This window comes from Burkholderia sp. CpTa8-5, from assembly GCF_017815045.1.
GTDB lineage: Bacteria > Pseudomonadota > Gammaproteobacteria > Burkholderiales > Burkholderiaceae > Burkholderia > Burkholderia sola.
In genome coordinates this window covers 1-56024 of record NZ_JAGIQD010000015.1, presented here as the reverse complement: position 1 = coordinate 56024, position 56024 = coordinate 1, and the positions used below count along the sequence as shown (strand labels likewise).

Here is a 56024-nt window from a genome sequence, read left to right as displayed (position 1 = left end):
GATGCCGAACGTATAGGTTTCGTCCTGTTTCCACGGATCGTGCCCGAGCACGCCGGGCAGCGTGTACGCGCACACCAGCGCGGCGACGAACAGCCATGCGCGCCAGCCGAGCAGCAGCGAGCGGTCGCGCAGGGGGCTGATGGCGGCGGTCGAGGCCGCGACGGGCGTGCCGGCGACGTCCAGCGTCGCGATGACGTCGGTATCGGCGGTCGAGCGGGTGTGCGCGGCCGGGGCGGGCACGGACGTGCGTCGCCGGCTGGGCGCTGCGGTTCCAGGCATGGAAAAGATCTCGGGTCGAGTCGAGCCGGTCCGGCGACATGGGCTGGACCGATAAGGGGCTACATCCGGGGTAACGGACAGCGTGTTTGAGACACCTGTCTGAATGGCCGCTAGTAGAGCACGGAATTGTTACGGATGTTTACTGGAAGTGTCACGGAATTGTGGAGATTTGTGGCGCCGTGACCACGGGGCGATTTCGACCACCGTATTGTTGCGCCGCGCGTCAGCTTAGCGGCCGCCGCCGATGTCGAGCAGGGCGCCCGTCGTGTAGGACGCCGCATCGCCGAGCAGCCAGACGATCGCTTCGGCAATCTCCTGCGCTTCGCCCGCGCGGCCGAGCGGCGTTTGCGCGCCGAGACGCGCCGCACGGCCCGGCTGGCCGCCGCTTGCATGAATGTCGGTCTCGATCAGGCCCGGGCGCACCGCGTTGACGCGCACGCCGTGCGGGCCGAGCTCCCTGGCGAGGCCGATCGTCAGCGAATCGACCGCGCCTTTCGAGCCCGCGTAGTCGACGTACTCGTTCGGCGAGCCGAGCCGAGACGCGATCGACGACACGTTGACGATCGCGCCGCCGCGCCCGCCGCGGTCGGTGGACAGCCGGCGCGCCGCTTCGCGCGCACACAGGTAGGCGCCGAGCACGTTGGTATCGAACATCCGTCGCAGCCGGTCGACCGGCATGTCGGCGAGCGGCATCGACGGCGCGACGATGCCGGCATTGTTGACGAGCGCGTCGAGGCGCCCGAACTCGGCCGCAACGGTGTCGAACATCGCGACGACGTTCGCCTCGTTCGCGACGTCGCCCGCGACGATGCACGCGCGGCCGCCCGCGTCGCGCACGGCCTGCGCGGTCAGTTCGGCCGCGGCCGCGTCGCGCGCGTAGTTGATGCCGACGTCCCAGCCGCGTTCGGCCGCGAGCACGGCGGTCGCGCGGCCGATGCCGCGGCTCGCGCCGGTGATGAGGACAGCCTTGCGGTCGGACGGTGCGGTCATCGCGTGCGGTTTCCGGTGACGGTTACTTCGCGGCGTCGGGCGCCCACTTGTCGCGGGTGGGCGGCTGGTAGCGGCGCAGCCGCTCGATCAGCGCGACGGGTTCCGACTCGACGCACAGTGCGTCGAAATAGGCCGGCCGCATGAAGCCTTCGTCGACCGTATGGCGCAGCAGCGCGATCAGCGGATCGTAGAACGAATCGATGTTGTAGAGCGCGACGGGCTTGCGGTGATAGCCGAGCTGCGCCCACGTATAGACCTCGAAGAGCTCTTCGAGCGTGCCGGCACCGCCGGGCATCGCGACGAACGCGTCGGAGAGGTCGGCCATCATTTTCTTGCGATGGTGCATGTCGGGCACGACGTGCAGTTCCGACAGCCCCGTATGGCCGACTTCCTTGTCGACGAGCAACTCGGGAATCACGCCGACCGCCCGGCCGCCGGCCGCCATCACTTCGTCGGCGATCACGCCCATCAGGCCGACGCGGCCGCCGCCGTACACGAGCGTGAGGCCTGCCTCGACGAGCGCACGGCCGAACGCGCGCGCGGCATCGGCATAGACGGGTCGCACGCCGGACGACGAGCCGCAGTAAACGCAGACTGCCTTCATTGCTTCGCGTCCTTGGCGGGGGCCTGGCCGGTGGCGACGGGGCCGCCCGCCGGGCGCGGCGACCCGTCGCGCGGCGGCAGGTAATCGGTGAACTGGCGCTTGGGCAGCTTGCCGGACACGAGATCGTCGAACAGCTGGCGCGAACGGCCGCGCAGGTACGGGGCCATGATCGAGATCACGTGCATGCTCACCTGGTGCAGCTCTTCGCGGATCGCGTCCTGGTCGTTGTATTTGCGCGGATGCATCACGTACTGGTACGACAGCCAGTACGTCGAGATCACCGCCATGTTGGTCGCGATGACCTCGATCTCGGCGGGCGTCGCGACCATTTCGGCATCGGAGACGAGCAGCTCGCACATGTCGTGCGCGAAGCGCACCTTGTGGCTGATGATCTGCTTGAAGTGCGTCTCGAGCGTGCGGTTGCGGGCGAGCAGGTCGTTGAGGTCGCGATACAGGAACCGGTAGGTCCACATGAAATCGGCCATGTACTGCAGGTACGACCAGGTTTCGTCGATCGTCGGACGGTGATCTTCGGGGAAGCGCAGCCGCCGTTCGATCTGCTGCTCGAACTGCGCGAAGATGCTGTTGATGATGTCGTCCTTGTTGCGGAAATGGTAGTACAGGTTGCCTGGACTGATTTCCATTTCCTCGGCGATCGTCGTGGTGGTGACGTTCGGCTCGCCGATCTCGTTGAAGAGTTTCAACGACAACTCGAGAATCCGTTCGCGGGTGCGGCGGGGAGGTTTCGCTTCCATGTCGTCCGGCCCTGTGTGTGCCGGACTGGCGGGCGCTGCAATCGATGCTGCGTGATTCGTCCGGCGCGGGTTGCTGTTCTATGTCTAGCGGCCGATTATAAACCGGGGTTTCGCCACGTCGGGGCATTTCGTGATCGCGGCGCCGCGCCGCGCATGGTGCGGCGCCGCATGCGGGCGTGGCGAAAGGCGCCCGGCGGTGGCCTAGAAACCGAGCCAGCGTGCGACCACCGGCCCGAGCACGAAGCCCCACGTCGTCACGCACGCGAACAGCGCGACCGTGACGGCCGCGCTGCCGAGGTCCTTCGCGCGCTTCGACAGTTCGTGGCGCTCGAGCGAGATGCGGTCGATCGCGGCTTCGACGCTCGAGTTCAGCAGCTCGACGATCAGCACCAGCAGCACCGAGCCGATCAGCAGCGCGCGCGATGCGGCCGGCACCGGCGCGAATGCGCCGATCGGCAGCATCAGCGCGGCGAGCGTGAGTTCCTGGCGAAACGCGCTTTCCTCGCGGATCGCGACGCGAAAGCCGTTCAGCGAATGCTTGAGCGCGAACCAGGCACGCGTGATGCCGCGATGGCGCTTGTACGGGTTCGGCGGCAGCGGCGCGAGCCGGTCGTCGGGGCCGAGCGGCTCGTGCGGGTGCACGTCCGCGTCGGCATGCGGCTCTTCCTCGTCGAACGGGCGGTGCCGTGACGGCGTCGCGGCGGGGGGCGGGATCTTGTCGTTCAGGTCTCGTTTCAAACGGCTGCACCTTCGGCTGGCGAGTACGCGGTCTTCGGCAGCGGCTTCAGATGCGACGCGAACTGCTCGGATGCGGCGCGCCACGAGAAGCGTTCCGCCCACGCGCGCGCAGTCGTGCGTTCGATCTTCAGCGCCTCGAGGCAGGCTTCCTGCAGGTCCTCGTGCATCGCGCCGGCATCGCCTCCGCTGAGCACGTCGATCGGGCCCGTCACGGGATACGCGGCCACCGGCGTGCCGCAGGCGAGCGCTTCGAGCAGCACGAGGCCGAACGTGTCGGTGCGACTCGGGAATACGAACACGTCGGCCGCAGCATACACCTTCGCGAGCTCGGTCTGTGACAGCACGCCGAGATAGTTCGCCTCCGGATAGCGCGACTTCAGTTCCGCGAGCGCGGGGCCTTCGCCCGCGACCCACTTCGAGCCGGGCAGGTCGAGGCGCAGGAACGCCTCGACGTTCTTCTCGATCGCGACGCGGCCCACGTACAGGAAGATCGGCCGCGCGGTGTTGAGCACCTTCGACTCCATCGGCCGGAAGGTGTCGAGGTCGACGCCGCGGGTCCACAGCACGACGTTCGTGAAGCCGAATTTCTCGAGGTCCTGCTTGACGACCGGCGTCGGCGCCATCACCGCGCGCGACGGGCCGTGGAACCAGTGCAGGAACTTGTAGGTCGCCGCCAGCGGAATGCCGAAGCGCGCCTGCACGTATTCCGGGAAGCGCGTGTGGTACGCGGTCGTGTACGGCAGCTTGCGGGCGCGCGCATAGCGCCGCGCGGCGAGGCCGAGCGGGCCTTCGGTCGCGATGTGCAGCGCGTCGGGTGCGAACGCATCGATCCGCGCGCGCAGCTTGCGATACGGCAGGATCGACAGGCGGATCTCGGGGTAGGTCGGGCAGGGCACCGTGCGGAATTCCAGCGGCGTCAGCAGTTCGACGCGGTGGCCGAGCGCCGTGAGTTCGCGCGACGTGCTCTTCAGCGTGCGTACGACGCCGTTGACCTGCGGTTCCCACGCGTCGGTGACGATCATGATCTTCATCGCGGCATGTCCTGTAAGTAGGGTTGTGTCAGGCAGCGGCCTTGGCCTTGCGCGACGCGGTCTCGGACGGTGCGGTGCGCATCACCGTCCAGTAGACGATCTTCAGTTCGCCTTCCATCGTTTCGACGAGCGCGGACAGGCTTTCGACCCAGTCGCCGTCGTTGCAGTACAGCACCCCGTCGATGTCGCGGATCTCGGCCTTGTGGATGTGGCCGCACACGACGCCGTCGCAGCCGCGGCGGCGCGCCTCGTCGGTCATCACGGTCTCGAACTGCGAGATGAAGTTGACCGCGTTCTTGACCTGGTGCTTCAGGTACTGCGACAGCGACCAGTACTGGAAGCCGAGCCGGCTGCGGATCCGGTTGAACCAGCGGTTCAGCACGAGGATCAGCGTGTAGAGCGTGTCGCCGAGGTACGCGAGCCATTTCGCATGCTGGATCACGCCGTCGAACAGGTCGCCGTGCACGATCCACAAACGTTTGCCCGCGAGCGTCGTGTGGAATGCCTCGCCGCGCACCTGGATGTCGCCGAACGCGAGATCGCAGAACTGCCGCGCGCCTTCGTCGTGGTTGCCGGGGATGTAGACGACCTGCGTGCCCTTGCGCGCCTTGCGCAGGATCTTCTGCACGACGTCGTTGTGCGCCTGCGGCCAGTACCAGCCTTTCTTCAGTTGCCAGCCGTCGATGATGTCGCCGACGAGGTACAGGTATTCCGAGTCGTTGTGACGCAGGAAATCCAGCAGGTAGGGCGCCTGACAGCCGCTCGAGCCGAGGTGGATGTCGGACAGCCAGATGGTGCGGTAGCGATGGGCGGACGGCTCGGGGTCGTCGTGCTGCGTGGTGGGCGCGACGGGCGGCTTGTGCGACACCACGCCGTCGGTTGCGCCCGAGCCGGACAGGAACGCAGTGGCGGCGCGGGCGCCGATGGGATGACGAAACAATGAAGTCGCGGACGTTTTCTGGCCCATGCATGACTCGCGCCGGTTGACATTACCGGCATTCCGCCATGCGGGCGTGACTGTACCGTGACAGTCACGAGACGTTCTTATTACGACCGTCGAAGGGTGTTTAGCAGTAAATGAGCGGGCGTTGCGTAAGCTGCCGCACTGAACGGTCGGCGTGTGTCCGGCAGGGCCGTCCTCGATGGAGACGGGCGGGGCGAGCGGCTTTCATCTGGTGAATGCGGCGCGTCAGCGCGGTATCGCGACGACGCGCGTACGCGCGAGCCGGTCGTGCGGGAACTGGCGGCCGGCGTGCAACCGGGCGGCGCCGGCCCACACGACGATCCATGCGGCGGCGAGCGCGAGCGTGACGGGCACCGACAGGCCGAGGAGCGGGTGCAGCGCGAGCGGCGGCAGGAACCACAGCCAGCCGAGCGCGTAGCGGACGAGCGCGTGGCCGGCGCTCAGCGGCCGGCCGCTCGACGACTCGAGCCGCAGCCGCCAGGTTTTCATCGGCAGCGTCTGGCCGCCGTGCGTCCAGAACCACACGAAATACGCGCCGACGACGAGCGCGATCCACGCGGCAAGCAGATTGTGATGAACGAGGCCGTTGCGTTGCTGTGTCGCGAGGCTGAACGCGAGCCCGGCGAAGAACACGACGCCGAACAGCAGCACGCCTTCGTAGAGCAGCGCGGCGAGGCGCCGCCGCACGGACGGCGCGGCAGCCGGGGTCTCGGGAGCGCGGGCGGTCGCCACGGCGCTCAGGAGCCCTTGAACAGCGAAGGCGCGTCGGCGGGCGACACCGGCAGGACCGCGGCCGGTGCCGATGCGGTGCCGGACGTGGACGACGCGGGCACCGGCTGCACGACGACGCCGGCCGACGCGGGCGCCGGGGCGGCGGCCGCGCCGCTCGCCGGGTGTTCGTGCGAGTTGACGAGGCGGCGGACGTCACGGTCGGCGACGGTCGGCGGCGCGCTGACGACGCTCGGCCTGCGGCGGCGCTCGGCGGCGGCAAGCCGTTCCTTCTGCTCCTCGGGGAGTTGCTGGTAGGCCTTCCACGCGCGCTCGCGCGCCTGTGCGGACAGCTCCTTCGCGCTCTGGTAGTTCTCGCGCGCGACGCGGCGCTGCTCGGGCGTCATCTTCGCCCATTCGGTCATCCGGTCCTGCAGGCGTTTCTGGTCATCCGGCGACAACTTCGCGAAACGCGATGCGATCTTCAGCCATTTACGCTTGCGGGCGTCGCTGAAGCCGTCCCACTGGTCGGCGAACGGCGCGAGGGCCGCGTGCTGCGCCGGCGTGAGGCGTGCCCACGACAGCGGGCCGGCGGCGGCCGGCAGCGGCAGCGGAAGGGGCAGCGGCGGGAGTTCGGTGGTCAGCCCGGTCGCGGTCGACGCGGGCGCGGCGGGGCTGGTGGTCGCGACGGGCGCCGTCGCGGGGGCCGGGTGGAATCGGGGATAGGTGGCGACGTAGGAAACGGCGATCGCGATCACGCATCCGAAAAATACGGCCAGGCCGCGCTTCTGACTCACCCGTGCGATCCCCTCGTTATTGTCTGTTAGTGAGCGCGCGAAAGATACGCGTTGAACCCGTGATCGAGATACGCATTGAGCGGCAGGTCGTCGCTGAGCATCGCCGCGTCGATGTCGGCGAGTTCGGCGGTGCGCTGCATGTCTTCCCAGTACGCGATGCCGACGAGCCCCGCGAGCAGCAACGCGAGCGGCCACGCACGCAGCAGGCGGCGGGCAAACGACGCGTACGGGCGGCCGGCGGGCGGGCGGTTCGCGGGCGTCGGGCCGTAGGCGCCGGCCGCGCCGGCGAAGGCCGGCACGAACACCGGCGCGCTCGCGGCTTCGGGCTTCTTGCGCGCGAGCGCGGCCCGGCGGGCGACGGCCAGCCGGTCGGTGGTCGCGGCCGGCAGCGCGGCCGCGCGCTCGTCCAGCGCGCGGCGCACCTTCAGCGCGAATTCGTGTTCTCGGTTTGCGGAGCTCATAGCGTGATTCCTTTGGCCTTGAGCGCTTGCGCCAGGGTATGAGTGGCTCGCGAGCAGTGCGTCTTGACGCTGCCCTCGGAGCACCCCATTGCGGCGGCAGTCTCGGCGACATCCATATCTTCCCAATAACGCATCAGGAACGCTTCCCGTTGACGCGTCGGAAGCTTCTGGATTTCTTCGTCGATCAGGGCCAGAACCTGCTCTCTTTCGAGGCGGTGCTCGCTGCTCTCGACGCCCGCGTTGTCGTCCGCGGATTCGAGCGTTTCAAGCGGGTCGAAGTCGTCGTCGTCGGTGTTGTTCAGCGACGAGAAGAGCGTCACCCACGTGTTGCGGACCTTCTGCCGGCGGAACCAGTCGTGGATCGCGTTCTGCAGGATCCGCTGAAAAAGCAGCGGCAGCTCGGCGGACGGCCGGTCGCCGTACTTTTCCGCGAGCTTGATCATCGCGTCCTGCACGATGTCGAGCGATGCATCGTCGTCACGTACGGCGTACGCAGCCTGCTTGAACGCGCGCCTTTCGACGCCCGCCAGAAAGTCGGCGAGTTCCTTGTCTGATGCCATTCCGTGAAGGTATGCGCTGCGGCCCGCTGCGTGGTGAAAAAGGTCGAAAAATTTCGTAAAACCCGCGGATGCTATCAAATTTTCATGCGGCTTGGCACCGGGTCGGCCGCCGCACGTTGCGCGCGAACCGCGGCGGCCGGGCGCCGGGCGGCGCGCATGATGCGCTGCGGGATATTTTGCTTGACGGCCCAGCTGCGACCCGCTATTGTCGGCGATTCGCAACATGAAGTGATGGTCTCATTTGAGGCTGGCCCAAGAAGCCCGCCCTTCAAACTGGACGCGCCGCTTGAACCCGAGCCACAAGCCCGGCAGAGAGCACCCGATCAATTTTTTGCCGAAAATTCGAAAGGTCAAAATGAACATGCCCAGCGCGGAATTCTCCACGTCGGAACCCCTTTCCCCTCCCGATAGCGACTCCATCGGCGGTACCGTGCTCATGAAGGCACTGGCCGACGAAAACGTCGAATTCATCTGGGGCTACCCCGGCGGCTCGGTTCTCTACATCTACGACGAGCTGTACAAGCAGGACAAGATTCAGCACGTGCTGGTGCGCCATGAACAGGCGGCCGTGCACGCAGCCGATGCGTATGCGCGCTCCACCGGCAATGTCGGCGTCTGTCTCGTGACGTCCGGCCCCGGTGTCACCAACGCGGTGACCGGCATCGCAACGGCGTACATGGATTCGATCCCGATGGTCGTGATCAGCGGCCAGGTGCCGACTGCCGCGATCGGTCAGGATGCGTTCCAGGAATGCGACACCGTCGGCATCACGCGTCCGTGCGTGAAGCACAACTTCCTCGTGAAGGACGTGCGCGACCTCGCGGAAACTGTCAAGAAGGCGTTCTATATCGCCCGCACCGGCCGTCCTGGCCCGGTGCTGATCGACATCCCGAAGGACATCTCGAAGACGCCGTGCCAGTACGAGCCGGTGAAGAGCGTGTCGCTGCGTTCGTACAATCCGGTCACGAAGGGCCATTCGGGCCAGATCCGCAAGGCCGTGTCGCTGCTGCTGACGGCCAAGCGTCCGTACATCTACACGGGTGGCGGCATCATCCTCGCCGACGCGTCGCGCGAGCTGAACCAGTTCGCGGACCTGCTCGGCTACCCGGTCACGAACACGCTGATGGGCCTCGGCGGCTATCGCGCGTCGGACAAGAAATTCCTCGGCATGCTCGGGATGCACGGCACCTACGAAGCGAACATGGCGATGCAGCACTGCGACGTGCTGATCGCGATCGGCGCCCGCTTCGACGACCGCGTGATCGGCGACCCGGCGCACTTCGCGTCGCGCCCGCGCAAGATCATTCACATCGACATCGACCCGTCGTCGATCTCGAAGCGCGTGAAGGTCGACATCCCGATCGTCGGCGACGTGAAGGAAGTGCTGAAGGAGCTGATCGAGCAACTGCAGACGGCCGAGCATGGCCCCGACACCGAGGCGCTCGCGCAATGGTGGAAGGACATCGAGGGCTGGCGCGCGAAAGACTGCCTGAAATACGACCGCGAAAGCGAGATCATCAAGCCGCAGTACGTGGTCGAGAAGGCGTGGGAGCTGACGGACGGCAACGCGTTCGTGTGCTCGGACGTCGGCCAGCACCAGATGTGGGCCGCGCAGTTCTACCGTTTCAACAAGCCGCGTCGCTGGATCAACTCCGGCGGCCTCGGCACGATGGGCTTCGGCCTGCCGGCGGCGATGGGCGTCAAGATGGCCCATCCGGACGACGACGTGCTGTGCATCACGGGCGAAGGCTCGATCCAGATGTGCATCCAGGAACTGTCGACCTGCCTGCAGTACGACACGCCCGTGAAGATCATTTCGCTGAACAACCGCTACCTCGGCATGGTCCGCCAGTGGCAGCAGATCGAATACAGCAAGCGCTATTCGCATTCGTACATGGATGCGCTGCCCGATTTCGTGAAGCTTGCCGAAGCGTACGGCCACGTCGGCATGCGGATCGAAAAGACTTCGGATGTGGAGCCGGCGCTGAAGGAAGCGCTGCGCCTGAAGGACCGCACCGTGTTTCTCGACTTCCAGACCGATCCGACCGAAAACGTCTGGCCGATGGTACAGGCCGGCAAGGGCATCACCGAGATGCTGCTCGGATCGGAAGATCTGTAACGGCGCGACGCGCGCCCGGCCCGATGCGGCCGCCTTCACGAAGGGCGGTGCGGCGCGCGGCGCGGGTGAATCGACACGGACACATTCTGGAAGAAGCGAACATGAGACACATCATTTCCGTCCTGCTGGAGAACGAACCGGGTGCGCTGTCGCGCGTGGTCGGTCTGTTTTCCGCACGCGGCTACAACATCGAAACCTTGACGGTGGCGCCGACCGAAGACCAATCGCTGTCGCGGCTCACCATCGTTTCCATTGGCTCCGACGACGTGATCGAACAGATCACGAAGCATCTGAACCGCCTGATCGAGGTGGTGAAAGTGGTGGACCTGACCGACGGTGCACACATCGAACGCGAGCTGATGCTGATCAAGGTACGTGCAGTGGGCAAGGAGCGCGAAGAAATGAAGCGGATGTCGGACATTTTCCGCGGCCGCATCATCGACGTGACCGAAAAGACCTACACGATCGAATTGACGGGCGCGAGCGACAAGCTCGACGCATTCATCCAGGGGCTGGACGCCAGCGCGATCCTCGAGACCGTGCGCACCGGCAGCTCCGGCATCGGACGCGGCGAGCGCATCCTGAAGGTGTGATGCCGACATAGCCAGAAATGGCACGCCGGGTGCGCCGTCATGTCCCGGCCCGCAGTACTCCATCCGAACGAATCATTGAATTTTTTGAATTAGCGAAGGAACCATCATGAACGTTTTCTACGACAAAGACGCCGACCTCTCCCTCATCAAGGGCAAGCAAGTCACGATCATCGGCTACGGCTCGCAAGGCCATGCGCACGCGCTGAACCTGAAGGAAAGCGGCGTGAACGTGACGGTCGGCCTGCGCAAGGACGGCGCGTCGTGGAGCAAGGCTGAAAACGCCGGCCTGTCGGTCAAGGAAGTCGCCGAAGCGGTGAAGGGCGCGGACGTCGTCATGATGCTGCTGCCGGACGAGCAGATCGCCGACGTGTACGCGAAGGAAGTGCACGCGAACATCAAGCAGGGCGCGGCGCTCGCGTTTGCGCACGGCTTCAACGTCCACTACGGCCAGGTGATCCCGCGCGCCGACCTCGACGTGATCATGATCGCGCCGAAGGCACCGGGCCACACCGTGCGCGGCACGTACTCGCAAGGTGGCGGCGTGCCGCACCTGATCGCGGTTGCGCAGAACAAGTCGGGCGCGGCGCGCGACATCGCGCTGTCGTACGCGGCGGCGAACGGCGGCGGCCGTGCCGGCATCATCGAGACGAACTTCCGTGAAGAAACCGAAACCGACCTGTTCGGCGAGCAGGCCGTGCTGTGCGGCGGTACCGTCGAGCTGATCAAGGCCGGTTTCGAGACGCTGGTCGAAGCCGGCTACGCGCCGGAAATGGCGTACTTCGAGTGCCTGCACGAACTGAAGCTGATCGTCGACCTGATCTACGAAGGCGGCATCGCGAACATGAACTACTCGATCTCGAACAACGCCGAGTACGGCGAATACGTGACCGGCCCGCGCGTCGTCACGGAAGAGACGAAGAAGGCGATGAAGCAGTGCCTGACCGACATCCAGACGGGCGAGTACGCGAAGAGCTTCATTCTCGAGAACAAGGCGGGCGCGCCGACGCTGCAGTCGCGCCGCCGCCTGACGGCCGAGCACCAGATCGAGCAGGTCGGCGCGAAGCTGCGCGCGATGATGCCGTGGATCGCGAAGAACAAGCTCGTCGACCAGACGAAGAACTAAGCACCGATAGAAGCAAAACGTGCTGTTCCGGCCCTTCGAGTGGAGGGTCGGTATCAAAAAGCCGTCCGAAGGCAGCAGTGCCCCGGGCGGCTTTTGCTATCCTACGGGCTTTGCAATTCACCGAACACCGAACGAACCCATGAACTATCCTCATCCGATCATCGCGCGCGAAGGCTGGCCGTTCATCGCGATTGCAGCCGTCATCGCGCTGTTGATCCACGCCGTCGGGGGCTTCGGCTTCGCGTGGCCGTTCTGGCTGCTGCTCGTCTTCGTCGTCCAGTTCTTCCGCGATCCGCAGCGCCCGATCCCGGCGCAGCCGAACGCGGTGCTGTGCCCGGCGGACGGCCGCATCGTCGCGGTCGAGACCGCGCAGGATCCGTACGCGAACCGCGAAGCGCTGAAGATCAGCGTGTTCATGAATGTCTTCAACGTCCATTCGCAGCGTTCGCCGGTCGACGGCGCGATCAGCAAGGTCGAGTACTTCCCGGGCGCGTTCCTGAACGCGGCGATCGACAAGGCGTCGACCGAGAACGAGCGCAATGCGGTCGTGATCCAGACGGCGAGCGGCAAGACCGTCACGTCCGTGCAGATCGCGGGCCTGATCGCCCGCCGGATCCTCTGCTACGTGCGCGCCGGCGAGCCGCTGTCGCGCGGCCAGCGCTACGGTTTCATCCGCTTCGGTTCGCGCGTCGACGTGTACCTGCCGCTCGGCAGCCGCGCGAAGGTGTCGATCGGCGAGAAGGTCTACGCGTCGTCGACGATCCTCGCCGAGCTCGAACAGTAAGCGGCGGGGCGCACGATGGCCGCATTCAAACCGCGTCGGCCGCGTAACGGCTCCGGCCAGACGCCACGCCCGTTCCGCCGCAACAAGGTGATGGCGCCCGATGCGGCGCCGCTCGAAAGCCGCCGCGCCGCGCGCCAGCGGTTCCTGAAGACGCGCGGCATCTATCTGCTGCCGAACGCATTCACGACCGCCGCGCTGTTCTGCGGCTTCTTCGCGGTCGTGCAGGCGATGAACGTCCGCTTCGAGATCGCCGCGATCGCGATTTTCGTCGCGATGGTGCTCGACGGGATGGACGGGCGCGTTGCGCGCATGACGCATACGCAGAGCGCGTTCGGCGAGCAGTTCGACAGCCTGTCGGACATGGTGTCGTTCGGCGTCGCGCCGGCGCTCGTGATGTACGAATGGGTGCTGAAGGATCTCGGCCGCTGGGGCTGGCTCGCCGCGTTCGTCTATTGCTCGGGCGCCGCGCTGCGCCTCGCGCGCTTCAACACGAACATCGGCAGCGTCGACAAGCGTTTCTTCCAGGGGCTGCCGAGCCCGGCCGCCGCCGCGCTGATCGCGGGCTTCGTGTGGCTCGCGACCGACAACCGCGTGCCGATGAAGCTTGGCTGGCTGCCGTGGGTCGCGTTCGCGCTGACGATCTACGCGGGCGTGACGATGGTGTCGAACGCACCGTTCTACAGCGGCAAGGCGCTCGACGTGCGGCACCGCGTGCCGTTCGCGGCGATCCTGCTCGTCGTCGTCGCGTTCGTGCTCGTGTCGTCCGATCCGCCGCTGATGCTGTTCTGCCTGTTCGTGCTGTACGGGCTGTCCGGCTATGTGTTCTGGGCTTACCAGGCCATTCGCGGGCGGGCGAACCCGGCGCGCTCGTCGCAGCGCGATCACTGACATCCGCGCGCGATCTGCGATCTGCCCGGAAACGGCGGCCTCGGGGCCGCCGTTTTAATTTGTCCCTTTTTTCTGGCCGGACCGCGTCGATTCCCGGGCGCCGTCCGATTGCGCGGCCAGCGGAATGTCGCTATAGTCTTCGGCATGACTGCATTTCCCCGCCTCTCCCTCCTTCTAGCCGGTGCGCCGCTACGCGCGCTAGCTTTGGCGCGCCTGCCGCGCTGACCGTTCTCGCCCCCCGTCTCAAGCCTCGTCTGTTGTTGAGCGTCGCCAGCGGTGGCGCGATCTCATTACGTTTGACTTCCGTATAAAAGAGCCCTGGAGCCCCCCATGACAGACAAGCTGATCATTTTCGATACGACGTTGCGTGACGGCGAGCAATCGCCCGGTGCGTCGATGACGAAGGAAGAGAAAATCCGCATTGCGAAGCACCTCGAGCGGATGAAGGTCGACGTGATCGAGGCCGGCTTCGCCGCCAGCTCCAACGGCGATTTCGACGCGATCCACACGATCGCCGGTCTCGTGAAGGACAGCACGATCTGCTCGCTGGCGCGGGCCAACGACAAGGACATCCAGCGCGCGGCGGACGCATTGAAGCCGGCCAACAGCGCGCGGATCCACACGTTCATCGCGACGTCGCCGCTGCACATGGAGAAGAAGCTGCGGATGACGCCGGACCAGGTGTTCGAGCAGGCGCGTCTCGCGGTGCGTTTCGCGCGCAAGTTCACCGACAACGTCGAGTTCTCGCCGGAAGACGGCAGCCGCTCGGATCTCGATTTCCTGTGCCGCGTGCTGGAAGCCGTGATCGCCGAAGGCGCGACGACGATCAACATCGCCGATACGGTCGGCTACGGCGTGCCGGAGCTGTACGGCAACCTCGTGAAGACGCTGCGCGAACGCATTCCGAACTCGGACAAGGCGATCTTCTCGGTGCATTGCCACAACGACCTCGGGATGGCGGTCGCGAACTCGCTCGCCGGCGTGAAGATCGGGGGTGCGCGCCAGATCGAGTGCACGATCAACGGCCTCGGCGAGCGCGCGGGCAACACGTCGCTCGAAGAAATCGTGATGGCCGTGAAGACCCGCAAGGACTACTTCGGCCTCGACGTCGGCATCGACACGACGCAAATCGTGCCGACGTCGAAGCTCGTGTCGCAGATCACCGGTTTCGTCGTGCAGCCGAACAAGGCAGTGGTCGGCGCGAACGCGTTCGCGCACGCGTCGGGCATTCACCAGGACGGCGTGCTGAAGGCGCGCGACACCTACGAGATCATGCGTGCGGAAGACGTGGGCTGGACCGCGAACAAGATCGTGCTCGGCAAGCTGTCGGGCCGCAACGCGTTCAAGCAGCGCCTGCAGGAACTCGGCGTATCGCTCGACAGCGAAGCCGAATTGAATGCCGCGTTCATGCGCTTCAAGGATCTGGCCGACCGCAAGGCGGAGATCTTCGACGAGGACATCATCGCGATCGTGTCCGAGGAATCGGCGCTCGCGCACGAGCAGGAGCACTTCAAGTTCGTGTCGCTGTCGCAGCGTTCGGAAACGGGCGAGCAGCCGCAGGCGAAAATCGTGTTCGCGGTCGAAGGCAAGGAAGTGACCGGCGAGGCGCGCGGCAACGGCCCGGTCGACGCGACGTTCAATGCGATCGAGGGCGAAGTCGGCAGCGGGTCCGAGCTGCTGCTGTACTCGGTGAACGCGATCACGACCGGCACGCAGGCGCAGGGCGAAGTGACGGTCCGGTTGTCGAAGAGCGGGCGGATCGTCAACGGCGTCGGTACCGATCCGGATATCGTCGCCGCGTCCGCGAAAGCGTACATTTCCGCGCTGAACAAGCTGCACTCGAAGGACGACAAGGTCAACCCGCAGCGTCCGTAAGCTGCGCGCGCCGCCGCGCTCATCAGGCAGTCCCGAAACGCCCCGTGCGGCTCTGCGCCGCCCGAGGCGTTTTTTCATTGGCCGCTCATTCGGCGGCCGGCGCGCGGAACAGCCAGCGGCGCGCAGCCGCGCGTGGCGCCGGCTGGCGCCGGCGGAACTCGACCGCGATCCCGCGCCGCGGCGCATCGGCGACGAACGCATCGAGCAGTTCGAGCACGTCGTGATCGATGTAGTCGGCGCGCGTCGCGTCGATGATCACCGCCGCCCGGTCCGGAATGTGGCGCAGGTGGTGCTTGACCTGCACCTTGCCCAGAAACGACACGTCCTTGCGGAACGACAGCAGGAAGTGGTCGTCATGCTGCGCGAGCGTGACGGGGCTCTTCAGGTTCGCGACGGCGACGGCCAGCACGCTGCACGCGAGGCCGAGCGCGATGCCGAACAGCAGGTCGACTGCGAGCACGCCGACGATCGTCGCGGCGAACGGCGCGAACGCGGCCGGGCCTTGCTTCATCACCGAGCGGAACAGCGCCGGTTTCGCGAGCTTCAGACCGGTGTGGATCAGGATCGCGGCTAGGCTCGCGAGCGGGATCAGATTGATCAGGCCGGTGAGCGCGAACACGCTCGCGAGCAGCAGGATCCCGTGCACGATCGCGGACATCCGGCTTTGCGCGCCTGCGTTGACGTTGGCCGAACTGCGCACGATCACCGACGTGATCGGCAGGCCGCCGACCGCGCCCGCGACCAGATTGCCGACGCCCTGGGCCTTCAGTTCGCGATCGGGTTGGGTCGGTCGCCGCTTCGGATCGATCTGTTCGACCGCTTCGAGGCACAGCAGCGTCTCGAGGCTCGCGACGACCGCCAGCGTGATCGCAACCCGCCAGACGTCCGGATTGACCAGGTGCGCGAAGTTCGGGCCGAGCTCCGCATGCTTGAGCGATGCCGCGAGCGTCGCGAACGAGTCGAATTCGGGCAGCGTGACGCGATGCGCGGCGCCCGGTGCGGCTGCCGGTGCGACCATGCCGAGCACGAGCGTCGCGCCGATGCCGAGCACGACGACCGCGAGCGGGGCGGGGACCGAACGCACCCATGCGAAGCGCTTGAGTGCCGGCGTGTCCCACGCGATCAGCAGCGCCAGCGACGCAACCGCGATGGCCGTGGCGGCCCATGCGGTCGGCAGCGTCAGCCAGTTCGCAAACGATTGCGAAGCCGCGCCGCCGATGCCGAATGCGAACGGAATCTGCTTCACGATCAGCAGCAGGCCGATCGCGGCGAGCATGCCCTTGATGACGGGCGACGGCACGTAGGCGGCGAAGCGGCCGGCGCGCAGCATGCCGAAGCCGAACTGCAGCACGCCGGACAGCAACACCGCGAGCAGGAACGCGGAGAAGCTGCCGAGCTGCGCGATGCCTTCGACGACGATCACGACGAGGCCGGCGGCCGGCCCGCTGACGGACAGCGACGAGCCGCTCAGCAGCGCGACGACGATGCCGCCGACGATGCCGGACACGAGCCCGGCGAACGGTTCGACGCCGGAGGCATTGGCGATGCCGAGACAGAGCGGCAGCGCGACGAGGAAAACGACGATACCGGCGACGATGTCGCGCGGCAGGGTGGACAGGCGCTCGTTCAGTTTCATGGTTGGGGCGGTTTCGTTGGCGTGGAGGGCAGGGCGCGGGTCAACCGAGCGCGGCGGCGGCGGCAACAGGCTCCGGCTCGGGCTCGGGCTCGGCTTCGGCCGGCGGTGCTGCATAGCCGGAATCGAGCTCCTTCAGGCGGCCGTCGGCGAGCGAAAAGATCCAGCCGTGCACGAGCGGCGGTCGTTCGCGGCCGCGCACGATCGGCGACGCGCGCAGCAGCCGCACCTGTTCGAGCACGTTCAGCTCGGCGAGGCGATCGGCGGCGGCCAGGTCGTCGAGCCCGTCGAGCGTGTCGCGATGGCGCCGCGCGAGCGCGCAGAGCGGCGCGATGCGGCGCGCGACGTGCGGCAGGTCGGCGGGCGGCGGCAGCAGCGATGCGCGCACGCCGCCACACCCGTAGTGACCGCACACGATCACGTGATCGACCTTCAGCACCCGCACCGCGTACTCGAGCACGCTGGCGGAATTGTCGTCGTCGGGATGAAACAGGTTCGCGATGTTGCGATGGACGAACAGTTCGCCGGGCGCGCAGTGCGTGATGGTCTCGGCCGGCACGCGGCTGTCGGCGCAGCCGATCCACAGTACGCGCGGATTCTGGCCGCGCGCGAGCGCGTCGAAGAAGCCGGGCGTGTGTTCGCGCGTCTCGCGGGCCCAGGCAATGTTGGCAACCAGCATGCTCTTGGGGCGGTTCATGAGGACTCCTTTATGAACAAGGCGAATAAATATCGATCGAAATGGCGTACCGACATTCTTTCTAAGTTGAAAGGTTCGATTTCGACTGATATTAGGGGTATGCCCTAGCACTCCGGGTGGGTTGAAACAAATTGTTTCAAATTGATTGAGCGTAGTGCATTGCATGCACCAGCGAGACGCATGACATGCGCGGGGCATGCCTGTTTATGCGCAGGCGCCCGCATGACGGGCCGTTCAGCGTATTGCCATCGAAATATTAACGATCGGAAAAGTTTTCCGTCTTATTTCTGAAATTAAATAACACGACGGAAAAAATGAAATGGCCATTCACGCAATCATTCGTGAATGGCCATTGCGACAATTGCGCGTCAATGCGCAATCGGTCAGAACAGCGTGCGGCGATCGGGATCGTGCAGCGGGTCCGGCGTTTTCTGCGTGGTGCGCAGGATGCCCTGCGGATCGAAGTAGAAGCTGTACATCATGTACCAGACGTTGTCCTCGAGATACCGGTACGTCCACACCTCGCGCTTCATCAGCGGAAAGTAGGAGGTCTCGACCGGGCGTCCGAAATTGACGAGGACGTCGGTCTTCGTCCACTTGCCGATCTCCGCGCGATAGAACTCGCTCGGCTGCAGCACCTGGCGCACGTTGACGATCCGGTGGGCCGCGTCGACGTCGGCCGCGACCGTGATCTCGCCCATTGGCTGGGTCGGCCACATCAGGCGCTTGCCGCCGCCCGGCAGGTCATAGATCTCGCGCGGCGGGCCCATGCGCGCGACGATCGCCGACTCGTCCTGGCCGGCCTGGTATTGCTGCCACGGTTGCGCGCAACCGGCCAGCAGCGCGGCGGCGCAGGCGACCAGCACGGGCAGGCGCGCGGGAATGCGAGAGCGCATCGGATTCTCCAGAACACGGAAACAGGTCCCGTTTTATCACGGACGGCGCGCGATCGCGCATCGGGCGGAAAAAATCGGTGCGGATCGCGCGCTGTCGCGCTTGCGGGCCGCGGGCGCGGCGGCCTATGATCCGCGCTTCTCGGGCAGATTGAAGGGCAGGTTGGCGATGCACGGATGGAAGCGATGCGCGCTCGCGTGGAGCGCGGGGTGGATGCTGGTGTCGTCCGCGTTTGCCGGCGGCGAGCCGGTGCGGATCGCACTGATCGAAGGGATGTCGGGCCCGTTCGCGAACGCGGGCGCGGCGGTCGAGCGCAACCTGCGCTTCGGCGTCGAGCAGGTCAACGCGGCGGGCGGCGTGAAGCTGCGCGACGGCGCGCACCCGCTCGAGCTCGTCGTGCTCGACAGCAAGGGCAGCCCTGAGGAGGCGCTCGTGCAGTTGCGCGCGGCCGCCGACCGCCATGTCGGCTTCGTCGCGCAGGGCAACAGCTCGGCCGTCGCGGCCGCGCTCGTCGCGGCGCTCGACAAGCTGAACGCACGCGATCCGGACAACCGGATGCTGTTGCTGAACTACTCGGCCGACGATCCGGCGCTGACCGGCGCGCGCTGCAGTTTCTGGCATTTCCGCTTCGATGCGCATGCCGGCATGCGGATGGCGGCGCTCGCGGACGTGATGGCGCGCGATCGCGCGCTGCGCAAGGTCTATCTGCTGAACCAGGACTACAGCTTCGGTCACGACGTCAGCACCCTCGCGCGGCAGGCGCTGGCCGCGCGGCGCCCGGACGTGACGATCGCCGGCGACGAATTCCACCCGATCGGCCGGATCAAGGATTTCTCGCCGTACATCGCGAAGATCCGCGCGAGCGGCGCGGACGCCGTCGTGACCGGCAACTGGGGCAACGACCTCACGCTGCTCGTGAAGGCGGCGCGCGAACAGGGGCTCAACGCCAAGTTCTATACGTTCTACGGCAACAGCCTCGGCGCGCCGGCGGCCCTGGGCGACGCGGGTGTCGGCCGCGTCGTGGCGGTAGCCGACTGGCACCCGAACGCGGGCGGCGCCGCGTCCGACGCGTTCTACCGTGCGTTCCGGACCCGTTTTCCGGCCGCCCAGGACGACTACCCGGTGCGGCGGATGAGCCAGATGATCCAGATGCTGGCCGCCGCGATGACCCGTGCGGGTTCGGCCGACCCAGTCGCGGTCGCGCGTGCGCTCGAGGGGCTGTCGTTCGACGACGGCTTCCACGCGTCGCGGATGCGCGCGCAGGATCACCAGCTGATCCAGCCCCTTTACGTGATGGAAATGGACAAGGCCGGCACGCCGGGCGTGCGCTTCGACAACGAGGGATCGGGCTACGGCTTCCGGACGGTGCTCGCGGTGCCGGCGCAACGCACGGAGATGCCGTCGACGTGCTCGATGACGCGCCCGTGACGGGAAGCGCCAAGAACGGCACCGAGTTGTGCTACAATGCGCGCCGGTTGTAAGTCACGGCACGGCCATTCTTCCGTGTCCGCCTGTTCAGTTAGAAAGGAAATCACATGTCTGTTGCAGATATCAAGAAGTCGGAAGTCGTTGCTCAGTTCGCCCGCGGTACCAACGACACGGGGTCGCCCGAAGTCCAGGTCGCACTGCTGACCGCACGTATCGTCGAACTGACGGGTCACTTCAAGACCCACGCGAAGGATCACCACAGCCGCCGCGGCCTGCTGCGCATGGTGAGCCGCCGCCGCAAGCTGCTCGACTACCTCAAGGGCAAGGATGCCGACCGTTACCGCGCACTGATCGAGAAGCTGGGTCTGCGTAAGTAATCGAGGCGATTGCCGCCAGCAAGATGCCTGTGTCAGTCCGCTGATACAGGCATTTTGTTTTTGCGCGGTGCGTAGCGTCACACGCACCGCAGGCGCTCCCGCACGTTCGTACGGGGCCGCCGCCACGACCGATACCGGGGCAGGATTTGTGTCATTCCAGCGCGTCGCTGCTTGAGCGCCGCGCTGGAATGGCATAAAAAACACACCTTGCTCCGGGTGATTCGGTCGGGACGCCGCCGCGCGGGATGGCCGGCGCGGCGAATGAAATGCATGAATACAAAGGAGCAACCATGTCCATGTTCAACAAGGTCGTGAAGGAATTCCAATGGGGCCAGCACAAGGTGCGCCTCGAAACCGGTGAAGTCGCCCGCCAGGCGAGCGGCGCCGTGATCGTCGACGTCGAAGACACCGTCGTGCTGGCAACCGTCGTCGGCGCGAAGTCGGCGAAGCCGGGCCAGGATTTCTTCCCGCTGACCGTCGACTACCTCGAGAAGACCTACTCGGCCGGCAAGATTCCGGGCGGCTTCTTCCGCCGCGAAGGCCGTCCGTCGGAGCACGAGACGCTGACGTCGCGCCTGATCGACCGTCCGCTGCGCCCGCTGTTCCCGGAAGGCTTCTACAACGAAGTCCAGGTCGTGATCCACGTGCTGTCCGTGAACCCGGAAATCCCGGCGGACATCCCCGCGCTGATCGGCGCATCGGCCGCGCTCGCCGTGTCGGGCCTGCCGTTCAACGGCCCGGTCGGTGCCGCGCGTGTCGCATACATCGACAACGCGTACGTGCTGAACCCGACGCGTGACCAGCTCAAGGCATCGAGCCTCGACCTCGTCGTCGCGGGTACGGAGCGCGCCGTGCTGATGGTCGAGTCGGAAGCCGATCAACTGTCGGAAGAAGTGATGCTGGGCGCCGTGGTGTTCGGCCACGAGCAGATGCAGATCGCGATCGACGCGATCCACGAGCTGGTGCGCGACGGCGGCAAGCCCGAGTGGGACTGGCAGCCGGCGCCGAAGAACGAGGCGCTGATCACCCGCGTGACCGAGCTGGCGCAGAACGATCTGCTCGCCGCTTACCAGTTGCGCGACAAGCAGGCGCGTTCGGCGAAGCTGAAGGAAGTCTACGCGGCGACGTCGGCGAAGCTCGAGGAAGACGCGCTGGCGGCCGGTACGGTCGCGGCCGACAAGGCCACGGTCGGCAACGTGCTGTTCGACATCGAGGCGAAGATCGTCCGTTCGCAGATCCTGAACGGCGAGCCGCGCATCGACGGCCGCGACACGCGCACCGTGCGCCCGATCGAGATCCGCACCGGCGTGCTGCCGCGTACCCACGGCTCGGCGCTGTTCACGCGCGGCGAAACGCAGGCGCTGGTCGTCGCGACGCTCGGCACGAAGGGTGACGAGCAGATCATCGACGCGCTCGAAGGCGAATACCGCGAGCGCTTCATGCTCCACTACAACATGCCCCCGTTCGCGACCGGCGAAACGGGCCGCGTCGGCTCGCCGAAGCGTCGCGAAATCGGCCACGGCCGTCTGGCCAAGCGCGCGCTGGTCAAGTGCCTGCCGAGCGCCGACGAATTCGGCTACTCGATCCGCGTCGTATCGGAAATCACCGAATCGAACGGTTCGTCGTCGATGGCATCGGTGTGCGGCGGCTGCCTCGCGCTGATGGACGCCGGCGTGCCGATGAAGGCGCATGTCGCGGGTATCGCGATGGGCCTGATCCTCGAAGGCAACAAGTTCGCGGTGCTGACCGACATCCTCGGCGACGAAGATCACCTCGGCGACATGGACTTCAAGGTGGCCGGCACCGAGCAAGGCGTGACGGCACTGCAGATGGACATCAAGATCCAGGGCATCACGAAGGAAATCATGCAGGTCGCGCTCGCGCAAGCGAAGGAAGGCCGCATGCACATCCTCGGCAAGATGACGTCGGCGGTGTCGGGTGCGAACACGCAACTGTCGGAATTCGCGCCGCGCATGATCACGGTCAAGATCAACCCGGAAAAGATCCGCGACGTGATCGGCAAGGGCGGTTCGGTGATCCGCGCGCTGACCGAGGAAACGGGCACGACCATCGACATCTCGGACGACGGCGTCGTGACGATCGCGAGCACGAGCAGCGAAGGCATGGCCGAAGCGAAGAAGCGCATCGAGCAGATCACGGCTGAAATCGAAGTCGGCCAGGTGTACGAAGGCACGGTGCTCAAGCTGCTCGATTTCGGTGCGATCGTGAACCTGCTGCCGGGCAAGGACGGTCTGCTGCACATCTCGGAAATCGTCAACGAGCGTGTGAAGGACATCAACGACTACCTGAAGGAAGGTCAGCAGGTGAAGGTCAAGGTGATCCAGACGGACGAGAAGGGGCGCGTGCGTCTGTCGGCCAAGGCGCTGCTGAATGAAGCAGCGGCGGCAGCGCAGTCGGATACGCCGCCGCAGCAGTAAGCGGACAGGCGGACCAACGGCCGGCAGTGCGAAAGCGTGCCGGCCGTTTTTTCTGTAGCATCGTTGTGCGGCGCAGCAGCGCCGGCGAGGCGCCCGCGCCGTGCGCACGGGCGTGCCATCCGATTCCGATCCTGGAGCGATTCTCACCATGAAAGCCATCGAAATCACCGAATTCGGCGCCCCCGACGTGCTGAAGCTCGCGGAGCGTCCGCGCCCCGAACCGAAGCGCGGCGAGGTGCTGATCAAGGTGGCGGCTTCCGGCGTGAACCGGCCCGACGTGTTCCAGCGCAAGGGCGCCTATGCGCCGCCGCCGGGTGCGTCGGATCTGCCGGGCCTCGAGGTCGCGGGCGAGATCGTCGGCGGCGACGTGTCCGATGCGGCGCTGAACCCGTTCGGCCTGAAGCTCGGCGATCGCGTGTGCGCGCTGCTCGCGGGCGGCGGCTATGCCGAATATGCGGTCGCGCCGCTGCCGCAGTGCCTGCCGGTGCCGGACGGCCTCACCGATGTCGAGGCCGCCTCGCTGCCCGAAACGTTTTTCACCGTGTGGAGCAACGTGTTCGACCGTGCGCAGCTCGGCGCGGGCGAGGGCGGCGAGCAGGAGACGCTGCTCGTGCAGGGCGGCTCCAGCGGCATCGGCGTGACGGCGATCCAGATCGCGCATGCGCTCGGCTTTCGCGTGTTCGCGACGGCCGGCACCGCCGACAAGTGCCGCGCGTGCGAGGCGCTCGGCGCCGAGCGCGCGATCGACTACAAGACCGAAGACTTCGTCGAAGTCGTGAAGTCGCTGACGCACGATCGCGGCGTCGACGTGATCCTCGACATGGTGGCGGGCTCGTACGTGCCGCGCGAGCTGTCCGCGCTCGCGGACGGCGGCCGTCTCGTGCTGATCGCGCTGCTCGGCGGCGCGAAGGCCGAGGTCAACCTGAACGAGATCCTGCGCCGCCGGCTGACGGTGACGGGCTCGACGCTGCGCCCGCGCCCGGTCGAGTTCAAGGCGCGCATCGCCGCGCAGTTGAAGGCGCGCGTGTGGCCGCTGCTGGCCGACGGTCGCATCAAGCCCGTGATCTATCGTGTGCTGCCGGCCGGCGAGGCTGCGCAAGCGCATGCGCTGATGGAAAGCGGCGAGCACATCGGCAAGATCGTGCTCGATTGGGGTACGAACGCGTGACGGCCCGCGCAGCGGGCTTGACATACGCGGTTTGACCGGTTCAAGCCGCGCGCAGTAAAATCGCGGGTTTGCTTCGCCAGATCCAACCTGACGGCCGGGTTCCGGCACGTTAATGACAAGATAGTGACGAGACAGACACGATGTCGAAACAACGAACAAAGCGAGTGATCGGCAACTGGAAGATGCACGGCCGGCTGGCCGGCAACCAGGCGCTGCTGAACGAAGTGGTGCAGGGTGCGGGCGCGGTGGCGGCTGAAACGTCGATCGGCGTGTGCGTGCCGTTCCCGTATCTCGCGCAGGTTCAGGCGCAGCTCGGCGGTGGCCGTGTCGCGTTCGGCGCGCAGGACGTGTCCGCACACGAGCAAGGTGCGTTCACCGGCGAGGTGGCGGCCGCGATGGTGGCGGAGTTCGGCGCGCAGTATGCGATCGTCGGCCATTCGGAGCGTCGCGCGTATCACGGCGAAAGCAGCGAGACGGTCGCCGCGAAAGCGCAACGCGCGCTCGCGGCAGGCCTCACGCCGGTCGTGTGCGTCGGCGAGACGCTCGACGAGCGCGAATCGGGTGCGACCGAGCAGGTCGTCGGTGCGCAGCTCGACGCGGTGCTGGCCGTGCTGACGGCTGACGAAGCTGCCCGCATCGTCGTCGCGTACGAGCCGGTCTGGGCGATCGGTACGGGCAAGAGCGCGACGTCGGCGCAGGCGCAGGACGTGCACGCGTTCCTGCGTACGCGTCTCGCGGCGAAGGGTGCGGCGGACGTGTCCGTGCTGTACGGCGGCAGCGTGAAGCCGGACAACGCGGAAGAGCTGTTTGCTCAGCCGGACATCGACGGCGGCCTGATCGGCGGCGCGTCGCTGAAGGCGGAAGATTTCCTGGCGATCTGCCGGGCCGCGCGTTGAGCGGTCCGAGATCGAATTGAACCATGACGGCGGCCGGTCGGTCCGGTCGCCCGATCCAATCGGGTGGGTGTGATGCTGTTATTCAAGACGTTGATTATTGTGGTGCAGGTGCTGTCTGCGCTCGGTGTGATCGGGCTCGTGCTGCTGCAGCATGGCAAGGGTGCCGACATGGGCGCCGCGTTCGGCAGCGGCGCGTCGGGCAGTCTGTTTGGTGCGACGGGCTCGGCGAACTTCCTGTCGCGCACGACGGGCATTCTCGCGGCGATCTTCTTCGTCGCGACGCTCGCGCTGACGTACCTCGGTTCGTACAAGTCGACGCCGTCGGCAGGCGTGCTCGGCACGGCAGCGACCGCGCCGGCATCGGCGCCCGCCGCATCGGCGCCGGCTGTCGCGGCGTCCGCCGCAGCCGCTTCGGCCGCAAGCGCGCCGGGCCAGGATGTCCCGAAATAAAAAGTTAATTTTTTTGCGGTTGTGCGTTGAACAAATCCGGAACTCGGGTTAGAATTTAATTCTTGAAGCGATTCGCGGGAACAAGCAGCACAACCCGAGTTGCATGCAGTGCCGACGTGGTGAAATTGGTAGACACGCTATCTTGAGGGGGTAGTGGCGAAAGCTGTGCGAGTTCGAGTCTCGCCGTCGGCACCAAAGTTACTCAATGCCAGCCGCTTCTAGTGGCTGGCATTTTTCATTTCTGGGGTGGGCTTGCGGTTGTCTTGCGATCGCCTGTACTCCGAAATGATTCCTTCCGCCGGAAGTGGTATTCTCCGGACGCTCAGAACCAACCGATAGAGGATTGCCTTGAACCTCGCAGCCTATTACCCCGTCTTGTTGTTCCTCCTCGTGGGCACTGGTTTAGGTATAGCGCTGGTCAGCATCGGCAAGCTTCTTGGTCCCAACAAGCCGGACGTCGAGAAGAACGCACCGTACGAGTGCGGCTTCGAAGCCTTTGAAGACGCCCGGATGAAGTTCGACGTTCGGTATTACCTCGTCGCCATCCTGTTCATCATCTTCGATCTCGAAACCGCATTCCTGTTCCCGTGGGGCGTCGCGCTCCGGGACATCGGCTGGCCGGGTTTCATCGCAATGATGATTTTTCTGCTCGAATTCCTGCTGGGCTTTGCCTATATCTGGAAGAAAGGCGGCCTCGACTGGGAGTGATGGGTTAATCGCCGGTTTGCATGGGCGGCCACGCTCGGTCGCTCGTCTGGAGTGGAAAGCAAATGAGTATCGAAGGGGTCTTGAAGGAAGGGTTTGTCACCACGACGGCTGACAAGCTGATCAACTGGACGCGTACCGGCTCGCTGTGGCCGATGACGTTCGGGCTCGCGTGTTGTGCCGTCGAGATGATGCATGCGGGCGCCGCCCGTTACGATCTGGACCGGTTCGGTGTCGTGTTCCGTCCGAGCCCGCGTCAGTCGGACGTGATGATCGTCGCCGGCACGCTGTGCAACAAGATGGCGCCCGCGCTGCGCCGCGTGTACGACCAGATGGCCGAGCCGCGCTGGGTGATCTCGATGGGGTCGTGCGCGAACGGCGGTGGTTACTACCACTACTCGTACTCGGTGGTCCGCGGCTGCGACCGGATCGTGCCGGTCGACGTCTACGTGCCGGGCTGTCCGCCCACGGCCGAGGCGCTGGTCTACGGCGTGATCCAGCTTCAGGCGAAGATCCGCCGCACCAATACCATCGCCCGTCAATAAAGCCCCGAGCGTCCCCTCAATATGGCAAGCAAAATCGAGACCCTGAAGGCAAACCTCGAAGCCGCGCTCGGCGCGCGCGTGGTGAGCCTCACCGAAGCGATCGGTGAACTGACGCTCGTCGTGAAGGCGAGCGATTACCTCGAAGTCGCAAAGACGCTGCGCGACGATCCGAAGCTCCGTTTCGAGCAACTGATCGACCTCTGCGGCGTCGACTACCAGACCTTCGGCGACGGCGCCTACGACGGCCCGCGCTTCGCGGCCGTGTCGCACCTGCTGTCGGTCACGAACAACTGGCGTCTGCGCCTGCGCGCGTTCGCGCCGGACGACGATCTGCCGATCGTGGCGTCGCTGGTCGACATCTGGACCTCGGCGAACTGGTACGAGCGCGAAGCGTTCGACCTGTACGGCATCGTGTTCGAAGGCCACCCCGACCTGCGCCGCATCCTCACCGACTACGGCTTCATCGGTCACCCGTTCCGCAAGGACTTCCCGGTGTCGGGCTACGTCGAAATGCGTTACGACCCGGAAGAGAAGCGGGTCGTGTACCAGCCGGTGACGATCGAGCCGCGCGAAATCACGCCGCGCGTGATCCGCGAGGATCGCTATGGCGGTCTGAAACATTAAGGGGGCGTCATGGCAGAAATCAAGAACTACACGCTCAACTTCGGCCCGCAGCACCCGGCAGCGCACGGCGTGCTGCGCCTCGTGCTCGAGCTCGACGGCGAAGTCATCCAGCGTGCCGATCCGCACATCGGCCTGCTGCACCGCGCGACCGAAAAGCTCGCGGAATCCAAGACCTTCATCCAGTCCGTGCCGTACATGGACCGTCTCGACTACGTGTCGATGATGGTCAACGAGCACGGCTACGTGCTCGCGATCGAAAAGCTGCTCGGCATCGACGTGCCGGAGCGCGCGCAGTACATCCGCGTGCTGTTCGACGAAATCACGCGCGTGCTGAACCACCTGATGTGGATCGGCGCGCATGCGCTCGACGTCGGCGCGATGGCCGTGTTCCTGTACGCGTTCCGCGAACGCGAAGACCTGATGGACGTGTACGAAGCGGTGTCCGGCGCCCGGATGCACGCGGCCTACTATCGTCCGGGCGGCGTCTATCGCGATCTGCCTGACGCAATGCCGCAATACAAGGCGTCGAAGATTCGCAACGAGAAGGCGCTCGCGAAGATGAACGAGGCGCGCAGCGGCTCGGTGCTCGACTTCATCGACGATTTCTTCACGCGCTTCCCGAAGTGCGTCGACGAATACGAAACGCTGCTGACCGACAACCGGATCTGGAAACAGCGTCTGGTCGGGATCGGCGTGGTGAGCCCGGAACGTGCGCTGCAGATGGGCCTGACGGGCCCGATGCTGCGCGGCTCGGGCATCGCGTGGGACCTGCGCAAGAAGCAGCCCTACGAAGTGTACGACCGGATGGATTTCGACGTGCCGGTCGGCGTGAACGGCGATTGCTACGACCGCTATCTGGTGCGCGTCGAAGAAATGCGCCAGTCGATCCGCATCGCGAAACAGTGTATTGAGTGGCTCCGCAAGAATCCAGGCCCGGTGATGACGGACAATCACAAGGTTGCCCCGCCGTCGCGCGTCGGCATGAAGACCAACATGGAAGACTTGATTCACCACTTCAAGCTCTTCACCGAAGGTTTCCATGTGCCGGAAGGCGAAGCGTACGCGGCGGTCGAGCATCCGAAGGGTGAGTTCGGCATCTATCTCGTGTCGGATGGCGCCAACAAGCCGTATCGCCTCAAGATTCGCGCGCCGGGTTTCGCGCACCTGGCGTCGCTCGACGAAATGGCGCGCGGTCACATGATCGCCGACGCCGTCACGATCATCGGTACGCAGGACATCGTGTTCGGCGAAATCGATCGCTAATGGTTGCGCCGCCCGCGCGCGCGGGCGGCGAGCAGTCAGTCGCACGCGAAGTCACAAGCGGTATGCGCCGAACCGGCGCGGCTTCGCAAGCTGTCAACAGAGTGAGCGCCAGGTCTGCCGTCCATGCACCCCAGTGTGCGGCAGGTTGTTCGTTCGGTAGGAATTGAAAGAGTCGTGTCTGAAAATGATCTCAGCTGAAGGCCTGAAGGAAATCGATCGAGCGTTGACGAAGTATCCCGCCGATCAGAAACAGTCCGCCGTGATGTCGGCGTTGGCCGTGGCTCAAGAAGAGCATGGCTGGCTGTCGCCCGAACTGATGCAGTTCGTCGCGGACTATCTCGGCATGCCGGCCGTCGCCGTGCAGGAAGTCGCGACGTTCTACACGATGTACGAGCTCAAACCGGTCGGCAAGCACAAGATCACGCTCTGCACGAACCTGCCGTGCCAGCTCGGCCCGCACGGCGGCGCGGAAGCGACTGCCGACTACCTGAAACAGAAGCTGGGCATCGGCTTCGGCGAGACCACGCCCGACGGCAGGTTCACGCTGAAGGAAGGCGAATGCATGGGCTCGTGCGGCGATGCGCCGGTGCTGCTGGTGAACAATCACAGAATGTGCAGCTTCATGAGCCGCGAGAAGATCGACCAGCTGCTTGAGGAGCTCTCGAAATGACGTCTCTCCACGACCGTCACATCAAACCGCTGATCCTCGCTGGTCTGAACGGCGAGAACTGGCACCTCGAAGACTACGTTGCGCGCGGCGGCTACAAGCAGTTGCGCCGCATTCTCGAAGAAAAGATTCCGCCGGAGCAGGTGATCGCCGACGTGAAGGCGTCGGGCCTGCGCGGCCGCGGCGGCGCGGGCTTCCCGACCGGCCTGAAGTGGAGCTTCATGCCGCGTCAGTTCCCGGGGCAGAAGTACCTCGTCTGCAACTCGGACGAAGGCGAACCGGGCACGTTCAAGGATCGCGACATCCTGCGCTGGAACCCGCACGCGCTGATCGAAGGCATGGCCATCGGCGCATACGCGATGGGCATCACCGTCGGCTACAACTACATCCACGGCGAGATCTTCGAAGTGTATCGACGCTTCGAAGCCGCGCTGGATGAAGCGCGCGCGGCCGGGTTCCTCGGCGACAACATCATGGGCTCGGAATTCTCGTTCCAGTTGCACGCGCACCACGGTTACGGCGCGTACATCTGCGGCGAGGAAACGGCGCTGCTCGAGTCGCTCGAAGGCAAGAAGGGCCAGCCGCGCTTCAAGCCGCCGTTCCCGGCGAGCTTCGGCGTGTACGGCAAGCCGACCACGATCAACAACACCGAGACGTTCGCCGCGGTGCCGTTCCTGCTGTCCATCGGGCCGCAGAATTACCTCGAGATCGGCAAGCCGAACAACGGCGGCACGAAGATTTTCTCGGTGTCGGGCGACGTCGAGCGTCCGGGCAACTACGAAGTGCCGCTCGGCACGCCGTTCGCGACGCTGATGGAGCTCGCCGGCGGGATGCGCGGCGGCAAGAAGATCAAGGCCGTGATTCCGGGCGGTTCGTCGGCGCCGGTGATCCCGGGCGACATCATGATGCAGACGGATCTCGACTACGATTCGATCGCGAAGGCGGGCTCGATGCTCGGTTCCGGCGCGGTGATCGTGATGGACGAGACGCGCTGCATGGTGCGCTCGCTGCTGCGCCTGTCGTACTTCTACTACGAGGAATCGTGCGGCCAGTGCACGCCGTGCCGTGAAGGCACCGGCTGGCTGTATCGCGTCGTGAATCGTATCGAGCACGGCGAAGGGCGCCAGGAAGATCTGGACCTGCTGAACTCGGTGGCCGAGAACATCATGGGCCGCACGATCTGTGCGCTCGGCGATGCGGCGGCGATGCCGGTTCGCGGGATGCTCAAGCACTACTGGGACGAATTCGCGTACCACGTCGAGCACAAGCATTGCATGGTCGGCGGTCACGCGCCGCATGTGGCTTCGGCTGCGGCGGCCTGAAGCGAAACACCCGGTTGCGGAATTTGAGCGCACGGTCGGGCGAAGGCGCGAACGGGCGGAAATAGGTTAAGGACCATTCACCATCATGGTTGAACTTGAAATAGACGGCAAGAAGGTCGAGGTGCCCGAAGGCAGCATGGTGATCCAGGCTGCGCACAAGGCGGACACGTACATTCCTCACTTCTGCTATCACAAGAAACTGTCGGTTGCGGCCAACTGCCGGATGTGTCTCGTCGAAGTCGAGAAGATGCCGAAGGCCGTGCCGGCCTGCGCGACCCCCGTGTCGGCCGGCATGATCGTCCGCACGCAGTCCGACAAGGCTGTGAAGGCGCAGCAGTCGGTGATGGAATTCCTCCTCATCAATCACCCGCTCGATTGCCCGATCTGCGATCAGGGCGGCGAATGCCAGCTGCAGGATCTGGCGGTCGGCTACGGCAAGTCGTCGTCGCGCTACTCGGAAGAAAAGCGCGTGGTGTTCCACAAGAACGTGGGCCCGCTGATCTCGATGGAAGAAATGTCGCGCTGCATCCACTGCACGCGCTGCGTCCGTTTCGGCCAGGAAATCGCCGGCGTGATGGAGTTCGGCATGCTGGGCCGCGGCGAGCATTCGGAAATCACGACGTTCGTCGGCAAGACGGTCGACTCCGAAATGTCGGGCAACATGATCGACCTGTGCCCGGTCGGCGCGCTGACCAGCAAGCCGTTCCGCTACAGCGCCCGGACGTGGGAACTGTCGCGCCGCAAGTCGGTGAGCCCGCACGATTCCGTCGGCGCGAACCTCGTCGTGCAAGTGAAGAACAACCGCGTGATGCGCGTGCTGCCGTTCGAGAACGAAGCGATCAACGAATGCTGGATCTCGGACAAGGACCGCTTCTCGTATGAAGGCCTCAACAGCGAAGCGCGCCTGACGAAGCCGATGCTGAAGCAGGGCGGCCAGTGGATCGAAACCGACTGGCAGACCGCGCTCGAGTACGTCGCGAAGGGCCTGAAGGGCATCGCCGCGGATCACGGCGCGAACGCGCTGGCGATGCTCGCGAGCGCGCACAGCACCGCGGAAGAGCTGTTCCTCGTGAAGCAGCTCGCCAACGAACTGAAGACGCCGAACGTCGACTTCCGTCTGCGTCAGCAGGATTTCTCGGCGCCGGTCCAGGGCGCACCGTGGCTCGGCATGCCGATCGCCGACCTGTCGAACGTGGACGCCGCGTTCGTCGTCGGTTCGTTCCTGCGCCGCGACCACCCGCTGTTCGCATCGCGCCTGCGTCAGGCTGCGAAGAACGGCGCGAAGCTGCACTTCCTGCATGCCACCGGTGACGATTCGCTGATCCCGACCGCGCAACGCATCGTCGCCGCGCCGTCCGCATGGCTCGACGAGCTGGCCGGCATCGCCGCGGCCGTCGCGCAACTGCGCGGCGTCGCGCTGCCCGACGCGCTGGCGGGCGTTACCGCATCGGCGGCCGCGCAAGCCGTCGCGCAGTCGCTCGCGAACGGCGAACGCCGCGCGGTGCTGCTCGGCAACGTCGCGGTCCGTCATCCGCAATTCGCGCAACTGCACGCCGTCGCGCAGTGGATCGCCGACAACACCGGCGCCACGTTCGGCTTCCTGACGGAAGCGGCGAACACGGTCGGCGCGCACGTCGTCGGCGCACTGCCGGGCGAAGGCGGCCTGAACGCACGCGAAGCGTTCACGCAGCCGCGCAAGGGGTACGTGCTGCTGAACGTCGAACCGGAATTCGACACCGTCGATCCGGCACAGGCGCTGGCCGCGCTGAACCAGGCGGAAATGGTCGTCGTGATGTCGCCGTTCAAGCACGGCCTCGACTACGCCGACGTGCTGCTGCCGGTCGCGCCGTTCACGGAAACGGCCGGGACGTTCGTCAACGCCGAAGGCACCGTGCAGAGCTTCAACGGCGTCGTGCGCCCGCTCGGCGACACGCGTCCGGGCTGGAAGGTGCTGCGCGTGCTCGGCAGCCTGCTCGGCCTGCCGAACTTCGAATACGAGACCGCGGAAGAAGTGCGTCTCGCCGCGCTCGGCGACGCCGGCGTCGCGGGCCGCCTGTCGAACCAGACGTCGGTCGCGCCGGCCCGTGCCGCGGCGAATGCCGCGAACGGCGGTTTCGAGCGCCTGGCCGATGTGCCGATCTATCACGCCGACGCGCTCGTGCGCCGCGCGGGTGCGCTGCACCTGACGGCCGCCGCGAAGGCGGCGAACGCGGCAGCCCTGCCGGCCGCGCTGTTCGACAAGCTGGGCTTGAAGGAAGGCGACGCGGTGCGCGTGCGCCAGGGCGAGCGTGCGGTGCAGTTGCCGGCCGTGCGCGACGCGAATCTTGCGGAGACGGTCGTTCGCGTGTCGGCGGCGACGCCTGCCGGCGCAGCGCTCGGCAGCCTGTTCGGTGAACTGGTGGTGGAGAAGGCGTAAATGAGCTTGTTCGATACGATCAACGCGGGCGGGGCCGAGCTTCTCGGCTTCGCATGGCCGACGGTGTGGGCAGTCGTGCGCATCCTCGTCGTCTCCGTCGTCATCCTGCTGTGCGTCGCGTACCTGATTCTGTGGGAACGCAAGCTGATCGGCTGGATGCACGTGCGTCTCGGCCCGAACCGCGTCGGCCCCGGCGGCCTGCTGCAGCCGATCGCCGACGTGCTGAAGCTGCTGCTGAAGGAAGTCATTCAGCCGAGCGCCGCCAGCCGCTGGCTGTACCTGATCGCGCCGGTGATGACCGTCGTGCCGGCATTCGCGGTGTGGGCGGTGATCCCGTTCCAGGCCGAAGCCGTGCTCGCGAACGTGAACGCGGGCCTGCTGTACGCGATGGCGATCTCGTCGATCGGCGTGTACGCGGTGATTCTCGCCGGCTGGGCGTCGAACTCGAAGTACGCGTTCCTCGGTGCAATGCGCGCCGCGGCGCAGATGGTGTCGTACGAAATCTCGATGGGCTTCGCGCTGGTGCTCGTGCTGATGACGGCCGGCAGCCTGAACCTGTCGGAAATCGTCGGTTCGCAACAGCACGGCTTCTTCGCCGGCCACGGCGTGAACTTCCTGTCGTGGAACTGGCTGCCGCTGCTGCCGGCGTTCGTCGTCTACTTCATCTCGGGCATCGCCGAAACGAACCGTCACCCGTTCGACGTGGTGGAAGGGGAGTCGGAGATCGTCGCGGGTCACATGATCGATTACTCGGGCATGGCGTTCGCGCTGTTCTTCCTCGCCGAGTACATCAACATGATCGTGATCTCGGCGCTGGCTGCGACGCTGTTCCTCGGCGGCTGGGACGCACCGTTCGAATTCCTGTCGTTCATCCCGGGCATCTTCTGGCTGGTGCTGAAGGTCTTCGCGCTGCTGTCGGTGTTCATCTGGGTGCGTGCGACGTTCCCGCGCTACCGTTACGACCAGATCATGCGTCTGGGCTGGAAGGTGTTCCTGCCCGTCACGGTGGTCTGGGTGGTCGTGGTCGGCTTCTGGATGATGTCGCCGCTGAACATCTGGGTGAAGTAAGGACGAAATCATGACGGCTATCCAACACTTCTTTAAGACCTTCTTCCTGACCGAGCTGCTGAAGGGACTCGCGCTGACCGGTCGCTACACGTTCAAGCGCAAGTTCACCGTGCAGTTCCCGGAAGAGAAGACCCCGATTTCGCCGCGTTTCCGCGGGCTGCATGCACTGCGCCGCTACGAGAACGGCGAAGAGCGCTGCATCGCGTGCAAGCTGTGCGAGGCCGTGTGCCCCGCGCTGGCGATCACGATCGAATCGGAAACGCGCGCGGACAACACGCGCCGCACCACGCGCTACGACATCGACCTGACGAAGTGCATCTTCTGCGGTTTCTGCGAAGAGAGCTGCCCGGTCGATTCGATCGTCGAGACGCAGATTCTCGAGTACCACGGCGAAAAGCGCGGCGACCTGTATTTCACGAAGGATATGCTGCTCGCGGTGGGCGACCGCTACGAGAAGGACATCGCAGCGGCGAAGGCTGCCGACGCGCCGTATCGTTGATTGTGTTTGCAGTGCCGGCCCGGCATGAACGATGAACGGGCCGAGCCGCCGCGACGGGTGCGGGCCTTCCGCAAGCCGCGCCTGACTATGGCCTAACGATGAACCGGTAATCATGGAATTCACGACCGTACTGTTCTACATCTTCGCGCTGCTCCTGGTGGTATCAGGGCTGAAGGTGATCACTTCGCGCAACCCGGTGGCGTCTGCGCTTTTCCTTGTGCTGGCGTTCTTCAACGCCGCCGCGATCTGGATGCTGCTGGAAGCGGAGTTCCTCGCGATCCTGCTGGTTCTGGTCTACGTGGGCGCGGTGATGGTGCTGTTCCTGTTCGTCGTGATGATGCTGGACATCAACATCGACTACCTGCGCCGCGACTTCAAGCGCTTCGTACCGATGGCGACCGTGGTCGGCGCGATCATCGTGATCGAAACCGCGCTGATCCTGTGGCGCGGCTATGGCGACACGCACACCGTGCATGCGATGGCGACGGGCGAGATGGCCAACTGGTCGAATACGCGCCTGATCGGCAAGGTGATTTACACCGACTACATCTTCGCGTTCGAAATCGCCGGCCTCGTGCTGCTGGTCGCGATCATCGCCGCGATCGGGTTGACCGAGCGCAAGGGCAAGGACAGCAAGCGCCAGCGCGTGTCGGATCAGGTCAAGGTGCGCCGCAACGACCGCGTGCGCCTCGTGAAGATGGAAGCGGACAAGCCGCAGCCGGAGACGGCGCAGAGCGAAGCCGGCTCGGGCACCAACGGCTAAGCGGAGGAAAAGAAAACCATGCTGACTCTTGCTCACTACCTTGTGCTCGGCGCGATCCTGTTTGCGATCGCGATCGTCGGGATTTTCCTGAACCGCCGCAACGTCATCATCATCCTGATGTCGATCGAACTGATGCTGCTGGCGGTGAACACCAACTTCGTCGCGTTCTCGCATTACCTCGGCGACGTGCACGGCCAGATCTTCGTGTTCTTCGTGCTGACCGTCGCCGCAGCGGAAGCCGCGATCGGCCTCGCGATTCTGGTGACCCTGTTCCGTAAGCTCGACACGATCAATGTCGAGGATCTCGATCAGCTCAAAGGTTAATTTCAGGCTACGCTGTTATGTCAACGACACTCAATGAAAACCTGCTGCTGGCGATTCCGCTCGCTCCGCTGGCCGGCTCGCTGATTGCGGGGCTGTTCGGGAACGCAGTCGGGCGCAAGGGCGCACACCGGATCACGATCCTCGGCGTCATGATCGCGTTCCTCCTGTCGGCGAAAGTCTTCCTCGACGTGATGGGCGGCGCAAGCTTCAACGCGACCGTCTACGAATGGATGAACGTCGGCTCGCTGAAGCTCGAGGTCGGCTTCCTCGTCGATTCGCTGACCGCGATGATGATGGTCGTCGTGACCTTCGTCTCGCTGATGGTGCACGTGTACACGATCGGCTACATGGCGGAAGAAGACGGCTACCAGCGCTTCTTTTCGTACATCTCGCTGTTCACGTTCTCGATGCTGATGCTCGTGATGAGCAACAACTTCCTGCAGCTGTTCTTCGGCTGGGAAGCGGTGGGTCTGGTGTCGTACCTGCTGATCGGCTTCTACTTCACGCGTGAGAGCGCAATCTACGCGAACATGAAGGCGTTCCTCGTGAACCGCGTGGGCGACTTCGGCTTCCTGCTCGGCATCGGCCTGTTGCTCGCGTTCGCCGGCTCGATGAACTACGGCGAAGTGTTCGCGAAGCGCGCGGAACTCGCGAGCCTGCACTTCCCGGGCACCGACTGGGGCCTGCTGACCGTCGCCTGTATCTGCCTGTTCATCGGCGCGATGGGTAAGTCGGCGCAGTTCCCGCTGCACGTGTGGCTGCCGGACTCGATGGAAGGCCCGACCCCGATCTCGGCGCTGATTCACGCGGCGACGATGGTCACGGCCGGCATCTTCATGGTGTCGCGCATGTCGCCGCTGTTCGAGCTGTCGGATACCGCGCTGTCGTTCATCACGGTGATCGGCGCGATCACGGCGCTCTTCATGGGCTTCCTCGGCATCGTGCAGAACGACATCAAGCGCGTGGTCGCGTATTCGACGCTGTCGCAGCTCGGCTACATGACCGTCGCGCTCGGCGTGTCCGCCTACCCGGTCGCCGTGTTCCACCTGATGACGCACGCGTTCTTCAAGGCGCTGCTGTTCCTCGGCGCCGGCTCGGTCATCATGGGCATGCACCACGACCAGGACATGCGCAACATGGGCGGCCTGCGCAAGTACATGCCGATCACGTGGATCACGTCGCTCGTCGGTTCGCTCGCGTTGATCGGCACGCCGTTCTTCTCGGGCTTCTACTCGAAGGACTCGATCATCGACGCGGTGAAGCTGTCGCACCTGCCGGGTTCGGGCTTCGCATACTTCGCGGTCGTCGCGAGCGTGTTCGTCACGGCGCTGTACTCGTTCCGCATGTACTTCCTGGTGTTCCACGGCGAAGAGCGCTTCCGCCATCCGAAGCATCCGGAATCGCCGATGGGCATGGCTGCTGCGCACGGCCACGACGATCACGGCCATGGCCACGACCACGGTCATGACGACCACGCGCACGAGCCGCACGAGACCCCGTGGGTCGTGTGGGTGCCGCTGGTCCTGCTGGCGATCCCGTCGGTGATCATCGGCGCGATCGCGATCAGCCCGATGCTGTTCGGCGATTTCTTCCAGCACGGCGTCGCATTCGACAAGGTGATCTTCATCGGCGAAAACCATCCGGCGCTGGCCGAGATGGCCGAAGAGTTCCACGGCTGGGTCGGCATGGGCCTGCACTCGGTGTCGGGCCTGCCGGTGTGGCTGGCGCTCGCCGGTGTGGTCGTCGCGTGGTTCCTGTACCTGAAGCGTCCGGAACTGCCGGCGTCGATCCGCCGCGCGTTCGGCCCGATCTACACGCTGCTGGACAACAAGTACTACATGGACAAGATCAACGAAGTGGTGTTCGCCCGCGGTTCGGTGGCGATCGGCCGCGGCCTGTGGAAGGAGGGCGACGTCGTGGTGATCGACGGCCTCGTCAACGGCAGCGCCCGGTTCATCGGCTGGTTCGCCGGCGTGATCCGCTTCCTCCAATCCGGTTACATCTATCACTACGCGTTCGCCATGATCATCGGCATGCTGGGGCTCCTGACCCTGTTTGTAACGCTCGGCGGCAAATAAGGCGGGGAGACAACACTAATGCACGCTTTTCCGATTCTCAGTACCGCGATCTGGCTGCCGATCGTTTTCGGCCTCCTCGTGCTGGCGGTGGGTAACGACAAAAATCCGGGGACGGCCCGCTGGGTCGCGCTGATCGGCGCGCTGCTCGGCCTCGCGGTCACGATCCCGCTGATCACGGGCTTCGACTCGAACACGGCTGCGCTGCAGTTCGTCGAGAAGTCGACCTGGATCGAACGCTTCGACATTGCGTATCACCTCGGCGTCGACGGCATCTCGATGTGGTTCGTCGTGCTGACCGCGCTGATCACGGTGATCGTCGTGATCGCCGCGTGGGAGGTGATCACCGAGAACGTCGCGCAGTACCTCGCGGCGTTCCTGATCCTGTCCGGGATCATGATCGGCGTGTTCTCGGCGGCCGACGGCCTGCTGTTCTACGTGTTCTTCGAGGCGACCCTGATCCCGATGTACATCATCATCGGCGTGTGGGGCGGCCCGAACCGCGTGTACGCGGCGTTCAAGTTCTTCCTGTACACGCTGGCCGGCTCGCTGCTGATGCTGGTCGCGCTGATCTACCTGTACACGCAGACGCATTCGTTCGACCTCGCGACGTGGCAGAACGCGAAGATCGCGATGACGCCGCAGATCCTGCTGTTCATTGCGTTCTTCCTCGCATTCGCGGTGAAGGTGCCGATGTGGCCGGTGCACACGTGGCTGCCGGATGCGCACGTGGAAGCGCCGACGGGCGGCTCGGTCGTGCTGGCCGCGATCATGCTGAAGCTCGGCGCATACGGTTTCCTGCGTTTCTCGCTGCCGATCACGCCTGACGCGAGCCACTTCCTGGCGCCGGTCGTGATCACGCTGTCGCTGATCGCGGTGATCTACATCGGCCTCGTCGCGATGGTGCAGGCCGACATGAAGAAGCTGGTCGCGTATTCGTCGATCGCGCACATGGGCTTCGTCACGCTCGGCTTCTTCATCTTCAACCAGCTCGGCGTCGAAGGCGCGATCATCCAGATGATCTCGCACGGCTTCGTGTCGGGCGCAATGTTCCTGTGCATCGGCGTGCTGTACGACCGCGTGCACTCGCGCCAGATCGCCGATTACGGCGGCGTCGTGAACGTGATGCCGAAGTTCGCGGCATTCGCGATGCTGTTCTCGATGGCCAACTGCGGCCTGCCGGGTACGTCGGGTTTCGTCGGCGAGTTCATGGTGATTCTCGCGGCCGTCCAGTACAACTTCTGGATCGCCTTCGGTGCGGCATTCACGCTGATCCTCGGCGCGGCCTACACGCTGTGGATGTACAAGCGCGTGTACTTCGGGGCCGTCGCGAACGATCACGTCGCCAAGCTGAAGGACATCGGCCGTCGCGAATTCCTGATGCTGGCCGTGCTTGCCGCGTTCACGCTGCTGATGGGCCTGTATCCGAAGCCTTTCACCGACGTGATGCACGTTTCCGTCGAAAACCTCCTCTCCCACGTCGCGCAGTCGAAGCTGCCGCTGGCCCAGTAATCGCGAGCGGAGGAACTCAAGATCATGCAAAACGCCCCTATGAATGTCCTGTTGCCTGACGCGCTGGTGCTGGCCGCCATCGTCGTCGCCTGGCTGAACGACACCTTTACCGGTGCGTCCGGCCGCCGCCTGACCTATCTGATCGCGGTCGTCTCGTCGGTCGTCGCCGGCGTGTGGTTCTCGGTCCAGGCGCTCGACCCGCAGCAGTACTACTTCTTCTCGAAGATGGTCGTCGTCGACTCGTTCGCGAGCACGATGAAGGCCGTCGTGTCGTTCGGTTTCGCGGTGTCGCTCGTCTATTCGCGCAAGTACCTCGAAGACCGCGACATGTTCCGCGGCGACGTGTTCCTGCTTGGCATGTTCTCGCTGCTCGGTCAGCTGGTCATGGTGTCGGGCAACAACTTCCTGACGCTGTACCTCGGCCTCGAACTGATGTCGCTGTCGCTGTACGCGGTCATCGCGCTGCGCCGCGATGCTGCCCAGTCGAGCGAAGCCGCGATGAAGTACTACGTGCTGGGCGCGCTCGCGTCGGGCTTCGTGCTGTACGGCATCTCGATGCTCTACGGCGCGACCGGCTCGCTCGAGCTCGGCGAGGTGTACAAGGCGGTCGGCGGCAACACCGACGCGGCCGTGCTGATGTTCGGCGTGGTCTTCATCGTCGCCGGTATCGCGTTCAAGCTGGGCGCCGTGCCGTTCCACATGTGGGTGCCGGACGTCTACCAGGGCGCACCGACCGCGATGACGCTGTTTGTCGGCGGCGGCCCGAAGGTTGCCGCGTTCGCATGGGGCCTGCGCTTCCTGGTGATGGGCCTGCTGCCGCTCGCGCAGAACTGGCAGACCGCGCTCGTGATCCTCGCCGCGCTGTCGCTGATCGTCGGCAACATCACCGGTATCGTCCAGCGCAACATCAAGCGGATGCTCGCGTACTCGGCGATCTCGAACATGGGCTTCGTGCTGCTCGGCCTGCTCGCCGGCATCGTGAAGGGCGACGCGGCGGCACCGGCGAACGCGTACAGCTCGGCGATGTTCTACGCGATCGTCTACCTGATCACGACGCTCGGCTCGTTCGGCGTGGTGATGCTGCTCGCGCGCCGCGATTTCGAAGCGGAAACGATCGACGACTTCAAGGGCCTCAACAAGCGCAGCCCGGTGTTCGCGTTCGTGATGATGGTCATGATGTTCTCGCTGGCCGGCATCCCGCCGACCGTCGGCTTCTACGCGAAGCTCGCCGTGCTCGAGGCGACCGTCAACGCGGGCCTCACGTGGCTGGCCGTGCTGGCCGTGATCACGTCGCTGTTCGGCGCGTTCTACTACCTGCGCATCGTGAAGCTGATGTACTTCGATGCCCCGCAGGATTCGACGCCGATCTCGGGCGATTTCTGCAAGCGCACGATCCTCGTGCTGAACGGCCTGGCCGTCGTCGTGCTCGGTCTGATCCCGAGCCCGCTGCTGACCGCCTGCCTGCAGGCCATCCGTCACACGCTGCCGCTGTAATGTCGGCAGCCGGCTGGTTCATCGTGCTGTTGGCGCTCGTCTGCGCCAACCTGCCGTTCCTGAATCAACGCCTCTTCGCCGTCGTGCCGTTCGGCGCGACGAAGAAGAACGCGTGGGTGCGGATCGGCGAGCTGATCGTACTGTACTTCGTCGTCGGCGCGCTCGGCTTCTGGCTCGAGTCGCGCGCCGGCAACCGCTTCGAACAGGGCTGGCAGTTTTACGCGATCACGTTCAGTCTCTTCGTCGTGTTCGCGTTTCCCGGCTTCACGTTCCAGTATCTCGTCAAACGACGCTGACGGCTTCGGCCGTCCGTCGTGCTCATTCAGGAGCCGCCGATGGCCGAACTACCCAATCACGACGCCGCACTGACCGAAACCTGCCTCGAAAGCGAGGCGATCTTCGAAGGCGCGTTCCTCAAGCTCAAGCGCGACACCGTCCGTCTGCCGGACGGCAAGAAGGCCACGCGCGAATACGTGCAACACCCGGGCGCGGTGATGGTGATCCCGCTGTTCGACGACGGCCGCGTGCTGATGGAGAGCCAGTTCCGCTATCCGATCGGCAAGGTGATGGCCGAATTTCCGGCCGGCAAGCTCGACCCGAACGAAGGCGCGCTCGCGTGTGCGGCGCGCGAACTGCGCGAGGAAACCGGCTACACGGCGCGCGAATACGTGTTCCTGGCCCGTATTCACCCGATCATTTCCTATTCGACCGAATTCATCGACTTGTACCTCGCGCGCGGGCTCACGGCCGGCGAGCGCAAGCTCGACGAAGGCGAATTCCTCGAAACCTTCACCGCGACGCTGGCCGACCTGCAGGAATGGGTGCGCACGGGCCAGATCTCCGACGTGAAGACGATCATCGGCACGATGTGGCTCGACAAGGTGCTGTCCGGCGCGTGGCCGCTCGGGCCGGTCGTCACGCCCTGAGCACGGCGTCAGCGGCGGGCGGGGCGCCGCGTTACAATCCGGTGACGCGGTGCGTTCGTGCCGCGCGATCGGGATTTAGCACGACCGTTCACAAAACCGCTTTTTGCGCTACACTCGTCACACGCCCTGATTCAGCATGAAGGTCCTCGATTTACAGTGTCCGCACGGTCATCGGTTCGAAGGCTGGTTCGCTTCCGCCGATGAATTCGAAGCGCAGTTGTCCCGCAAGCTGGTCGAATGCCCGGTGTGCGGAACGACGGAGATCAACCGGATGCCGTCGGCGCCGCGCCTGAACCTGTCGGGCGCGACGCAGCCGCAGCCGGCCGATCCGCGTGCGCTGCAGGCGCAGGTGATGCGCGCGCTGCGCGAGGTGCTGGAGAAGACCGAGAACGTGGGCGAGCGCTTCGCCGAGGAAGCGCGGCGCATCCATTACAACGAGGCGCCCGCACGCAGCATTCGCGGCGTCACGACGCCGGAGGATGCGCAGTCCTTGGTCGAAGAAGGCATCGACGTGATGCCGCTGCCGATTCCTGCCGCGCTGAAAGAACCGCTGCAATGACGTACGCAGTGTGTCCTTGGCCGGGCCGGACGGCCGCGGACAGGAGACACTGCGCATGGATCTGGACTATTCCCCCGCCGACGACGCGTTCCGCGCCGACGTCCGCGCCTGGCTCGAGGCCAACCTGCCTCACGCACTGCGCGCCAAGGTACTCGATCACAAACGACTCGACCGCGAGGATTTCGCGAGCTGGCACCGGATTCTCGGCCAGCGCGGCTGGTCCGCGCCCGCCTGGCCGGTCGAATACGGCGGCCCGGGCTGGAACGCGACGCAGCGGCACATCTGGGACGAGGAGTGCGCACGGATCGGTGCGCCCACCGTGCTGCCGTTCGGGGTGTCGATGGTCGCGCCGGTCCTGATGAAATACGGCAGCGAAGCGCAGAAGCGCCACTATCTGCCGCGTATTCTCGACGGCTCGGACTGGTGGTGCCAAGGTTATTCGGAGCCGGGTTCCGGGTCCGACCTCGCGTCGCTGCGCACGCGCGCCGAGCGCCACGGCGATCACTACGTCGTCAACGGCCAGAAGACCTGGACCACGCTCGGCCAGTATGCCGACATGATGTTCTGCCTCGTGCGCACCGATCCGGCCGCGAAGAAGCAGGAAGGCATCTCGTTCCTGCTGATCGACATGAAGACGCCCGGCATCACGGTGCGCCCGATCGTGATGCTCGACGAGGACCACGAGGTCAACGAGGTGTTCTTCGAGGACGTGAAGGTGCCGGTCGAGAACCTCGTCGGCGACGAGAACCGCGGCTGGACCTACGCGAAATACCTGCTGGGCCACGAGCGCACCGGCATCGCGCGCGTCGGCGCGTCGAAGCGGGAGCTCGCGTTCCTGAAGCGCGTCGCATCGAACCAGCGCAAGAACGGCAAGCCGTTGCTCGCCGATCCCGTGTTCGCCGCGAAGGTCGCGGCGCTCGAAGTCGAGTTGATGGCGCTGGAGGTGACGGTGCTGCGCGTCGTCAGCCGCGAGACGAGCGGCAAGGGGCCCGGCCCCGAGGCGTCGATGCTGAAGATCAAGGGCACCGAGGTGCAGCAGGCGCTCACCGAGCTGATGGTCGAAGCGATCGGTCCGCTGGCCGCACCGTTCGACGTGCCGTTCCTCGATGGCGAGCGCGAACACAGCATCGCCGGCGACGACGATGCGGCGCCGCTCGCCGCGTACTACTTCAATTACCGGAAGACGTCGATCTACGGCGGGTCGAACGAGATCCAGAAGAACATCATCGCGCAGATGATTCTGGGGCTGTGATCAGGGAACGGAGACAACCATGGATTTCAGCTTTACCGATGAGCAGCAGCAGTTCGCCGACGCGCTGCGCCGGTATCTTGGCGAGCAATACGGCTTCGACGCGCGCCAGGCGATCGTGCGTAGCGATACCGGCGTGTCGGATGCGCAGTGGAGCGCATTCACCGAACTGGGCTTGACCGCGTTGCCCGTGCCGGACGCACAGGGCGGTTTCGGCGGCGGCCCGGTCGACATGCTGGTCGTGATGCAGGAGCTCGGCCGTGCGCTCGTGATCGAGCCGTACTGGGCCACGGCGGTTGGCGTCGAGGCGTTGCGGATCGCCGGCTCCGGCGCGGGCGACGATGCCGCGCTGCTGGAGGCGGTCGCGCAGGGGCACAAGCGCGTGGCGGTCGCGTTCCACGAACCGCACGCGCGCTACGACCTGTACGAGCTCGACACGCACGCGCGCGGGCAGGGCGGCACGTACCGGCTGACCGGTACCAAGTCGGTCGTTCAGCACGGCGCCCAGGCGCACGCGTGGATCGTGCCTGCGCGGGTCGACGGCGGCGGCCTCGGCCTCTTCGTCGTCGAACGCGATGCGGCCAATGCGAAGGTGGTCGACTACCGGACCATCGACGGCCAGCGCGCCGCGACGATCATGTTCAACGAAACGCCGGCCCGATTGCTGACGGGTGGGGCGCGCGACGCGGCGGCGCTCGAGCAGATCGCCGATTACGCGACCTTCCTGCTGTGCGCGGAAGCGGTCGGCGCGCTCGACGAACTGAATCGCGCGACGGTCGAATACACGAAGACGCGCGAGCAGTTCGGCGTGCCGATCGCGCGTTTTCAGGCGCTGCAGCACCGGATGGTCGACATGCTGATCCATGCGGAGCAGGCGCGTTCGCTGACCTATCTCGCGGCGGTCCGCTACGCGAACGGCGATGCCGATGCGCGGCGCAAGGCCGTGTCGGCCGCGAAGGCGCGGGTCGGCGCGGCCGCGCGCTTCGTCGGCCAGCAGGCGGTCCAGCTGCACGGCGGCATGGGCGTGACCAACGAGGTGGCCGCCGCGCATTTGTTCAAGCGGCTGTCGATCATCGAGACGACGCTCGGCGATACCGATCATCACCTCGCCCGCATCGCGGCGCTGCCCGATTTCGCGCAGACCGACGTAGCATGACGGTGACGCGCGAGCGCGCCAGACAAGGAGACTTATCAGTGGGCATCAGTTACGAAGACCTGGTGGTCGGCAGTACCACCGAAGTGGGCCGCTACACGTTCGAGGCCGACGACATCAAGACGTTCGCGAAGCGCTACGATCCGCAGCCGTTCCATGTCGACGAGGAAGCGGGGAAGGCGTCGCATTTCGGCGGGCTCGTCGCGAGCGGCTGGCATACGTGCTCGGTATTCATGAGCCTGCTGGTCCAGAAGCTCGGGCCGGATTCGACCAGCATGGGCTCGCCGGGCATCGATTCGATCCGCTGGCTGAAGCCGGTGCGCGCCGGCGACACGATCACGATGTACCAGAAGGTGCACGACAAACGCGTGTCGGAGAGCAAGCCCGATCGCGGCATCGTGTCGACGGAATGGATCGGCGTGAACGAAGCCGGCGAGACGGTGATCTCCGTGCACACCAAGGTGATTTTCGGGCTGCGCCATCCGGGGGGCGCGAACTCATGACCGACGTGCCCTTGCCGCTGATCGCATCGGCGCAGGCGCTGCAGGCGCGGGTCGGCGCGGAGCCGCTCGCGAGCGGCTGGATCGAGATCGACCAGCCGCGCGTCGACGGTTTTGCCGACGCGACCGGCGATCATCAATGGATTCACGTCGACCCCGAACGCGCGCGACGCGAGTCGCCGTTCGGCGGGCCGATCGCGCACGGGTTCCTGACGCTGTCGCTGATTCCTGCGTTGATGACCGACGCGATGCGCTTCGAGCAGAAGATGGGCGTGAACTATGGGCTGAACCGCGTGCGGTTCCTGAAGCCGGTGCCGGTCGGGGCGCGCGTGCGTGCGCTGTTCGCGGTAAAGGAAACCGCCGACGCCGCGCGCGGCGGCATCCAGGTAACGTGGTCGGTATCGATGCAGGTCGAGCGCCCCGACGCGCCGCTGCCGGTATGCGCGGCGGAGTTCGTCACGCTGCATTACTTCTGAAGCACGGAGCGGCATGCGCGGATGCCGCTCCGCTCGTTACACGCTCGTCAGTGCTTCGCGTATTGCGTTGCGCCGAACAGCACCTCGCGTGCCTTGTCGTCCTGCAGCGCCTTGCGCATCGACGCGAGCACCTCGACGCCGCGCTGCACGGCCGGTCGCGCGGCGATCGCCTCGTGCCAGCGCTTCACGTTCGGCAGTTCATCGAGCACGATGCCCTGGTTTTGCCACGAGCGCGTCCACGGGAACGACGCAATGTCCGCGATCGTGTACGTGTCGCCTGCGAGATACTCGGATTCGCCGAGCCGCTTTTCCATCACGTTGTACAGGCGCTTCGCTTCGTTCGTGTAGCGGTTGACCGCATACTCGATCTTCTCCGGCGCATACAGCCGGAAGTGGTGCGCCTGCCCGAGCATCGGGCCGACGCCGCCCATCTGGAACATCAGCCACTCGAGCGTCGCATAGCGCGCGGCCGGCTCGGTCGGCAGGAACTTGCCGGTCTTCTCCGCGAGGTAGATCAGGATCGCGCCCGATTCGAACAGCGAGATCGGCTGGCCGCCGGGGCCGTCCGGATCGACGATCGCGGGGATTTTGTTGTTCGGGCTGATCTTCAGGAATTCGGGCTTGAACTGGTCGCCGGCACCGATATCGACCGGATGCGCACGATACGCGAGGCCGGTTTCCTCGAGCATGATGTGTACCTTGTGGCCGTTCGGGGTCGCCCAGCTATAGACGTCGATCATCGTCAACTCCTGTGTGGCATGCGCGAAAACGGCGCCGGCGGCACCGCGACAGGCGGTCATTAGAGCATGGATCGACACGGGCTGCTGGCGACGGAAACGCGCGTGCCGACGGGCATGCGCGGCCGCACGGGAGAGCGCCGCGGGCGTTGCGCGCGGCGCATCGGATGGACGTCGCGGCGTAGCGTCGGTTCGAAGGCCGACGCGGCGGATCAGCGCTTGTAGCGCGGCTGGCGCTTCTCGAGAAAGGCGGTGATGCCTTCGAGCCCGTCCGCATGATGCAGCGACGCGACGAAATGATCGCGCTCGGTGCCGAGATGCGCGTCCAGCGGTTGCGCGGTCGCGTCGTCGAGCAGCGACTTGATGCGCGTGAGCGCATTCGGCGAGATGCCGGCGAGCGCGTCGGCCCATGCCAGTGCGTCGCTCAGTGCCGTGCCGGGCGCGGTGAGCCGGTTGACGACGCCGAGCGCATGCAGGCGTTCGGCGGCAACCGGCTTGCCTTCGAAGAGGATTTCGGCCGCGATCGCACGCGGCAGTGCGCGGGCGAGAAACCACGAGCCGCCGCCGTCGGGCGTCAGGCCCACGCGCGCATACGACATCACGAATTTCGCATCGTGTGCGGCGACGATCAGGTCGCACGCGAGCGCGAGCGAGAAGCCCGCGCCGGCCGCGGCGCCTTCGACGGCCGCGATCACCGGCTTCGTCGACGCGCGGATCGCCGTGACCCATGCCGCGAGCTGATCGATGCTGTCGGCCTGGAAGGACGGATCCTTCGAGCGATTCTCGAGCAGCCGGTTCAGGTTGCCGCCTGCGCAGAAGAAGCGATCGGCGCCGGTCAGCACGACGGCGCGAATCGCCGGATCGCGCTCGGCGGTGGCGAGCGCTTCGATGCCGGCCGCGTACATGTCGGGATGCAGCGCGTTGCGCGCGCCGGGATTGGACAGCGTGAGGACGAGCGTCGATTCGCTCTCGGGCGGACGCGAGGCCAGCAGTTCAGCACTCATGCGAGCGTGTCTCCATCGGATGGCGCGGCGGTGACGCCGCGTGTGTCGCGCGGACGGGCGAAGCCGACGCCGCAGCGGAGGTAATGTCGTCGTGACGAACGCACAACTTGCTTTAGACTAGCACGGACGTGCTTTTTAGCGCGATGAATCCCGATGCGGCCGGCGTCGATGCGGCCGCGCTTCAGCAAGGAAGGAGACCCTGATGCTACAGCTGTGCGGTATTCCGTTGTCCAACTACTACAACAAGGTGAAGTTCGTCCTGCTCGAGCACGACATTCCATTCGAGGAACGGGTGTGCGGTTTGCCGATCAGCGATCCGGCGCAGCTTGCCGATTCGCCGCTCGGCAAGATTCCGTTCCTGAAGACCGAAGAGGGCGCGCTGTTCGAGTCGCAGGCGATCATCGAATACCTGGCGGCGCGCTATCCCGAGAAAGGCATTTTCCCCGCAAGCCCGTTCGCTGCGGCGAAGGTGCGCGAACTTGTCGAGACGCTCGAGCTGTATCTCGAATGGATGGCGCGCGAGGTGTACACGGAAGCGTTTTTCGGCGGCAAGGTGAGCGACGGGATGAAGGCGCACGTCGAGAAGCGCCTGCCGCGCGCGATTGATGCATTCAAGCAGATGACGCGCTTTTCGCCGCATGTGCTCGGCGACTCGTTCGGCCTCGCGGACATGGCCGCGTGGGTTCATCTGCCGGTCGTCGGGATGGCGACGAAGGCCGTCTTCGGGCGCGACTTCCTGCTCGATGCAGGCATCGACTGGAAGGCGCACGCAAAGACGGTCGGTGAACGCCCGGCCGCGCAACGCGTGGCAGCCGAGCGCAAGGCGTATGTCGAAGCGGCGAACGTCGTGCGTTCGTAAGCGTGTCTGACGGGCGGCGCGTGGCCGCCCCTGCCGGGCTTACAGGCGGGCGAGCCGTTCGAGCGCGGATGCGAGCGTGCTTTCCTGCTTCGCGAAGCAGAAGCGCACGACGCCCGATTCGTGCGGCTCATGATAGAACGCCGACACCGGAATGGCCGCCACGCCGATCTCCGACGTGAGCCACTTCGAGAATTCCGCTTCGGGCAGGTCGCTGATCGCCGAGTAATCGACGCACTGGAAGTACGTGCCCGTGCACGGCAGCAGCTTGAAGCGCGTGCGCTCGAGGCCGGCCCGGAAGAAGTCGCGCTTCTTCTGATAGAAGCCCGCGAGCGACAGGTACGGCGCCGGGTCGCGCAGGTAGTCGGCGAGCCCGATCTGCATCGGCGTGTTCACCGTGAACACGTTGAACTGGTGGACCTTGCGGAATTCCGCGGTCAGCGCCGCCGGCGCCGCGACGTAACCGACCTTCCAGCCCGTCACGTGATAGGTCTTGCCGAAGCTCGACACGATGAAGCTGCGCGCGGCGAGCTCCGGGTAGCGCGCGACGCTCTCATGGCGCGCGCCGTCGTAGACCATGTGTTCATAGACCTCGTCGGACAGGATCAGCACGTTGGTGCCGCGCACGATGTCCTCGAGCTTGCGCATGTCGGCCTCGCGCCACACGGTGCCCGTCGGGTTGTGCGGCGTGTTGAGCAGGATCATCCGCGTTCGCGGCGTGATCGCGGCCGCGAGACGGTCGAACGGGATCGTGTAGTCGGGTGCGTCCAGCGTGACGAACACGGGTTTGCCGCCGGCAAGCTCGATCGACGGCAGGTAGCTGTCGTAGGTCGGCTCGACGACGATCACTTCGTCGCCCGGATGCACCGCGCAGAGGATCGCCGTCAGCAGCGCCTGCGTCGCGCCGGCCGTCACGGTGATTTCGGTGCCCGGATCGTAGCGTCGGCCGTACACCTGCGCGATCTTGTCGGCGATCGCGTCGCGCAGCGGCGCGACGCCGGCCATCGGCGGGTACTGGTTGTGTCCGTTGCGCATCGCGGTGGCGACCGCATCGACGATGCGCGGATCGCAATCGAAATCCGGGAAGCCCTGGCCGAGGTTCACCGCGCCTTTTTCGGTGGCAAGCGCGCTCATGACCGTGAAGATCGTCGTGCCGACGTTCGGCAGGCGCGACGGGAAAACGGGAGTCGTTGGCATATCTGAAGGAGCGTTCATCGAGACGGTCGAATTCGGGTGTGAGGCGTCAGGCCGGCGTCGCCGTGGCGTCGAGCGCGCAGGCTTCCACGAACGGCGCGGGTTGCGCGATCCGGAAACCGAAGTCGCGTGCGGTGCGTTTCGCGAGCTTCAGCAGCGCGCGGTCTTTCGACACGAGCCAGTCGGCCTGTGCGGCGCGGGCGAGTTCGAGAAATTTCTGGTCGTCGCGGTCCTTGCACTTCGGCAGCGGCGGCGCGTCGGCGTCGACGGGCGACGGTTCGACGAGGCTCGCGAGCCGGGCGACCGTCGCGAGCGCGGCAGCCTTGTCGATCGCGCGCGACTGGAACTGCGGATAGTCGAGCACGTATTCGAGCTCGGTCAGGCAGCGGCCGTCGATTACGGCGGCCAGCGTGCCGCGCTCCAGCGCGGCCCGGATTGGGCGCGTAGCGGGGTCGTCGAATACGAGGATGTCGATCCAGACGTTCGAGTCGAGCACGACGCGGTGGGCGGCATGCGGGGCGAGAGAGCGGGGCATTCGTTACAATCGGTGGTTTTCGTCTGACCGCAAGGCACGGCGTGCCAGCGAGCCTCTATGATAATCGTTCTCTCTCCCGCCAAATCCCTCGACTACGAGACGCCCGCGCACGTCCAGTCTTACACGAAGCCTGCATTCGTCGACGACGCGTCGGAGCTGATCGCCGGCCTGCGCAAGCTGTCGCCGCAGGACATCGCGGCGCTGATGGATATCTCCGACCCGCTCGCGCGCCTGAACTTCCAGCGCTACGCCGATTGGTCGCCGACCTTCACGCCGGCCAACGCGAAGCAGGCCGTGCTGGCGTTCAACGGCGACGTCTACGAGGGTTTCGACGCGAAATCGCTGTCGCCGACCGATCTCGACTATGCGCAGCAGCACGTGCGCGTGCTGTCGGGCCTGTACGGGCTGTTGCGTCCGCTCGACCTGCTGCAGCCGTACCGGCTCGAGATGGGCACGCGTTTCGCGAACGCGCGTGGCAAGGATCTGTATGCGTTTTGGGGCGACCGCATCACGCGGGCGCTGAACGAGCAGCTCGAGACGCGCAGCGGCGCGGCGCGCGTGCTCGTCAACTGCGCGTCGACCGAATACTTCAAGTCGGTCAAGCCGAAGCTGCTGGCCGCGCCGGTCATCACGCCGGTATTCGAGGACTGGAAGGGCGGCCGCTACAAGATCATCAGCTTCCATGCGAAACGCGCGCGTGGCCTGATGGCGCGTTTTGTCGTCGAGAACCGTATCACCGACCCGAAGGCGCTGAAGGCATTCGCGACCGAAGGCTATGCGTTCGATGCGGCGGCGTCGAACGATTCGACTTACGTATATCGCCGACGCATCGGCGAGTGACCCAGCCGGCCGTTCACGAGACGGCCGGCGCATGCATTGGGGCCGGACAGGCGGTACGCTGCCCGATTCGGTCGACCGCTTTGCATGGGACCAGCGTAAGCGCTGAAGCGCTAACGCTGGTCGACAAAGGAGATAGACAGATGGCCGTTTCGATCACCAGTAATTTCGACGCAGGCGCAATCGACGTCGTGTCGTGCGATAGCCCCGACGCAATCCGGCTGCGCGTGCGTGGCGACAATCGCTCGGAATTCGCGCAATGGTTTTACTACCGTTTGACGGGGGCGCGCGGCGAGCGATGCGTGATGACGTTCGAGAACGCAGCCGAATGCGCGTATCCGTCGGGCTGGCGCAACTACCACGCGGTAGCGAGCTATGACCGCGTCGACTGGTTCCGGGTGCCGACGACATTCGACGGCAAGACGATGACCATCGACCATACGCCGGAATTCGATAGCATCTACTACGCGTATTTCGAACCGTATTCCGAAGAGCGTCACGCGGCGTTTCTCGGCGCGGTCCAGCAGTTGCCGCAGGCGAGGGTCGCCGAGCTCGGCCGCACGGTCGAAGGCCGTCCGATGTCGCTGCTGACGCTCGGCACGCCGGAAACCGATGGTGCGCCGAAGAAGAAGGTGTGGATCATCGCGCGCCAGCATCCGGGCGAATCGATGGCCGAGTGGTTCGTCGAAGGCCTGGTCAAGCGGCTGGCCGGATGGGGCGACTGGGCGGGCGACCCGGTTGCGCGCAAGCTCTACGATCGCGTGACGTTCCACATCGTCCCGAACATGAACCCGGACGGCAGCGTGCACGGTAACCTGCGCACCAATGCGGCCGGTGCGAACCTGAACCGCGAGTGGATGGCGCCCGATGCCGAGCGCAGCCCCGAAGTGCTGGCCGTGCGCGATGCGATCCACGCGATCGGCTGCGACATGTTCTTCGACATTCACGGCGACGAGGATTTGCCGTACGTGTTCGTCGCCGGCTCGGAGATGCTGCCGAGCTTCACCGAGCAGCAGCGCAAGGAGCAGACCGCGTTCATCGACGCGTTCAAGGTCGCCAGCCCCGACTTCCAGACCGAGCATGGCTACGCGGCGAGCAAGTACAAGGAAGACGCGCTGAAGCTCGCGTCCAAGTACATCGGCCACCAGTTCGGCTGCCTGTCGCTGACGCTCGAAATGCCGTTCAAGGACAATGCGAACCTGCCCGACGAGCGCGTCGGCTGGAACGGCGAGCGTAGCGCGGCGCTCGGCGCGGCGATGCTGGCCGCGATCCTCGTGCACGTCGACACGTTCGCGTAAGCGCAGCCGTCGTCGCATGAAAAAGGCCGGCGCATCTTGCGATGCACCGGCCTTTTTTGATGCTGTCGTCGCCGCTCCGCCGTATCAGGACTTCTTCGCGGTTTTTTTCTTCACGGCTTTCTTCTGGCCGCCTGATTTCTTCGTCGCGACGGCCTTCTTGCCGCCGGTGCGGCCCGATGCCTTCGCCTTGGCTTTGCCGCGGTGCGACTTGCCCTTGAACTTCTTCGTCGAAGACGACGAGCGCTCGACGCGCGGCTTCAGCGGCGGAACCGGATCGTTCCAGCTGAACGCGAGCATTTGCTGACCGACATAGCCGCAACGGAATTTCAGCGGCGTCGGGTCGCTGCCGTCGCTATGGATGCCGAGCCCGTCGACGGTGATGATGTTGTCGACTTTCACACGCTGCTTGCCCTGGTCGAACGAGTCGTTCCACGGCGTGATCGTCGCGTTGCCGCCGTCGAATGCGTTCGGCGCGAAGTCGACGCGATCGAACGCCGTCGACGTGCTGGCGATGAAGCTGCCGTGCGCCGCACAATCGGCGGCGAGCGGATCGGCATGCATCTCGTTGACGAATTTGTTGATCAGTTCGGAACGCTGGTCGAGCAGGTCGGCGAATACCGGTGCGGGAAGCGCAAGCGACAGGCCCGCGATACAGGCTGCCAGCTTGCCGAGCGCCCGGAAAATCCGGAGCGAGGCAGGTGAGCTGTCCATCTGGTTATTGGTGAGGAGCGAAGAAGACGTCGGGCACGTATAGATGCCCGATGAAGAACAGGAGTTCAATCTTAGCGTAAAAAAGTTGTGCGGCAGTAGGTGACGTATTCGGCGCGCGCGGCGGAATGGCCGCCGATACGCGTGTGCGCTCGTCCGATGCGGAGGAAATTCAGGCGCGCGGGCCGCCGAGGCGGTAGCGGCGGACGTCGAAGGTCGTGACCCACGCGGGGCGATAGACGGCGATGAGGGCCGTTGCCATGCCGGTGAACCAGGCCTCGCCGAGCGCGAGCAACGCGGTGTTCAGCAGATAGCCGGCCGGAATCACGACGGGCACGCCGTCCGCGAGCGCGAGCTGGACACCGGCCGCCGCCGCGGCGACCGCGACGATCGCGATGGCGGGCGACAGGAAGCCCTGCCCGGTGATGAACGACGCGAGGTTGTGCGGCAGCCACGCGAGTGCGGCGCGTTGCAGCAACGCCGACACGCCGACAGGCAGCGCACCGTAGATCAGATAGGTCAGGCCGATGCCTTGCCACGGCGCGTCGAAGATGACCGCGGCAATCGCCGTGACGGCGCCCATCGCGACCAGTGCGAGCGTCCAGTCGAACAGCGTGACGAGCAACGTCGCGCCGAGCAGATGCATGACGATGCCATCTTCGAGCCATGCGTTCGAGGCCCACAGGACCGCGATCGCTGTGACGAGCGCGAGCCACACGTGCTGAAGCGTGGCGTCTTGCAGGCGTACGAAGGGGCGATTCCAGATCGCGAGCGCGAGCAGGGCCACGGCGGCGATCCAGCCACCGATGCCAACCCAGAGCGGAAGCGGTGTGAAAAGAAAACCCATGCGTCCATATTACTCGTTGAGCATCAAAGGTGGGAGCCTGCACATGCCCGACCGTCGCAATATCGAGACTGTTTGCCTAGCGTCCGCGCCTGAACCGTGCCGGTGGCTCGGCGGCGAGTGGCAGGTCCTGCGTGCCGGTATTCGCGGTGGGTAACGGGTACGGACGGTCATGCCGTTGTGTACGCAGCGGAGCCGGGCCGTGTTCCCCGATGACCGGTTTACGGGCGCGGTTCCGGTTCGCCAGCAGCACCTCGAGATGGGGCGACAGCCAGCCGTTGTAGATCGCGACCGCGGCGGCGCGGTTTGCGGCGCCGAGCTGCTGGAAGATGCTCGCGAGGTGGATCTTCACGGTGCCTTCGCTGATGCCGAGCGTACGCGCGATCATCTTGTTCGTGCTGCCCATGTGGACGAACCGCATGATCTGCGCTTGCCGCGGCGACAAGAGGCCGCTCGGCGGGCGCCGCGGCAGGGAGCCGGCGAGCGTCTGGAAATGGGCGTCGTGGCGGGCCGTCGCCGTTGCCGTGGACGGCAGCAGGCTGAGAGCGATCGGCGGAATGTAGTGGCCGCCCAGCAGCACGATCTCGAGCGCCCGCACGATCAGGTGCGGCCGCGTGGAATGCGGGATCACGCCTGCGACGCCGTAATTGAAGAAGCGCTGGATCGCTTCGGGCGAGATGTCGTCGACCAGGACGGCGACCGGGGTCGGCGAGCACGCGTTGCCGAGTGCCTGAAGCTCGCTGATCCGGCCCACGTCCAGCCAGTCGATCGCGACGAGGTCGAAACGCTGGGTGCGCAGCAGCCGGCGTGCCTGGAAACCGTCAGGCGCATCGTTGATGCTGGCGTGCCGGTCGATCTGCCGCAACAGGGTCTTCAGTCCGTCACGCCGTTCGGCGTCTGAGTTAAGTACCAAGAACCGCATATTCAACCTCCGTGAAGTGAGTCATTGACTGCCGTCGGGGATAAGCTGGCCCCGATAATGACAAAGACCTTACACGATGTCTGCTTGGCTGAAAGGCTTAGGAAAAGTTCGAAATTTCGAGCGACCGGGCATCGGATATGAAAAAAGCCGCTTCGGCAGGGAACCGAAAGCGGCTTTGGGGCGGGCAGGCCGTCTGGGCCTGCGGTGCGGGTCAGTGGAAGTGCGGCTGGGCGGGCGACGCGTCTTCCGGCATTTCCGCATGGACAATTTCGCCGAGCGGATCGGCGTAAAGCGGCACGCCGCAGTCGTCGCAGTATTCGGGTTCGAAGCGGCCCGCGTGCCGCCGGACGTCGGTTACGCCGCATTCCTTCAGCAGGCTCACGATTTCCTCGAGCGGTCCTTCGATCGGCGCTTCGCCTTCGAGCGTCGCGTTGTCGACCGAGATGTCGCCGTTTTCACGGCCGTAGAGCGGCCACACGACACCGTAGATCACGTCGTTGCTCGCACGTCGCGTGAAGCCGACGCGATACTCGTCGATACGGCGTTCGCCGAAGCCGGCGACCACCGCGCGCAGCTCTTGCGGCGTTGCACCAAGTGTGTCGAATAGATAACGAATGGCCGTTCGGACGGTATGCGGACGGACGCGTTCGTCCGCATCGCGACAAGCCGAGTAGTACGCGTCCGGAAGCAGGCATTCGAACTCGCAGCCGGGCAGCGCGATCGACAGGTTCGGGCCGCCTTGGGCCGTCCATTGTTCGAGGCACTGGCCGCGCTCGATCCGGCTGCCGTTTTCTTCTTCTTGCCAGCGGAACAGCGGCGCGCCGGCCGGCGCGGCGACGACCGCCAGCAGGAAGCGCGGATCGGCGAGGATCGGCGAAGTTTCCGGCAGGTCGCCGAAGCTCAGCTTCGGGGCGTGCTGGCCGATTGCCGCGTGGGCGAGTTGCTGGGCCAGCCGGTAGGTTTCGACATGGTGCCGCGGCAACTGGTCGATGCTGTAGAGGAACGGTGCGAGGCCGACGAGGGTGCCGTTCGCGAGCACGTGCGCTTGCAGATGCGTTCGCAGCGCGTCGGCAACGTCGCCCTTGAGCGGGCCCGACGGAATCATGTAGCGCGTCCAGGCGAGGACCGGGACGGCGACCAGCAGCGCATCGTATGGTTGGCCGTCGTGCTCGATCACCATCGACTCGCTGTGCGTCTCGGCCATGTCGGCGAGCGCGCCGTAGGCGTCGGGATGATTCTGCTGAAGATGGTCGAGCGCGGCGTCGAGCGTAGTCTGATTGCCGTTGCGGACGATCTTGGCGAGCAGCGTATCGAGCTTCGCTTCCCAGAAGCGATCCTCGATGCGGCTGCCCGACGCGAAGAGCGCAAGTGACAGACCGACCAGTTTGTCGGCATCGGGGGGGAGGCGTTTGGCGATTCGCTGGCGCATATTAAAGACGTATATAGAAAGAGGCGAAGAACCTCACATTCTAGTCCGTTCTTTGCACCATAAGCGGTCTCGTGGCCAAGCATGGCCGGACGGCCGAATTGCGGCCTGTGTAAAAAAGTTTCTGCGAAACCCCTTGCGCTCACGACCTGAGCTGCATAGAATCACGCCTCTTTCGCGCTAACGGAAACGCGGTGCGGGAGGAAGGGAAGCGGTGCTGTTGGGGTTCGGTCGTAGCGAGCCTTGGCGGTACAGGAAGTTGAGCCCCGCAGT

At 65.4% G+C, this 56024-nt stretch carries 58 protein-coding genes and 1 tRNA gene (1 of these 59 running past the window's edge); 37 read left to right on the top strand and 22 right to left on the bottom strand.

The genetic code is table 11. From position 1 onward, the window contains the following. From J8I35_RS22240 to J8I35_RS22190, 11 genes are all read right to left on the bottom strand, one after another. Positions 1-279: the start of a glycosyl transferase gene (locus J8I35_RS22240; protein ID WP_209926905.1), read on the bottom strand. It extends 1614 nt beyond the left edge of the window; only the first 279 of its 1893 coding nucleotides appear in the window; the start codon lies at positions 277-279; its stop codon lies beyond the left edge, outside the window. Between the two features lie 228 nt (positions 280-507). After that, positions 508-1269: an SDR family oxidoreductase gene (locus tag J8I35_RS22235; protein ID WP_209926903.1), complete on the bottom strand. Its 762-nt coding sequence runs from the start codon at positions 1267-1269 to the stop codon at positions 508-510. A gap of 22 nt (positions 1270-1291) precedes the next feature. Next, positions 1292-1873, bottom strand: a complete 582-nt coding sequence (locus tag J8I35_RS22230; protein WP_050016434.1) for a TIGR00730 family Rossman fold protein — start codon at positions 1871-1873, stop codon at positions 1292-1294. After that, on the bottom strand, positions 1870-2628 hold the full coding sequence (locus J8I35_RS22225) for a TetR/AcrR family transcriptional regulator (RefSeq protein ID WP_050016436.1): 759 nt from the start codon (positions 2626-2628) through the stop codon (positions 1870-1872). The genes J8I35_RS22230 and J8I35_RS22225 overlap by 4 nt, the downstream gene beginning before the upstream one ends. Positions 2629-2829: 201 nt before the next feature. Further along, positions 2830-3366 carry a diacylglycerol kinase gene (locus J8I35_RS22220; protein ID WP_011694335.1) on the bottom strand — a complete coding sequence of 179 codons (537 nt, stop codon included), beginning with the start codon at positions 3364-3366 and terminating at the stop codon, positions 2830-2832. Continuing rightward, positions 3363-4397 carry a glycosyltransferase family 1 protein gene (locus J8I35_RS22215; RefSeq protein ID WP_050016438.1) on the bottom strand — a complete coding sequence of 345 codons (1035 nt, stop codon included), beginning with the start codon at positions 4395-4397 and terminating at the stop codon, positions 3363-3365. Before J8I35_RS22215 ends, J8I35_RS22220 begins: the two co-directional genes overlap by 4 nt. A 28-nt stretch (positions 4398-4425) precedes the next feature. Further along, positions 4426-5364 (bottom strand): UDP-2,3-diacylglucosamine diphosphatase, encoded by a 939-nt coding sequence (locus tag J8I35_RS22210; RefSeq protein ID WP_050016440.1) that lies wholly within the window; start codon positions 5362-5364, stop codon positions 4426-4428. 222 nt (positions 5365-5586) lie between these two features. Then, positions 5587-6093, bottom strand: coding sequence for an RDD family protein (locus J8I35_RS22205; protein WP_050016442.1), 507 nt, complete (start codon positions 6091-6093; stop codon positions 5587-5589). Between the two features lie 5 nt (positions 6094-6098). Then, positions 6099-6866 (bottom strand): DUF3106 domain-containing protein, encoded by a 768-nt coding sequence (locus J8I35_RS22200; RefSeq protein ID WP_124631401.1) that lies wholly within the window; start codon positions 6864-6866, stop codon positions 6099-6101. A gap of 26 nt (positions 6867-6892) precedes the next feature. Beyond that, positions 6893-7327, bottom strand: coding sequence for a DUF3619 family protein (locus J8I35_RS22195; protein WP_089488685.1), 435 nt, complete (start codon positions 7325-7327; stop codon positions 6893-6895). Further along, positions 7324-7887 (bottom strand): RNA polymerase sigma factor, encoded by a 564-nt coding sequence (locus J8I35_RS22190; protein ID WP_006491033.1) that lies wholly within the window; start codon positions 7885-7887, stop codon positions 7324-7326. Before J8I35_RS22190 ends, J8I35_RS22195 begins: the two co-directional genes overlap by 4 nt. 355 nt (positions 7888-8242) lie before the next feature. Between J8I35_RS22190 and J8I35_RS22185 the strand changes: the two genes are divergently transcribed. From J8I35_RS22185 to J8I35_RS22160, 6 genes are all read left to right on the top strand, one after another. Continuing rightward, a complete protein-coding gene (locus tag J8I35_RS22185; protein ID WP_027786860.1) occupies positions 8243-10006 on the top strand; it encodes an acetolactate synthase 3 catalytic subunit in 1764 nt (587 codons plus the stop codon). Positions 10007-10107: 101 nt separating this feature from the next. Further along, the gene (gene ilvN, locus J8I35_RS22180; RefSeq protein ID WP_006750445.1) at positions 10108-10599 is read left to right on the top strand and encodes an acetolactate synthase small subunit; all 492 of its coding nucleotides are present in this window, start codon (positions 10108-10110) and stop codon (positions 10597-10599) included. 106 nt (positions 10600-10705) lie between these two features. Next, positions 10706-11722, top strand: a complete 1017-nt coding sequence (gene ilvC, locus J8I35_RS22175) for a ketol-acid reductoisomerase (RefSeq protein ID WP_034190794.1) — start codon at positions 10706-10708, stop codon at positions 11720-11722. 139 nt (positions 11723-11861) lie between these two features. Further along, on the top strand, positions 11862-12506 hold the full coding sequence (locus tag J8I35_RS22170; RefSeq protein ID WP_006491035.1) for a phosphatidylserine decarboxylase: 645 nt from the start codon (positions 11862-11864) through the stop codon (positions 12504-12506). Between the two features lie 15 nt (positions 12507-12521). After that, on the top strand, positions 12522-13394 hold the full coding sequence (gene pssA, locus J8I35_RS22165) for a CDP-diacylglycerol--serine O-phosphatidyltransferase (protein ID WP_050016452.1): 873 nt from the start codon (positions 12522-12524) through the stop codon (positions 13392-13394). Positions 13395-13724: 330 nt separating this feature from the next. Beyond that, complete coding sequence (locus J8I35_RS22160) at positions 13725-15269, top strand: 2-isopropylmalate synthase (RefSeq protein WP_209926900.1); 1545 nt, start codon at positions 13725-13727, stop codon at positions 15267-15269. Between the two features lie 85 nt (positions 15270-15354). Here the strand turns inward: J8I35_RS22160 and J8I35_RS22155 are convergent, their stop codons facing one another. From J8I35_RS22155 to J8I35_RS22145, 3 genes are all read right to left on the bottom strand, one after another. Further along, positions 15355-16905: a SulP family inorganic anion transporter gene (locus J8I35_RS22155; RefSeq protein WP_050016455.1), complete on the bottom strand. Its 1551-nt coding sequence runs from the start codon at positions 16903-16905 to the stop codon at positions 15355-15357. Between the two features lie 40 nt (positions 16906-16945). Further along, complete coding sequence (locus J8I35_RS22150; protein ID WP_209926899.1) at positions 16946-17599, bottom strand: carbonic anhydrase; 654 nt, start codon at positions 17597-17599, stop codon at positions 16946-16948. Between the two features lie 383 nt (positions 17600-17982). Continuing rightward, the gene (locus J8I35_RS22145) at positions 17983-18495 is read right to left on the bottom strand and encodes a hypothetical protein (RefSeq protein WP_050016457.1); all 513 of its coding nucleotides are present in this window, start codon (positions 18493-18495) and stop codon (positions 17983-17985) included. Positions 18496-18661: 166 nt separating this feature from the next. Here J8I35_RS22145 and J8I35_RS22140 point away from each other — a divergent pair, with 166 nt between their 5' ends. The 28 genes from J8I35_RS22140 to J8I35_RS22005 all read left to right on the top strand — a co-directional run bounded on the left by J8I35_RS22140 (position 18662) and on the right by J8I35_RS22005 (position 45390). Continuing rightward, on the top strand, positions 18662-19921 hold the full coding sequence (locus J8I35_RS22140) for a branched-chain amino acid ABC transporter substrate-binding protein (protein WP_209926897.1): 1260 nt from the start codon (positions 18662-18664) through the stop codon (positions 19919-19921). Between the two features lie 107 nt (positions 19922-20028). Then, positions 20029-20298, top strand: a complete 270-nt coding sequence (gene rpsO / locus J8I35_RS22135; protein ID WP_006398792.1) for a 30S ribosomal protein S15 — start codon at positions 20029-20031, stop codon at positions 20296-20298. Between the two features lie 290 nt (positions 20299-20588). Continuing rightward, the gene (gene pnp / locus J8I35_RS22130; protein ID WP_209926895.1) at positions 20589-22736 is read left to right on the top strand and encodes a polyribonucleotide nucleotidyltransferase; all 2148 of its coding nucleotides are present in this window, start codon (positions 20589-20591) and stop codon (positions 22734-22736) included. A gap of 148 nt (positions 22737-22884) precedes the next feature. Continuing rightward, positions 22885-23904 carry an NAD(P)H-quinone oxidoreductase gene (locus J8I35_RS22125; protein WP_050016461.1) on the top strand — a complete coding sequence of 340 codons (1020 nt, stop codon included), beginning with the start codon at positions 22885-22887 and terminating at the stop codon, positions 23902-23904. Between the two features lie 140 nt (positions 23905-24044). Further along, positions 24045-24800, top strand: a complete 756-nt coding sequence (tpiA, locus tag J8I35_RS22120; protein ID WP_124679318.1) for a triose-phosphate isomerase — start codon at positions 24045-24047, stop codon at positions 24798-24800. A gap of 72 nt (positions 24801-24872) precedes the next feature. Continuing rightward, the gene (gene secG, locus J8I35_RS22115) at positions 24873-25250 is read left to right on the top strand and encodes a preprotein translocase subunit SecG (protein ID WP_124594808.1); all 378 of its coding nucleotides are present in this window, start codon (positions 24873-24875) and stop codon (positions 25248-25250) included. 110 nt (positions 25251-25360) lie between these two features. After that, positions 25361-25445 (top strand) — tRNA-Leu (locus J8I35_RS22110). A gap of 153 nt (positions 25446-25598) precedes the next feature. After that, on the top strand, positions 25599-25958 hold the full coding sequence (locus tag J8I35_RS22105) for an NADH-quinone oxidoreductase subunit A (RefSeq protein ID WP_006398798.1): 360 nt from the start codon (positions 25599-25601) through the stop codon (positions 25956-25958). Positions 25959-26020: 62 nt separating this feature from the next. Next, positions 26021-26500 carry an NADH-quinone oxidoreductase subunit B gene (locus J8I35_RS22100; protein WP_006398799.1) on the top strand — a complete coding sequence of 160 codons (480 nt, stop codon included), beginning with the start codon at positions 26021-26023 and terminating at the stop codon, positions 26498-26500. A gap of 21 nt (positions 26501-26521) precedes the next feature. Continuing rightward, entirely contained in the window at positions 26522-27124 is a 603-nt protein-coding gene (locus J8I35_RS22095; RefSeq protein ID WP_006478264.1) for an NADH-quinone oxidoreductase subunit C, read from the top strand. A gap of 9 nt (positions 27125-27133) precedes the next feature. Then, positions 27134-28387 carry an NADH-quinone oxidoreductase subunit D gene (locus J8I35_RS22090; RefSeq protein ID WP_034184888.1) on the top strand — a complete coding sequence of 418 codons (1254 nt, stop codon included), beginning with the start codon at positions 27134-27136 and terminating at the stop codon, positions 28385-28387. Between the two features lie 184 nt (positions 28388-28571). After that, positions 28572-29057 (top strand): NADH-quinone oxidoreductase subunit NuoE, encoded by a 486-nt coding sequence (nuoE, locus tag J8I35_RS22085; RefSeq protein WP_050016470.1) that lies wholly within the window; start codon positions 28572-28574, stop codon positions 29055-29057. After that, positions 29054-30376: an NADH-quinone oxidoreductase subunit NuoF gene (nuoF, locus tag J8I35_RS22080; protein WP_017331620.1), complete on the top strand. Its 1323-nt coding sequence runs from the start codon at positions 29054-29056 to the stop codon at positions 30374-30376. The genes nuoE and nuoF overlap by 4 nt, the downstream gene beginning before the upstream one ends. 85 nt (positions 30377-30461) lie before the next feature. After that, positions 30462-32792 (top strand): NADH-quinone oxidoreductase subunit NuoG, encoded by a 2331-nt coding sequence (gene nuoG / locus J8I35_RS22075; protein WP_050016472.1) that lies wholly within the window; start codon positions 30462-30464, stop codon positions 32790-32792. Further along, complete coding sequence (gene nuoH / locus J8I35_RS22070; RefSeq protein ID WP_050016474.1) at positions 32793-33860, top strand: NADH-quinone oxidoreductase subunit NuoH; 1068 nt, start codon at positions 32793-32795, stop codon at positions 33858-33860. A gap of 10 nt (positions 33861-33870) precedes the next feature. Then, positions 33871-34359 carry an NADH-quinone oxidoreductase subunit NuoI gene (gene nuoI, locus J8I35_RS22065; protein ID WP_006484869.1) on the top strand — a complete coding sequence of 163 codons (489 nt, stop codon included), beginning with the start codon at positions 33871-33873 and terminating at the stop codon, positions 34357-34359. Positions 34360-34471: 112 nt separating this feature from the next. Then, a complete protein-coding gene (locus J8I35_RS22060) occupies positions 34472-35122 on the top strand; it encodes an NADH-quinone oxidoreductase subunit J (protein ID WP_011545812.1) in 651 nt (216 codons plus the stop codon). Between the two features lie 18 nt (positions 35123-35140). After that, positions 35141-35446: an NADH-quinone oxidoreductase subunit NuoK gene (nuoK, locus tag J8I35_RS22055; RefSeq protein ID WP_006478272.1), complete on the top strand. Its 306-nt coding sequence runs from the start codon at positions 35141-35143 to the stop codon at positions 35444-35446. 17 nt (positions 35447-35463) lie between these two features. Continuing rightward, the gene (gene nuoL / locus J8I35_RS22050; protein ID WP_050016476.1) at positions 35464-37524 is read left to right on the top strand and encodes an NADH-quinone oxidoreductase subunit L; all 2061 of its coding nucleotides are present in this window, start codon (positions 35464-35466) and stop codon (positions 37522-37524) included. 18 nt (positions 37525-37542) lie between these two features. Continuing rightward, positions 37543-39033 (top strand): NADH-quinone oxidoreductase subunit M, encoded by a 1491-nt coding sequence (locus J8I35_RS22045; RefSeq protein ID WP_209926894.1) that lies wholly within the window; start codon positions 37543-37545, stop codon positions 39031-39033. Between the two features lie 39 nt (positions 39034-39072). Further along, positions 39073-40527, top strand: a complete 1455-nt coding sequence (gene nuoN / locus J8I35_RS22040; protein WP_175886159.1) for an NADH-quinone oxidoreductase subunit NuoN — start codon at positions 39073-39075, stop codon at positions 40525-40527. Continuing rightward, positions 40527-40823 carry a DUF2818 family protein gene (locus J8I35_RS22035; protein WP_006478276.1) on the top strand — a complete coding sequence of 99 codons (297 nt, stop codon included), beginning with the start codon at positions 40527-40529 and terminating at the stop codon, positions 40821-40823. The genes nuoN and J8I35_RS22035 overlap by 1 nt, the downstream gene beginning before the upstream one ends. 39 nt (positions 40824-40862) lie before the next feature. Continuing rightward, a complete protein-coding gene (locus tag J8I35_RS22030) occupies positions 40863-41453 on the top strand; it encodes an NUDIX hydrolase (protein WP_124554868.1) in 591 nt (196 codons plus the stop codon). Between the two features lie 136 nt (positions 41454-41589). Further along, entirely contained in the window at positions 41590-42012 is a 423-nt protein-coding gene (locus J8I35_RS22025) for a DUF1178 family protein (protein ID WP_050016483.1), read from the top strand. A gap of 55 nt (positions 42013-42067) precedes the next feature. Beyond that, positions 42068-43264 (top strand): acyl-CoA dehydrogenase family protein, encoded by a 1197-nt coding sequence (locus tag J8I35_RS22020; RefSeq protein WP_059781350.1) that lies wholly within the window; start codon positions 42068-42070, stop codon positions 43262-43264. A gap of 19 nt (positions 43265-43283) precedes the next feature. Then, positions 43284-44417: an acyl-CoA dehydrogenase family protein gene (locus J8I35_RS22015; protein ID WP_124631403.1), complete on the top strand. Its 1134-nt coding sequence runs from the start codon at positions 43284-43286 to the stop codon at positions 44415-44417. 38 nt (positions 44418-44455) lie between these two features. Beyond that, positions 44456-44917 (top strand): MaoC family dehydratase, encoded by a 462-nt coding sequence (locus J8I35_RS22010; RefSeq protein WP_050016488.1) that lies wholly within the window; start codon positions 44456-44458, stop codon positions 44915-44917. Beyond that, positions 44914-45390, top strand: coding sequence for a MaoC family dehydratase (locus tag J8I35_RS22005; RefSeq protein ID WP_209926892.1), 477 nt, complete (start codon positions 44914-44916; stop codon positions 45388-45390). Before J8I35_RS22010 ends, J8I35_RS22005 begins: the two co-directional genes overlap by 4 nt. Before the next feature lie 47 nt (positions 45391-45437). On the opposite strand, the gene J8I35_RS22000 is transcribed toward J8I35_RS22005, so the two are convergent. After that, complete coding sequence (locus tag J8I35_RS22000; RefSeq protein WP_209926891.1) at positions 45438-46130, bottom strand: glutathione binding-like protein; 693 nt, start codon at positions 46128-46130, stop codon at positions 45438-45440. A gap of 209 nt (positions 46131-46339) precedes the next feature. Beyond that, positions 46340-47131, bottom strand: coding sequence for an enoyl-CoA hydratase (locus tag J8I35_RS21995; RefSeq protein WP_124554871.1), 792 nt, complete (start codon positions 47129-47131; stop codon positions 46340-46342). A 202-nt stretch (positions 47132-47333) separates the two neighbouring features. Between J8I35_RS21995 and J8I35_RS21990 the strand changes: the two genes are divergently transcribed. After that, positions 47334-47990, top strand: coding sequence for a glutathione S-transferase (locus J8I35_RS21990; protein ID WP_124631404.1), 657 nt, complete (start codon positions 47334-47336; stop codon positions 47988-47990). A gap of 39 nt (positions 47991-48029) precedes the next feature. On the opposite strand, the gene J8I35_RS21985 is transcribed toward J8I35_RS21990, so the two are convergent. After that, positions 48030-49202, bottom strand: coding sequence for a pyridoxal phosphate-dependent aminotransferase (locus J8I35_RS21985; protein WP_209926890.1), 1173 nt, complete (start codon positions 49200-49202; stop codon positions 48030-48032). A 28-nt stretch (positions 49203-49230) separates the two neighbouring features. Next, positions 49231-49716, bottom strand: coding sequence for a putative toxin-antitoxin system toxin component, PIN family (locus J8I35_RS21980; protein ID WP_089488677.1), 486 nt, complete (start codon positions 49714-49716; stop codon positions 49231-49233). Between the two features lie 57 nt (positions 49717-49773). Between J8I35_RS21980 and yaaA the strand changes: the two genes are divergently transcribed. Together yaaA and J8I35_RS21970 are read left to right on the top strand one after the other, a co-directional pair. Then, on the top strand, positions 49774-50556 hold the full coding sequence (gene yaaA, locus J8I35_RS21975) for a peroxide stress protein YaaA (RefSeq protein ID WP_089488676.1): 783 nt from the start codon (positions 49774-49776) through the stop codon (positions 50554-50556). A gap of 140 nt (positions 50557-50696) precedes the next feature. After that, the gene (locus J8I35_RS21970; RefSeq protein ID WP_124554874.1) at positions 50697-51851 is read left to right on the top strand and encodes a M14-type cytosolic carboxypeptidase; all 1155 of its coding nucleotides are present in this window, start codon (positions 50697-50699) and stop codon (positions 51849-51851) included. Between the two features lie 84 nt (positions 51852-51935). On the opposite strand, the gene J8I35_RS21965 is transcribed toward J8I35_RS21970, so the two are convergent. From J8I35_RS21965 to J8I35_RS21950, 4 genes are all read right to left on the bottom strand, one after another. After that, on the bottom strand, positions 51936-52562 hold the full coding sequence (locus J8I35_RS21965; protein ID WP_209926889.1) for a hypothetical protein: 627 nt from the start codon (positions 52560-52562) through the stop codon (positions 51936-51938). Between the two features lie 169 nt (positions 52563-52731). Next, a complete protein-coding gene (locus J8I35_RS21960; RefSeq protein ID WP_050016504.1) occupies positions 52732-53406 on the bottom strand; it encodes an energy-coupling factor ABC transporter permease in 675 nt (224 codons plus the stop codon). Positions 53407-53482: 76 nt separating this feature from the next. Continuing rightward, positions 53483-54325: a response regulator transcription factor gene (locus tag J8I35_RS21955; protein WP_050016506.1), complete on the bottom strand. Its 843-nt coding sequence runs from the start codon at positions 54323-54325 to the stop codon at positions 53483-53485. A 211-nt stretch (positions 54326-54536) separates the two neighbouring features. After that, positions 54537-55754, bottom strand: coding sequence for a DUF2863 family protein (locus J8I35_RS21950; RefSeq protein WP_209926888.1), 1218 nt, complete (start codon positions 55752-55754; stop codon positions 54537-54539). Between the last annotated feature and the right edge of the window lie 270 nt (positions 55755-56024).

Bases quoted from the DNA above. Each gene is read 5' to 3' on its own strand.
- J8I35_RS22235 (WP_209926903.1), bottom strand. From the start codon at position 1,269: ATGACCGCACCGTCCGACCGCAAGGCTGTCCTCATCACCGGCGCGAGC.
- J8I35_RS22230 (WP_050016434.1), bottom strand. From the start codon at position 1,873: ATGAAGGCAGTCTGCGTTTACTGCGGCTCGTCGTCCGGCGTGCGACCC.
- J8I35_RS22225 (WP_050016436.1), bottom strand. From the start codon at position 2,628: ATGGAAGCGAAACCTCCCCGCCGCACCCGCGAACGGATTCTCGAGTTG.
- J8I35_RS22215 (WP_050016438.1), bottom strand. From the start codon at position 4,397: ATGAAGATCATGATCGTCACCGACGCGTGGGAACCGCAGGTCAACGGC.
- J8I35_RS22210 (WP_050016440.1), bottom strand. From the start codon at position 5,364: ATGGGCCAGAAAACGTCCGCGACTTCATTGTTTCGTCATCCCATCGGC.
- J8I35_RS22195 (WP_089488685.1), bottom strand. From the start codon at position 7,327: ATGAGCTCCGCAAACCGAGAACACGAATTCGCGCTGAAGGTGCGCCGC.
- J8I35_RS22190 (WP_006491033.1), bottom strand. From the start codon at position 7,887: ATGGCATCAGACAAGGAACTCGCCGACTTTCTGGCGGGCGTCGAAAGG.
- J8I35_RS22185 (WP_027786860.1), top strand. From the start codon at position 8,243: ATGAACATGCCCAGCGCGGAATTCTCCACGTCGGAACCCCTTTCCCCT.
- ilvN (WP_006750445.1), top strand. From the start codon at position 10,108: ATGAGACACATCATTTCCGTCCTGCTGGAGAACGAACCGGGTGCGCTG.
- ilvC (WP_034190794.1), top strand. From the start codon at position 10,706: ATGAACGTTTTCTACGACAAAGACGCCGACCTCTCCCTCATCAAGGGC.
- J8I35_RS22170 (WP_006491035.1), top strand. From the start codon at position 11,862: ATGAACTATCCTCATCCGATCATCGCGCGCGAAGGCTGGCCGTTCATC.
- pssA (WP_050016452.1), top strand. From the start codon at position 12,522: ATGGCCGCATTCAAACCGCGTCGGCCGCGTAACGGCTCCGGCCAGACG.
- J8I35_RS22160 (WP_209926900.1), top strand. From the start codon at position 13,725: ATGACAGACAAGCTGATCATTTTCGATACGACGTTGCGTGACGGCGAG.
- J8I35_RS22155 (WP_050016455.1), bottom strand. From the start codon at position 16,905: ATGAAACTGAACGAGCGCCTGTCCACCCTGCCGCGCGACATCGTCGCC.
- J8I35_RS22150 (WP_209926899.1), bottom strand. From the start codon at position 17,599: ATGAACCGCCCCAAGAGCATGCTGGTTGCCAACATTGCCTGGGCCCGC.
- J8I35_RS22145 (WP_050016457.1), bottom strand. From the start codon at position 18,495: ATGCGCTCTCGCATTCCCGCGCGCCTGCCCGTGCTGGTCGCCTGCGCC.
- J8I35_RS22140 (WP_209926897.1), top strand. From the start codon at position 18,662: ATGCACGGATGGAAGCGATGCGCGCTCGCGTGGAGCGCGGGGTGGATG.
- rpsO (WP_006398792.1), top strand. From the start codon at position 20,029: ATGTCTGTTGCAGATATCAAGAAGTCGGAAGTCGTTGCTCAGTTCGCC.
- pnp (WP_209926895.1), top strand. From the start codon at position 20,589: ATGTCCATGTTCAACAAGGTCGTGAAGGAATTCCAATGGGGCCAGCAC.
- J8I35_RS22125 (WP_050016461.1), top strand. From the start codon at position 22,885: ATGAAAGCCATCGAAATCACCGAATTCGGCGCCCCCGACGTGCTGAAG.
- tpiA (WP_124679318.1), top strand. From the start codon at position 24,045: ATGTCGAAACAACGAACAAAGCGAGTGATCGGCAACTGGAAGATGCAC.
- secG (WP_124594808.1), top strand. From the start codon at position 24,873: ATGCTGTTATTCAAGACGTTGATTATTGTGGTGCAGGTGCTGTCTGCG.
- J8I35_RS22100 (WP_006398799.1), top strand. From the start codon at position 26,021: ATGAGTATCGAAGGGGTCTTGAAGGAAGGGTTTGTCACCACGACGGCT.
- J8I35_RS22095 (WP_006478264.1), top strand. From the start codon at position 26,522: ATGGCAAGCAAAATCGAGACCCTGAAGGCAAACCTCGAAGCCGCGCTC.
- J8I35_RS22090 (WP_034184888.1), top strand. From the start codon at position 27,134: ATGGCAGAAATCAAGAACTACACGCTCAACTTCGGCCCGCAGCACCCG.
- nuoE (WP_050016470.1), top strand. From the start codon at position 28,572: ATGATCTCAGCTGAAGGCCTGAAGGAAATCGATCGAGCGTTGACGAAG.
- nuoF (WP_017331620.1), top strand. From the start codon at position 29,054: ATGACGTCTCTCCACGACCGTCACATCAAACCGCTGATCCTCGCTGGT.
- nuoG (WP_050016472.1), top strand. From the start codon at position 30,462: ATGGTTGAACTTGAAATAGACGGCAAGAAGGTCGAGGTGCCCGAAGGC.
- nuoH (WP_050016474.1), top strand. From the start codon at position 32,793: ATGAGCTTGTTCGATACGATCAACGCGGGCGGGGCCGAGCTTCTCGGC.
- nuoI (WP_006484869.1), top strand. From the start codon at position 33,871: ATGACGGCTATCCAACACTTCTTTAAGACCTTCTTCCTGACCGAGCTG.
- J8I35_RS22060 (WP_011545812.1), top strand. From the start codon at position 34,472: ATGGAATTCACGACCGTACTGTTCTACATCTTCGCGCTGCTCCTGGTG.
- nuoK (WP_006478272.1), top strand. From the start codon at position 35,141: ATGCTGACTCTTGCTCACTACCTTGTGCTCGGCGCGATCCTGTTTGCG.
- nuoL (WP_050016476.1), top strand. From the start codon at position 35,464: ATGTCAACGACACTCAATGAAAACCTGCTGCTGGCGATTCCGCTCGCT.
- J8I35_RS22045 (WP_209926894.1), top strand. From the start codon at position 37,543: ATGCACGCTTTTCCGATTCTCAGTACCGCGATCTGGCTGCCGATCGTT.
- nuoN (WP_175886159.1), top strand. From the start codon at position 39,073: ATGAATGTCCTGTTGCCTGACGCGCTGGTGCTGGCCGCCATCGTCGTC.
- J8I35_RS22035 (WP_006478276.1), top strand. From the start codon at position 40,527: ATGTCGGCAGCCGGCTGGTTCATCGTGCTGTTGGCGCTCGTCTGCGCC.
- J8I35_RS22030 (WP_124554868.1), top strand. From the start codon at position 40,863: ATGGCCGAACTACCCAATCACGACGCCGCACTGACCGAAACCTGCCTC.
- J8I35_RS22025 (WP_050016483.1), top strand. From the start codon at position 41,590: ATGAAGGTCCTCGATTTACAGTGTCCGCACGGTCATCGGTTCGAAGGC.
- J8I35_RS22020 (WP_059781350.1), top strand. From the start codon at position 42,068: ATGGATCTGGACTATTCCCCCGCCGACGACGCGTTCCGCGCCGACGTC.
- J8I35_RS22015 (WP_124631403.1), top strand. From the start codon at position 43,284: ATGGATTTCAGCTTTACCGATGAGCAGCAGCAGTTCGCCGACGCGCTG.
- J8I35_RS22005 (WP_209926892.1), top strand. From the start codon at position 44,914: ATGACCGACGTGCCCTTGCCGCTGATCGCATCGGCGCAGGCGCTGCAG.
- J8I35_RS22000 (WP_209926891.1), bottom strand. From the start codon at position 46,130: ATGATCGACGTCTATAGCTGGGCGACCCCGAACGGCCACAAGGTACAC.
- J8I35_RS21995 (WP_124554871.1), bottom strand. From the start codon at position 47,131: ATGAGTGCTGAACTGCTGGCCTCGCGTCCGCCCGAGAGCGAATCGACG.
- J8I35_RS21990 (WP_124631404.1), top strand. From the start codon at position 47,334: ATGCTACAGCTGTGCGGTATTCCGTTGTCCAACTACTACAACAAGGTG.
- J8I35_RS21985 (WP_209926890.1), bottom strand. From the start codon at position 49,202: ATGAACGCTCCTTCAGATATGCCAACGACTCCCGTTTTCCCGTCGCGC.
- J8I35_RS21980 (WP_089488677.1), bottom strand. From the start codon at position 49,716: ATGCCCCGCTCTCTCGCCCCGCATGCCGCCCACCGCGTCGTGCTCGAC.
- yaaA (WP_089488676.1), top strand. From the start codon at position 49,774: ATGATAATCGTTCTCTCTCCCGCCAAATCCCTCGACTACGAGACGCCC.
- J8I35_RS21970 (WP_124554874.1), top strand. From the start codon at position 50,697: ATGGCCGTTTCGATCACCAGTAATTTCGACGCAGGCGCAATCGACGTC.
- J8I35_RS21965 (WP_209926889.1), bottom strand. From the start codon at position 52,562: ATGGACAGCTCACCTGCCTCGCTCCGGATTTTCCGGGCGCTCGGCAAG.
- J8I35_RS21960 (WP_050016504.1), bottom strand. From the start codon at position 53,406: ATGGGTTTTCTTTTCACACCGCTTCCGCTCTGGGTTGGCATCGGTGGC.
- J8I35_RS21955 (WP_050016506.1), bottom strand. From the start codon at position 54,325: ATGCGGTTCTTGGTACTTAACTCAGACGCCGAACGGCGTGACGGACTG.
- J8I35_RS21950 (WP_209926888.1), bottom strand. From the start codon at position 55,754: ATGCGCCAGCGAATCGCCAAACGCCTCCCCCCCGATGCCGACAAACTG.